We start from the raw sequence: 49,939 nt of genomic DNA on the forward strand, positions 1-49,939 counted from the left end.
CCAATAATAAACCGCTCATAATCAAGCAATGCTTGGGCCAGTGGCCTAAGTATTGCCGTGCCTGAAATTTAAGAAACCAGATTTTTTGCTTTATTACTTATGTCACGCCATGCTGCCGTAAGCTCACATATCTGGGTTGTATTTAGGTGACCAAGTACAGATGCACCATGGCGTAGCTAGTGGTATTAACCAAAAGCATGCCGCCACTCAATTAACCGTATTATTTGACCGAGTCGTTGGTAACAGCGAAGCCGACTCAAAACATCACGGTGGTTTAGACCGCGTATTACATCATTTTCCTCGGGAGCATTATGGTCAGTATCGCCGCTGGGATTTAATGTCTAGCTTTCGTGATGCACCGTCGATGGGGGAAAATATCAGTACGGTTGGCTTAAACGAAGCCCAGGTTAATATTGGTGATATTGTTCAAATTGGTGATGTTACTTTGCAAGTGACCCAACCTCGCTCGCCTTGTTTTAAGCTTAATGTACAATTTGAGCATCCTAAATTTGCGCTGGCTATGCAGGAAAGCCGCATGTGTGGTTGGTTTTACCGCGTGTTATCTGAAGGCGATATTAAGCCAAGTGACAGTATCTATTTAATTGAGCGAAAAACAGATATTAGTGTGGCTCAAGCAATGCAGATTTATTTTTTACCCGAGTTTAATGCCGAGCAGTATCAAGTTTTATTGGCTTGTGAAGGCTTAGCGCAAAGTTGGGTAGAGTCACTGCAACGCCGCCTGGCACAGCAAAGTATCGAAGACTGGGCAATGCGTTTGTATGGTAAAGCCAGTTAAAAATACGGTTAGACAATAACGAATATAAAATAACAGCATGATAAGGAACATCGAATGTCTGAATTGACAGGTGAAATCAATAAACAAGCAAAAGACATGGGCTTATTGATCCATGCCGCCAGTTTTGCGGGTTATGTGTTTCCGTTTGGAAGCGTATTAGGTCCGCTAATTGTGTGGTTGATGAAACGTGACGAGTTTGAGTTTGCTAATCAGTGCGGTAAAAATTGCCTTAACTTCAAATTGAGTTTAATGATTTATGCGATAGTTTCGGCGGTTTTGATTTTGGTGGGCGTTGGCGTATTACTGTTAGTTGCACTGGCATTATTAGATATTATTTGTACTATTATCGCGATAGTCAAAGCCAGCGACGGCATTGCCTATCAATATCCACTGTCGATTAAGTTTTTGAAATAATACCTTAAGGTGATAAAAATAATGCCACTCAATGAGTGGCATTATTATATTTACGAGCTGTAGAGTGTTTGCAGGTTGCAAGCACTCAGGATCACACCTTAAAGCGAGCCACCAACACATCGAGTCGACTCGCAAGTTGGTTTAGTGCTTTACTTGCTTGAGCAGCCGCTTGAGCAGTGTCAGATGTACGTTGAGTAATGTCGTTAATTTCGGTTACGTTGCGGTTGATGTCTTCTACTACCGTTGATTGTTCTTCGGTTGCAGCCGCCACTTGAATATTCATGTCACTGATAAGGGCAATACGTTCGCTAATGCCGCTTAATGATTGGCTTGCTTCGTCTACCGCGGCAACCCCTTCTTTTGAGCGACTACTCGATTGTGTCATGGCGCTCACCGCGCGGCTGGCTTCTGATTGCAGTTTATCGATCATGGTTTGTACTTCGTTGGTCGATGCTGCTGTGCGTGATGCTAGGTTTCGCACTTCATCTGCTACAACCGCAAAGCCTCGGCCGGCTTCTCCTGCGCGAGCCGCTTCAATTGCTGCATTTAAAGCCAGTAAATTGGTTTGTTCTGAAATCGCCCTGATAACATCTAAAATGCTACCAATGGATTTAGTGTGAGTGGCTAGAGATTCAATCACTTCGCCTACTTGAGCCACATCCTTAGACAGTTGGTTGATGGTTGTACGTGCACGGGTCACCACTTTTTGGCCATCGACAGATTCAGTGTCAGCGTCACGAGCCGTTACTGCGGCTTGTGCGGCATTGGCGGCAATTTCATTTACCGTTGCACCCATTTCATTAATGGCGGCCACAACCATCATGGTACGGTCTTTTTGCAGATGGCTGTCGTCTAGAGTTTGATGTGCTTGATTTGATACATCAATTGCCGACAAACCAAGTTGCTGGCTGGTTTCTGCAACTTCAACAACGGTTTCTTGAATTTTGCTGATAAAGCTATTGAACCCTCGAGCTAACTGCGCGATTTCATCTTCGCCATTTACGGGTAAACGTTGGCGTAAATCACCTTCACCTTCGCCGATGTTACGAAACATTTCAGCAACTTGCGCAATCGGTCGACTCACAGAGCCTGCAACAGAAATAGATATGACGATAAATACTACGGCAATGAGCATGGTCCATATCAAGATTTGATAGGCCGATTCTTCAAGCAAGGCAAACACTTCTGCCTCGGGTACTTGTGCCACTAAATACCAGTCCATTGATTTTATGTAGCTCGACGCAATTAACATGTCTTGGCCGTTAATGTTGGCTTTTACGAGATTAAAATCGTTTTTATTTAGCAAGCCATTGGTGTTGGCATTAGGGTACAAGTTAGCTAATGCAGCTTTGCCTACTTTGCTGGTGTCAGGATGCAGCTTAACGTTACCACTGGCATCGATAAGATAGACAAATCCTGAGTCTTCAATTTTAAATGAAGACAATAAATTCACCATGTCATCTAACGATTTAGCCAGGCTAACCATGCCGCGACCATTAGGCTGCTGATAGCTGACAAACAGTTTAACTTCGCCAGTAGCCTCAGTGTAAACACTTAACATACGCTCTTGTTTGCTGGCGCGATAATCAAAAAACCATGCGTCTTGTTGCTGATTTAAAATACGTAAAAATCCATCCTGGGTGTAGTAAGCACCTGTGTCTCGGTCGGCATAAGACGCTTGCACTAAATCGAATTGATTTTGCATGTCTTTTAGTTGAGCCACGACGAGATTTTCTTGGCTGGCAGGGCGGCCTTCTTCAAGCCATGCGCCTAACATTCGGCTATGTCCAAGTTGTTCAGATGCATTGATCAGGCTGCTAATTTGTAGGTCTATTTCATTGCGAATTTGCATGACTAAACTTGGCATTTCGGAGTCAAGCATACGTTGCTCAACAACTTGTTTGGCACTGTGCTGACTTAGTAACCCGACTAACATGGTTGATAACAGCACAGCAAAAGCTACCGTGAGCAAGATTTTTTGCTTAATGGTAAGGGTGTTAAATGTATTCATCTACAACGGCCTCTAAAAGTATCTCTTTGTTATATCGGACACAATGGCAATAAATTGAAGGTTATTTTGTATGATCATTAATATACAAAACGGTTGATGGTGTAGGTCTTTGTGATGTTATGGGGCTAATGATAGTCGATAATATAAAAAAAACGCACCTATTTTTAAGTGCGTTTTTTTGACTATAGTCAAGATATTAACTATTGGTTCAATTACATATTTGGATAGTTAGGACCACCGCCGCCTTCAGGCGTTACCCAGGTAATGTTCTGGCTTGGGTCTTTAATATCGCAGGTTTTACAGTGAATACAGTTTTGGCCATTAATGACAAACTTTTTCTCACCGGCATCTTCTACAACTTCGTAAACGCCGGCAGGGCAATAACGTTGTGCAGGTTCGTCAAATTTGACTAAGTTAACCGAAATAGGAATGCTTTGGTCTTTTAAGTGTAAATGACAGCGTTGACCTTCTTCGTGATAAGTGTTCGACAAATACACTGACGATAATTTGTCAAAACTGAGTTTTCCATCTGGTTTTGGATAGTCAATTTTATTGTATTCGCTTGCAAGTCCCATTGATGCATAGTCTGGGGTTGTGTCGCGGAATGTGACAGGGAACTTACCGCCAAACCAGTTTTGATCGATAAAGTTAAATGCACCGCCAACAATGGTGCCAAATTTATGTAAGGCTGGGCCAAAGTTGCGCGATTGATATAACTCGTCGTACAGCCAGCTCTCTTCAAAGCGTTGTTGGAAACAATCTAGATCTTTACCGCCTTCTAAGCCCGCTATTAACCCTTCGCCTAGTGTTGTGGCTGCAATAATGCCGCTTTTAATTGCGGTATGAGTTCCCTTAATTTTGGCAAAGTTGAGGGTGCCAGCATTACATCCAATAATAAGCCCTCCTGGGAAGCTCATTTTAGGCAAGGAGTTTAATCCGCCTTTAGCAATGGCTCTTGCCCCGTAAGTTAAGCGCTCTCCGCCAGTTAAGGCTTTGGCAATCACTGGATGCGTTTTGTAACGCTGGAATTCATCAAATGGGCTTAAGTGGGGATTTTTGTAATTTAAATCAATAATCAGCCCAACTGCGACTTGGTTGTCTTCCATGTGATACAAGAAACCGCCGCCAGATGCACCGTCAACTAATGGCCAGCCGCCTGTATGTACTACTTTACCCTGCTGGTGTTGCTCTGCGGGGATTTTCCAAATTTCTTTAAAACCTAGGCCATAATGCTGAGGGGTTTTGCCATTGTCTAAATGGTATTTTTGGATTAATTGCTTGCCAAGGTGACCACGGCAACCTTCTGAAAAAACAGTATATTTGGCGTGTAGCTCCATACCTGGCATGTAACTGTCTTTGGGTTGGCCATCTTCACCCACACCCATATCACCAATAAGGATACCTTTAACACTGTTGTCTTCATTAAACAGTAATTCACTGGCGGCAAACCCTGGGAAAATCTCAACGCCCATGGCTTCGGCACGGTTTGCTAACCAACGGGCAAGGTTGCCTACACTAATAATGTAGTTTCCATCATTATGCATGGTTTTTGGCACTAAACTGTTTGGCATTAAACGAGATTGAGTGGCAGAGTTAAGCAGGTATATTTCGTCGTGGCTAACTTTGGTGTTCAGCGGTATGTCTGAGTCTCGCCAATCGTTGAACAATTCGTCTAGCACATCAGGCTGGAAAACCGCGCCAGATAAAATATGGGCGCCCACTTCTGAGCCTTTTTCAACCACACAGACGGTAATTTCTTTGTCAGCATCTTTTGATATTTGCATTAAACGACAAGCGGTAGCTAAACCTGCTGGGCCAGCACCGACAATTACGACGTCGAACTCCATTGACTCGCGTTCCATGTTCTCACCTTTCAAGTATCCCGTTCATCGCGGGTTTTAGTTTTTCTAATAACGATAATTAAACGATCGTTTATCCTTTTACTCACCTTACCGCAATTTTTGCTTTTGTCACAGTAGCAAACACAATCTTATCTGCGTGAGTCGAGTCACAAATAATAAACGAGTTAGCCCTTTTGGGTGTGATATTCGCCTAAAGGGGTATTTGTTCACCAATAAATAGGCCTATAATCATAGGACTGACGGTTCTCCGAGCTTTTTGTCCTACGTCAAAGATATGGACACTTAGCCGTGGTAATTTTGCCACCGGGGTGAGTAAAGAAATGCACTTACCTCCCGCACTTGGAAAGGTTAACATGTCCCAGTTACAAGACAATTATGGTCGACGTTTTCATTATTTACGGATGTCAGTTACTGACGTTTGTAACTTCAAATGCAGCTATTGCCTGCCCGATGGCTATCGCCCAGATGGCAAGCCTACTTTTTTAACGCTCAGCGAGATTGAAAATCTTGTTGCAGGTTTTGCAGCGGTAGGTACGCAAAAAATTCGTATCACGGGCGGCGAACCCACACTTCGCAAAGATTTTACCGATATTGTGCGCATTGTTGCTAATACCAGTAACGTAAATACCGTGGCAATGACGACCAATGGTTACCGTTTACAGCAACATGCTAAAGAATGGTACGACGCGGGATTGCGTCGGATTAATGTGTCGGTAGACAGTTTAGATCCTAGAATGTTCTATCAAATTACAGGTGAAAATAAGTTCGACCAAGTGATGCGAGGTATCGACGCTGCGCTCGAGGCTGGGTTTGAGCGGATTAAAGTTAACGCCGTCTTGCTCAAGGGGTTAAACGATAAAGACTTACCGCGTTTTTTACATTGGATAAAACACACTCCTATTGACCTGCGTTTTATTGAATTGATGGAAACGGGTTTAGGTCGCGAGTATTTTAACGCTCATCATTTGGCGGGTGTCGACATTAAGCAGCAACTAGAGCAAGAGGGGTGGTTATACGACTTGCCTAGTGCAGATGACGGCCCAGCTCAAAACTTCAGTCATAGTGATTATCAAGGCCGCATTGGCTTGATAATGCCGTACGCCAAAAACTTTTGTGCCAGTTGTAATCGTTTAAGAGTGTCTGCTAAAGGTAAGCTGCATTTGTGCTTATTTACTGAAAGTGGTGTTGATTTACGCGACTTGCTGCAAGATGCCTCACAGCGAGATGAATTGATTACTCGCTTACATGGGCAATTAGCACAAAAGAAAGAAACTCATTTTCTACATCAGGGTATCACAGGCGTTACTAAGCACTTAGCCTCTATTGGTGGTTAGTCGTTACCTTTCTTCGAGCAATTAGCACTGCTAACCTACAAATTTTATTTGATAAGGTATTCATATCATGAGTCATCGTTTTACCCACATTAATGCCGACGGTAACGCCCACATGGTCGATGTTACTGAAAAAGCAGTCACTGAACGCGAAGCCAGAGCTGAAGCCTTTATTGAAATGGCCCCAGATACATTGGCTATGATCATCAGTGGTAGCCATCATAAAGGTGATGTGTTTGCTACGGCCCGCATCGCTGGTATTCAAGCGGCCAAAAAAACCTCAGATCTTATTCCGTTATGCCATCCATTAATGCTCACCAAAGTGGAAGTTGAACTTGAAGCACAACCTGAACATAACCGCGTTCGCATTACGAGCCTGTGCAAATTGTCAGGTAAAACCGGTGTCGAGATGGAAGCGCTAACTGCTGCATCAGTGGCGGCGTTAACCATTTACGATATGTGTAAAGCCGTGCAAAAAGACATGATTATTTCGCAGGTGAGATTACTTGAAAAACGCGGCGGAAAATCAGGCCATTTTAGCGCCCAGCTGTAAACCGTATACGGATTTATTGTTATTAATTAAACGCATTGAGAGACCACTATGATCCAAGTATTATTTTTTGCGCAGGTCCGTGAGTTGCTCGGCACCGCGAAAGTGGAGCACAGTAGCGCCAATATTCATACCGCAGAAGAGTTACGTGCTGCACTGGCGGCAACCGATGACAAATGGGCCAAAGTGCTGACATCAGATAAGTTATTAGTTGCTGTTAATCAGACCATTAGTCAGTGGGATACTCCCGTTAAAGCGGGTGATGAAGTGGCTTTCTTCCCTCCAGTCACAGGAGGTTAAGCATGAACACAGCAACAAAGGTTCGTGTACAAACTCATGATTTTAACGTTGCTGACGAATACGCTTTATTGGCCAATGATAACCAAGACGGTGCGGTGGTTAATTTTATTGGTAAAGTGCGTGATTTTAACGATGGCAGTGCAGTAACTGACTTAACACTTGAGCATTACCCTGGCATGACCGAGTCTGTGTTGGTGCAAATTTGCCAACAAGCACGTGAGCGCTGGCCACTAAACAAGGTGACGATTATTCATCGTGTTGGCACTATGGCCTTGGGTGAACAAATCGTGTTTATTGGCGTGACCAGTGCACACCGTAAAGCCGCTTTTGCTGCGTGTGAGTTTTTAATTGATTATTTAAAAACCAAAGCACCATTTTGGAAATTAGAAGCCAATGAGGCTGGTAGTAAATGGGTTGAGGCTCGTGATAGCGATGAGCAAGCCGCTAAAATGTGGCAAAAATAATCTGGTGATGATTGTATGAACAGGTATAACGCTCATTAAATAGGGTCTGCTATAAATGTCTTTTTTGAAGTTACTGATACGGCAACGCGGTATTACCGCATTAATTATGGTTTGTGTTTGCCTGTTTTCGGTTGCTCACGCAGCGCAAGCGCCAGCCATAGCCGCCGCGGCCAATATTAAGTTTGCATTAGATAAGATTGCCGATAATTTTGAAGAACAAACTGGATTAAGTGTTCGTATTAGTTATGGATCGTCTGGCAATTTTGTGTCGCAGATTAAGCACGGCGCGCCATTTGAAATGCTGCTAAGTGCAGATGAATTTTATATTGAACAACTCCATAAGGCGGGTTATACCCAAGACGCTGGTGTGGTTTACGCTATCGGTCGTTTGGCGCTTGCAGCACCTAAGCAATCAGAGTTAGTACTTGATGAAAACCTTGCTGGTTTAAAGCAATTGATTACCGACGGTAAACTAATGCGATTTGCTATTGCTAACCCAGAGCATGCACCATATGGTGAACGTGCCCGTGAAGTACTAACAGCTAAAGGTTTATGGGATGCGATTCAGCCCAAGCTCATATTTGGGGAAAATGCCTCTCAGGCGGCTCAATTTACCATTAGTGGCTCAACTCAGGGGGGGATTGTACCTTTGTCGTTAGTATTAGCACCGCAATTTAGCAAAATGGCACATTATGTGGTGATCCCTGATGAGTTATATCAACCCCTTAATCAGCGTATGGCGTTAATGCCTGATGCCTCTGAAACCACATCTCGTTTTTATCAATATCTGCAAAGCCAACAAGCGCAAGCCATTTTAAGTGAATTTGGTTTTAACTTGCCTAACACTTTAGAGGCTCATGACTAATGGATTGGCAAGCATTATGGTTGTCGGTCAAGTTGAGCTGTTTTACTGTTGTCTTTTTGATCCCCTTAGCCATATTGGTTGGCCGTGGTTTGGCCTATTTTCAGTTTCGTGGTAAGTCCTGGGTCGAAGCCTTAATACTTGTGCCCTTGGTGCTACCTCCGACAGTTATAGGTTACTATTTGCTGGTGGGTTTAGGTAATCAAAGCATAATAGGCCAGTATGTAGAGCAGATGTTTGGCCAACAATTGGTCTTTCATTTTTCGGGTCTTGTTATTGCGTCAATTCTAGTTAATATCCCATTTGCTGTGCAGCCGATACAGCGCGCTTATGAAACCATTCCAATTGATATTCGAGATGCAGCAGCCTGTTGCGGTATGAGCCGTTTGCGGATTTTTATGAAAATAGAATTGCCCATGGTTTGGCCGGGGGTGCTAACTGCTTTAGTGTTGTGTTTTTCTCATGTATTAGGTGAATTTGGTGTTGTGTTGATGCTCGGTGGCAACATAGCCGGTGAAACAAAAACCATTTCAATAGCGATATATGATAGCGTGCAAGCGTTCGATTTCGATTCAGCAGGGATGATGTCGTTGGTTTTATTACTTTTTGCTGTGAGTGCTTTGGCATTGACTACCAGTATGTCTCGGCGCTTAGGAGGCCATAATGGCGCCACGCAGCGCTGATTTAACTTGCCATATCAATCAAGCATCGCCGATACCATTAGTCGCTAACTTTACCTGCAAAGCAGGTGAGGTGTTAGCGGTTGTTGGGCCATCGGGTGGCGGTAAGACCACCTTGCTAAGAATGATTGCCGGATTAGCCACGCCTAAGCATGGACACATAAAATGTGGTGATGCAATGTGGTTTGATGCGAACTCATCACTTTCGTTAACGCCTCAACAGCGTCACATTGGCTACATGCCGCAACATTTTGGTTTATTTCCACATTTGTCGGCATTAGAAAACGTGATAGCTGGACTTGATCATGTGCCCAAAGCAATACGAAAGCAGCGAGCATTAGACTGGTTAGAGCGGGTTAATCTGCACGGGCTGCCAGATAGGTTACCAACACAGCTTTCCGGTGGACAGCGCCAGCGAGTTGCTTTAGCAAGGGCATTAGCACGCGAGCCCTCAATTTTGTTACTTGATGAGCCTTTTTCCGCTGTTGATCGAGAAACCCGTGAGCGCTTATATATTGAGTTAGCAAGGCTTAAGCTGCAATTGTCTATCCCTGTGATTATGGTCACTCATGACATTCATGAAGCGTTATTGCTAGCCGATAAAATGATGCTGATAAGCCAAGGCAAAATGTTACAGCAGGGCAAACCTTTTGAAGTATTATCCCATCCCAATGATGAAGCCGTAGCCAGACAAATGGGCTTACGTAATATTTTTGATGGGCAGGTGGTTGAGCAAGACGCTACGCGGAATATGACCTGGTTTACCCTAGGGGATAAGTTAATTGTAAGCGACAGCTCACCGCATGTTTCACAGGGACAAGCAATTCGTTGGGTTATTCCTAATCAAGGTATCCGCTTTAATGCCATTAGTAGCGGCCGTTTGTGTAAAAGTTTAAATAAACTCGATGTGTTGATTGAGTCTGTATTGGTAATGGGTGAATCATCACGCGTGATAGCCTCAATTATTGGTATTGGTTCGGTGATTAATGCGGATGTGCCAACCCATTTAGTCGATAAGCTGGGGCTGCAAGTTGGAATGCAAACAACAATTGCATTAAAGTCCGAACAAATTCATATTTTAAATGCGTCATCCTAGCGCTGATAATTGCCGATAACGCCCTGTTTTATGGCATTTATGATCAATTATTAATCTTAGATTTCTTGGGACTTTGGCTGCGGTTAGGTAGAGTAGTGGTGTAATAAAGTTTTCAATCAAATAGAGGCTCGTGATGGTTCGGTTGCTATTGGCAATATGCTTTCTTCCTTGTGCCGTGATGGCAACGCCATCAATGCATACCTTATTGATCAATGGCGATTTTTTAAAGCCAATTGTGGTCATGAAGCAGTTAGAGCAACAAGATAAAGGCACGATATGTGACTTTGATGTTGAGGTGGAGGAAGGTTTACTGGTTTACAAAATTTCTATGGTGGATGTAGAAACGCGTAAAATGAGTAAATATCAATACCGGGCACTAGATGGTGTGCTGCTAAACGAAAAGACATCTGTGTATAGTTCTGATGACATTGGCCCTGTGAATGCAGCCAAAATGTTGCAAGCTAAGCAAATGACATTTTCAGCACTGGTGGCACTAGCGATTGAAGATCAACAAGGATACTTAACGCAAGCGGAATTGGACCACGATTTATCCATTAGTTATCTTGAACTAAAACTCCTCAATCAAGACAGCAAAAACACCATTGCTTTCGATATTGAAACTCTGCGTCCACTTCCTCTGCTCAAATGGGATTAAAGACTCTATGACTAAGCGTATTTTATTGGTTGAAGATGATGCCACCACGTTAAAGTATGTGGCCAACGGTTTTACTGCACAAAAGTACCAGGTAGACAGCGCAACAGATGGTCAAGAAGGCTTAACGTTAGCCAAACACAATCAATATGACTTACTCATTTTAGATCGTATGTTACCTAAGCTAGACGGCCTGACTCTTTTGTCAGCATTACGCACCAGCGGTAACAAAACCCCAGTGTTAATTCTTTCTGCTTTGAGTCACGTTGATGAACGTGTTAAAGGCTTGCGTGCTGGTGGTGATGACTACATGACCAAACCTTTTGCATTTGCTGAACTATTAGTACGTGCCGAAAAGTTAATTCAACGCAATGTTGTTGAGCCCGCTGCAACCGATATTGAAGTCGGCGGCCTAAAAATGGAGTTGCTCACACGAAAAGTGACGCTTGATGACAGTGAATTAATGTTACAGCCAAAAGAGTTCCAGCTGCTTAAGTATTTAATGGAGCATCCAAATCAAGTGATTAGCCGCACGTTATTATTTGAAGCCGTGTGGGATTATCACTTCGACCCGCGTACCAATGTCATTGATGTGCATATTGCAAAACTGCGTCGTAAGTTTGAAGAGTTAGGGCATGGCGAGTTAATTGAAACAGTAAGGGGTGCGGGTTATCGCCTCTGCAAAGGCCATTAAGCCATATCAAAGTAGTGCATGGCGCATTACGCTTATCTTCTCAACGTTAGTCACCATCTTGATTGTGATGTTGGTTTTAAGCCTTTATCGACAATTAGTGATAGAACAGCAAAACCAGGTTGATAAGCATCTTGCTGCAGAAATGCAGCGATATCAGCAATTAGCATTAACCGTAAATCGTAGAAGTTTTGCGGCGCAAATCCGCGCCGCCGATCCTAAAACGGCGTTAATTGCTTGGCGAAATAGTGTCGACATGGTCGGGGCATTGACCTTTTTGCCAGAAAATATGCCCCAGCTTCCCGAAACCAAAGATTTCCCCATTTTTACTGGTGGCCCAGATAAACTGCATATTTTAACGGGCGGATTAGTGATGACTCGCTATGGCCCTGTGTTAATTGCCACGAGAACCGATCACCTAGCAACCTTAATTGAAAAATTTATTAATGCAGCGTTTTGGGCGGTTGCCTTTACATTAGGGCTCACGCTTGCGTTAGGGTATATTTTCTCGAAAGCTATCCTTAGACGACTGGTCGAATACAACCGTTTGAGTGAACAAATTGAAGCTGGTCATTACGAAACTCGTTTGCCTGTAAGTGACAGCCAGGATGAGTTTGATATGTTGGCTAGGCAGTTTAATTTAGTGCTTGATACTCTTGAGCAAAACCTTCGTGCTGTACGCGGGGTTACTGATAATATTGCCCATGATTTACGGACACCGCTATCGCATTTACGTATAGGGATTGAGCAACTTGCCGACAAACCTACCAAAGAGTTAGCCGATGCCAGTGCAGAATTACTTGAAGAGCTGGATCATTGCCTAGGAACATTTGATGCGATGTTATCTTTAACACGCATTGAAGAAGGCCAGCAAACCTTAGACTTACAACCTGTGAGTTTACAGCAAATTTGCCAGGATCTATTTGAGATGGCAGAGGTTATAGCTGAATCACGCGAACAAGAGTTACACATTTCTCTTGAGAATGACGTACAGATTAATGGCGACAAATATTTGCTATTTCAGGCGTTGTTTAATTTGGTTGATAACGCAATTAAGTATTCACCAATCGGTGCAGCCATAAGCATTAAGCAAAGGGGTAAGCACATTCAAATTAGCGATAACGGCCCAGGTATTGTTGATGAAGACAAGGAACGTGTTTTTGATCGCCTAGTTCGTCTCGACCCCAGTCGCCATTACAAGGGTACAGGTTTAGGTTTGTCGATGGTTAAAGCCATTTTATCGCGCCATAAGGCGACGATTTCATTACATGACAATCATCCAGGATTGTTAGTGAATATTCATTTTAAGTAACCCGTTTTTTAGCTGCGGGTATTATCGAATTGGATCCATCAATGTATCAATTGCTAAGTGAGCAACCAGACTTTATTGTGATCAATAAAGCGCCCCATGTGCATTTTCATAGCCAAGATGGCACTGCAGGGGTTATCGCTCAAGCCGAAGCTGATTTAGGCTATAAGTTGTACCCGGTGCATAGGCTAGATACGCCCACTTCAGGCTTGCTTATTGTGGCAAGAACCCCACATGCCGCCAATGTATTTACTCAAATGTTCACGGCTCATTTGGTACAAAAATATTATTTGGCCATTGCATTAGGTAAGCCTAAAAAGAAACAAGGCTGGATTATTGGTGATATGGCAAAATCTCGTCGAAGTATGTACAAGTTACTTCGCACAACAGAAAACCCTGCTATCACCCAGTTTTTTTGTTTAAGCCTTAGTGAAGGTAAACGAGCCTATTTATTAAAACCATTAAGCGGAAAAACCCATCAATTAAGAGTTGCACTGGCGAGCATTGGCGTCCCTATTTTAGGGGATACACTCTATGGTCATGTTGAAAGCGATCGCTGTTATTTGCATGCTTATTGTCTGCATTTTAACTATTTAGGTCAGCAGTATGCGTTTCAACAATTACCGATAGACGGTGAAGAGTTTAATGATGAGCAGTTCAGACTATCAGTTAATCAGCAATGGTCACAGCCAGATAGTCTTGACTGGCCTACTAAAAAATAGCCAGATGGTGTTTTTGATGTGTTAATGCTTTGAAGAATTAAATTCGAGATTTTCAGGCTCTTTAGTGCAAATCGTATTTCGGCCAGCATTTTTGGCCAGGTACATTGCCTCATCTGCTAACTGTAATAATTGTTCAACGCTGATATGATTTTTACAGGTGGCAGTGCCGATACTTAAGGTGATTGCGATCTCATGATGTTTCCATTTTACCGAGGTGTTATTGATTTGAGATTGGATTTTTTTGGCAACAAACATGGCCTCCTCGTGATTTGTTGACGGCAAAATGATCAAAAACTCCTCCCCACCATACCGGCAAATAAAATCAATTTTTCTCAGCGAGTGTTGCATTAGCATTGCGGTATGTTTAAGTACTGCATCACCGGCCATATGACCATAAGTATCGTTAACCTGTTTAAAGTGATCGACATCGAGGACCAGTAAGCTGTATGCCGAGCCATTGCGTTGCCATAAGGCATCCACTTCGTCTAGTTTGTCCAGTAATGCGTGACGGTTCCACAAACCTGTAAGGTGATCTTTATTAACCAAACGCGAGACCTTAAACACTAAACGAGTTAGCGCGTTGCCATATAATACTAAATTGGTCAGAAGCAATAAAATGATATAACTCCACATAACCATTGGAGAATTTAGCTTATCAGCCGCCGATAAGTTGGCGAGATCTTCAGGGGAGTAAAAAAGGGCCATTGCGCGGATAACAAAAAGCGCCCCCATGATTAAAAAAGGCACATTAATCAATATCGCATTTGACATAGACATGTGTTTTTTAGACGCTTTTGCGTTATCAAGGCCTGTGAGTGATATGAGAATGGCTGCGGTAATACTCATCACGATGACAAGATAAACGGCATAATCAAGCGACGGCGGAACCAGTAGCATAAGCAAGGCGCAGCTGGCTAACAGTACTAAGTCGAACAAATAAGACGTTGTTTGTTTAAATAAATGTTGGCAGCCCCAACGTACAAGCGCAAATCCCAGTAATACAGCCATGTCAGCGATAAACCAATAAAGGTAACTGATCGAATCGGTGCGTTGTGTGTAGAGTAAGACCCCGCTGACGGTACAGATATTGGCTAGTGCGAAACGCCAACTTGCGTTGGGTGCAATTTTGAACACGCCAGCATATATTGCCCATGCAATGGTACAGCTTGTACCAATTAAACAAAAAAATTGAACAAAAATAATGCTTTGGCTATGTTCCATATGACCTGTTCAGTATTGTTGTATGAGTAACAAATAGCGTGTTAAGGTTTTACAATAGCACACTGGCAGTGATACATACTCAATCGACCTGTCAACATCTTGAAACAAGCGTCTGCGGGACGATAGAGGCAGCATGTTTGATCACTTATATTGTTGCTAAATGACATCACAACCGGTACCTCACGTGTGGTGTTGTGAGTCACATCTTGGGTTAAGGCTATAGCATGGCAAACATGTGTATCAATAAGCAAATTCAATAAACCATGATGTTCGGTTTAACATTGTTAATTTAATTGTTACAAAATAACTTATTAACAAATTGTATCCTTTGCTATTTTTATAATTGTATTCTCTAAATTAAGCAACAAAATAAGGATGAAAAATGGACACAAACAAATTATTATTGGTTATCATTGCGATATTACTGCCTCCTTTAGCGGTGTTTTTGAAAAACGGTATGGGCAAAGATTTGTTGATCAATATTTTGCTGTGTTTTTTCTTTTTTATTCCGGGTCTTATTCATGCGGTATGGGTGGTGTTGCAAGAGGACTTATAAGCTCGCGGCGAGAATGGATAGTGATTGATGTTGTTTAAGGCTATAATGATGGTTTTGGTGTGAGCCCACGATGAATCGTAAAAAGAAAATTAACCAAACACTTAAAGCTAAAGCCAAAAAGGCCAACGCAAAGTTACACGCGGCAAATAAAACGCCATACGTTGCCAAAGCTGAGCGCGAGCGATTAGCTCAACAAGCTTTATTGGCCTGTGAGCCTCATTTAAGCCAAGAGCCCTAAAGACATAACCATCTTGCCTTTAGGGTTATTTACCCTTGCCGCACACTTTACAATGCGGTTGTTTGGGTAATGTCATTTGCCTGAACTCCATTGTCATTGCATCGACCATTAACAATTTACCAGCCAGAACATTGCCCACTTTACTCATCACTTTTATCGCTTCAGTTGCCTGAATACAGCCGATCATGCCCACTACAGGGGCCAAAATACCTGACTCGACACAGGTTAGTTGCTGCTCACCAAACAACGCACTGAAACACTTGTAACAGGGCGTATTTGTTTGGTAGTCAAATACAGTTACTGTGCCTTCCATCCTTATTGCAGCCGCTGACACCAGTGGCGTTTTGTGCTCAAAACAGCTTTGATTGAGCTGCTCACGTACTAAAACGTTATCAGTACAGTCGAGTACTAAACTATGTTGGCTAACGAGTTGATTGATTTCATCGTCTTCTAACAGTTTATTAATAGCGTTGATGCTAATTAACGGATTAAGTTGAGCTAAAGTTTGTTTGGCTGAGTCAACTTTGGCTTGGCCGATGTTTTCATCAAAGTGCAAAACTTGGCGTTGTAAATTTGATAATTCAACCGTATCAAAGTCTACCAGAGTTATTTCACCTACACCGGCAACGGCAAGATATTGACTCGCTGCGCATCCTAATCCGCCTGCGCCGATGATCAATACTTTGGCTTGTTTGAGCTTTTCTTGGCCTTCTATATCCATTGCTTTGATGGAGATTTGGCGACTATAGCGGAGCATTTCATTGTCGCTTAATATTTCTTGGTCTTCAGACTGCATAATTTTCCTAGCACAGCACGCTGTTAAAAGGCTCTACGGTGACAGTATTGCCTTTAGATAAGTCGCCTTGGAATTGATCTAAAATCACAAAGCAATTAGCTAAGCTCATCGATGTTAACATGCCTGAGCCTTGGCTCCCGGTGATGGATACTTCGAGTTCGCCAGAGGCATTACGGGTTAATATACCGCGTTGGTATTCCACTCTTCCTGGGTGTTTACGAATGTCGGTTTGTAATGTGGCTTGGCAAAATAAAGGTGTTGTAGGCTTAAGTCCCTGCATTTTTTGCAAAATAGGTAACACCAGTTTATAAAAGGTCACCATTGACGAAACTGGGTTTCCGGGTAAGCCACAAAATACGGCTTTGCCTATTTTGCCAAAGGCAAATGGTTTACCGGGTTTTATGGCCAGTTTCCAAAAAGTTATTTGACCTTCTTCAGATAATATTTGTTTAGTAAAGTCGGCTTCACCGACCGATACGCCTCCCGATGTCAGTACCATATCTGCTAAGCTTGCTGCTTCTTTAAACGCACCTCGGATGGCTTCTTTATTATCAGGAATGACGCCTAGATCTATCCACTGCACATTGCTTTTGCTTAATAAACCTTGGATAGAATAGCGGTTAGAGTCATAGATTTGCCCTGGTGCAAGTTCGCTACCGACAGGGCGTAATTCATCACCGGTAGAGAAAAACGCGACTTTTAATGTACGCGATACTCGTACCTGGCTAATGCCTATCGTTGCTAAAACCCCCATTTCGGCGGCGCGAATTATGACACCTCGATGTAATACTTTTGTGCCCGCTAGTAATTCTTCTCCGCGTTTACGTACATTGGCGCCTTGCTTGTGTGGATGTTCTATCGTGATCTGGTTGCCGTTCGCTTGTGTGTTCTCTTGCATTTGTACCGTATCATAACCCGCGGGTACCGGAGCGCCTGTCATAATACGAATACAGGTATTGGGCTGGGGTTTTCCCTGAAATGGATGACCTGCAAATGAGCTACCCACAAGCGTGAGAGAAGTGTGTGTTTTTGTGCTATCTAAATCGGCATAATTAAATGCATAACCATCCATTGCTGAATTGTCAAAGGGAGGTAAATCGATGCTCGATGCTAGATCTTCGGCGAGTACTCTATCAATTGCGTGGTTGAGGGTGACCAGTTCAGTGTCTTGCGTTGCGGCAACTTGTGCTAATAATTGTTCAATAGCTTGGTCTGGATGCAATAATGTCGGTTGCGCGCAAGGATCTTGATTGTGTGGCATCTGAACGTCCTTAATGTATACCTAAGATATTTTTATGGTTATTGAGTGCTAGTATGCCATTTTTGGAATAAGAGTTTTATGATCATACTTAAGGTTTTTATCATTTATGTCTCAAGTTAACCCCGTTTCTGGGTGGTATGTATATATTATTCGTTGTGCTAATTCTCATTTATACACTGGCGTGACCACGAATGTTGAACGGCGTTTTGCGGAGCATCAACTCGGTGGCGTTAAAGCGGCCAAATTTTTAAAAGGTAAAGGCCCTTTAACGCTTGTTTATCAAGAATCTCATATTGACCGTAGTGCGGCATTAAAGCGTGAAATCGCGATAAAAAAAATGTCTCGCCAACAAAAAATACAACTGGTTACACAAAATTCATCATATCAAATAAGTCCATTAGTGACTTAGCGAATTTACGGCTAGACTCTATTAACCCTATTCACAGTGGATGCGACTTGATTGGTAGCTAAATTATGGTTTTGGTTGATGCTATTATGCTTATTGTCAGCGCCAGTTTGTGCTGAGAATGTTGTACGTATCCAGCCTTCACAATCAATAGATAATTCCACCTACCTTTATTATGTCGATTTATTGCATTTAGTGCTTGATGTCACGGCTGCTGATTACGGTCCTGCTAAGGTGATTATTTTAGAATCATCATTATCGCAATCACGTGGTTTTAGTATGCTTAAAAATAAGCAATTAGATGTGTATTGGGCCGGAACCAGCATCGAACGTGAACGTGATTATCTTGCGATAACAATACCGCTAGATGGTGGGTTACTTGGCGATCGTGTGCCTGTGATTTCTCGTGATCGAGTAAGTGAATTTGCTGCGATTACATCTGCTGAGCAATTACAAAAAATGGTTGCCTGCCAGGGTAGTCAATGGCCTGATTCAGATATTTTGGAGTTTAACGGTTATCGTGTTGAACGAGTGATTTCATTTAAATTAATGTATGCCATGCTATTGCAACAACGTTGTGATTATTTTCCTCGAGGGATTAATGAGGCTTATGCTGAAGTGAGCGTTGTGGGGAATGAGTCGTTAGTCGTATATGATCCAATCATGCTGCGTTATCCTTTGCCTATGTACTTTTTTGTTAATAAACAAAATCATCTCCTTGCGCAGCGACTCACCGACGGGTTGTTAGCGTTACTTGCTAATGGCAAGTTAGTCGAATTTATTAGGCACCACGCAACAACTGCGCCAGCATTTCCGTTAAGTCGATATCAGCATAGCCAAATTTTCACTCTTGAAAATCCAACGTTGCCTTATGGTTATGCTAATAGAGCTTATATTCACTGGATAGATGCTGTAAAACAATAAAAGCGCCGTAGCGCTTTTATGTCATTAGCTTAATTATTTCATTGCCCTAAGAACTGGGTAAATTAAATAGTGTGTGTCGTAGTATGGGCTGCGCTGATAAAACCAACGTAATCTGGCTTTACTGTCTTTGGCAAACTCAGGATCCTTGAGTGCTTGAGCAAACTCGGCTTGTAGCTTGGGGCTTTCAGCTAACATTTTTTCTGCAAGAGGCTCGACTGCGTAGTCTTCAATGTATTCTGTTTGCGTGAAAATCGTATTGAAGAATCCCCAATAAAATAATGAATCTTCAGCTTGTGGTTCTAATAGCAACATGGCTAAGTCGCCCAGAGGCTGATCGGTTGCCACGCGCATGGTTCCCGCAGGCAGTGACGCGGTGACCTTTTTGCTCATGGTGTTTGCGGTAACGGTTTGACGCCCTTCATAATCAGCTTTAGAAAACACAGGTTGGCTGAAGTGATATTGCTGTGCGGTGATTTGAGTCGATTTTTCAATGCGAGTCATGCGGATACCGTGCAGTGATAAACGTTCTATGACAGTGTTCCACTGTGGCGGAATATAGTAGGCGATAGGTCGAGACACTATGACGTCAGCTTTTGTATTGGCAACAACAGGGATATTGGCATATAGCTTAGGTTCGCCAGTCCACCGTACAACATCAGCGCCGCTAATTGGGCTGGTTTCAATATGGTAGTTAATGCCTTTAAAATCGATGCCTTCAGGAAGTTGTTCACTTTGCCATGACAGTGTTAATTGACTTGGGTTGCGGTACTTATCGTCATTAATTGCCGACTTTAACTTAGTGCTATTTTGGCCGACGGTTTTTAACGTTTGCTCGAGCATCACATAAGTGCCGAGTACACGTTGTTTGTATGGTTTCAGGCTATGGTTTTCGATTAATATTGTGGGTAAGTGGCGAGCATCACCATAACCATTTGAATATCTTGGGCTAGGATTCCACAGCGAAATTCCTTTTGCCATATCGGTATTATCTAATGCGAAAACTAGCGGTCCAGGAATGTGACCTTGCTGTGTAAGTGCGGCTTCTATTTCTGGGCGATAGATATTCTCTAGCCAGTTAAAGCTGCTGGGGCTGTAGCCTTGCTTAACGTTATAACCAAAAGTCACATCGTATTGGTAGTCAATTCCGTCGGTAACATGCACATCAATGTAGAGATGGGGTTGCCAAATATTGATTGCATGAATGAGATGTTGCATTTCAATTGCATCAGCTTTGGCATAATCTCGATTTAAATTAAGGTTATTGGCGGTAGTACGCCAGCCCATGTTTATCGGTCCGCGTTGATTAACCCTATTGTATTCACTGCTACGCTCGTGTGCGTCTACACTTAAAATCGGTACAAATAGCAAGTTAACATTTTCGAGTAGCGTGCGTTTGTTGCCATGGCTTATATCACGCAATAACATCATCCCGGCATCTTTACCGTCGATTTCGCCTGAGTGGATACCGGCTTGAACCAATATGGTTGCTTTGCCATTTTGCCCCAGTTGTTTGGCGGTTTGCGCACCTTCCGCTGAGGCGACTATCATCCATATGTCTCGACCTTGTGGGCTTTTACCTAGGCTGACTTTATGCAATAAATCACTGCTGTCGACCAGGTTATCTAACCATGCCATGGTGTCTTGGTAGTTTGGCGTGCTCTGGTAATTTTGCTGCTCAAACGGGGTTGCCCAAGGATGTTCGGGACTTAACAGCAGGGCTTCACTTGCACCAGACCACGCTTGAATTGGCGGTAATATGCTGTCGTTGATAAAGGTATTTGCTTGCTCGATCGTTGGTTGTTGAACGACCTTTTCATTTGCAATCGTTAAGGTTGAGAACAATAAAAAAGGACTAATCCATAAACGAGAAAACAAATTGCGCTGCATGTATACCTCTAGGTCATGATGTTGAGATGCTAAACTTAAATGACATCATAGCATTACCCTTTGATTAATATGATGCCACATAATAAAAAATCCCAACCAGAGTTGGGATTTTAGGCTTATTTATCTAAGGTGACAGTGTGAGGATTAAACCTTAGGCCCCGCCTGTTTAATGGCATCAGACACTTGATATTTGGCAAAGTTATCGTTGAACTCTTGCGCTAATTGTTGTGCATACTTGTCGTATTCTGCAGCATTTTTCCAAGTATTGATTGGGTTTAACAGCTTAGTGTCTACTCCAGCAACAGCAACAGGAACATTGAGGTTGAGCTTATCAATGTGTACTGTTTCAACATCTTTTAATTCACCACTGACAATGGCGTCAACAATCGCGCGTGTGGTTGGAATATCAAAGCGCTTACCGACACCGTGTGGGCCACCAGTCCAGCCGGTGTTAACCAAATACACCTGGCTGCCAAATGATTCGATGCGTTTCATTAGTAGTTCAGCGTATACCCCCGCAGGGCGCGGGAAAAATGGCGCGCCAAAACAGGTTGAAAAAGTTGACTGAATAGCAGACGTTGAGCCCATTTCTGTAGAGCCCACTTTGGCTGTATAGCCAGACAGGAAGTGATATGCCGCTTGCTCTTTACTTAAAATAGAGACGGGCGGTAACACACCTGAAACGTCACAAGTTAAAAATACCACTGCGTGAGGTTCTGCTCCGCGGTTTTCTACTTTACGTTGTGCAATATGCTCAAGTGGGTAAGCTGCACGGCTATTTTCGGTCAAGCTGGTGTCGTTGTAATTAGGGACTCGCTGCTCATCAAGTACTACGTTTTCGAGCACGGTACCAAAACGAATTGCATCCCAAATTACCGGTTCATTTTTTTGGCTTAGGTCGATACATTTTGCGTAACAACCGCCTTCGATATTGAATACCCCACCAGGTGCCCAGCCGTGTTCGTCATCACCAATTAATAAACGTTTCGGATCGGCTGAAAGGGTGGTTTTACCCGTACCTGAAAGACCAAAAAATAACGTTGTATCACCATTGTGCCCCACGTTTGCAGAGCAATGCATTGGTAATACGCCCTTCGCTGGGAGTAAAAAGTTTTGCACAGAGAACATGGATTTTTTCATTTCTCCTGCATACTTTAAACCAGCCAGTAAGACTTTACGTTCGGCAAAATTAAGGATTACAGCGGCTTCTGAATTAGTGCCATCACGCTCGGGGTCACACACAAAACCTGGGGCGTTGATAATTTGCCATGTGTCTTTGTTGTTGCGGTTAAAAATGGTCGGAATGATAAACAGGTTACGGGCAAAAATCTGATGCCATGCGTATTCAGTTGTAACTTTAATGGGAATGTAGTGGTCATCGTCTGCGCCGACTTCAAGCTCAGACATAAAAATCTCTTTATCAGCAAGATAGGCTTCTACGCGCCCCCATAATGCATCAAATTTACCAGCATCAAATGGGCGGTTAACTTTGCCCCATTCAATGTCAGCTTCGGTGCTTGGATCTTTTACAATAAAACGGTCATTTGGTGAACGACCTGTTCTATCTCCTGTTTTGGCCACTAATGCACCGTTAGCGGTGAGCTGACCTTCTCCACGAAGAAGCGCGATTTCTACAAGCTGTGCTGTCGTAGGGTTAAGGTGAACGCGGTGTGATAAATCCGCCATAGTGTTGATCTCCATGTCTTTTAGGTCGGGTGTCGTGTTTATCGTTATTATTGGTTTAGCGATTTAACTTAGCTCGGTATTATTATTGCGCGCAGGCTATTTGAGCTAATAAGGCGATTGTAACTGAAGTTGAGGCTTTGGTAACGAACAGTTTGGTAATTTTTTTGAAAGTTTTTAATGTTGGGTTTTGTTTTTATCAGGTTTTAGGCACAAAAAAAGCGCATAACGCGCTTTTTTTGTAATTGATTACGTAATTCTTTTCTTTACTGTTGCGCGTCACTGCTGTGACTGCCAGCGTATAAGGCTGCAATATCAATAGCGTCAAATGAGTAGATGTTTTTACAATATTCACAGCCCATATCTATTTTGCCGTCTTCCGCCAAAATCGCTTCAATTTCTGCCTGAGAGAGTGTCTTAATCGCAGCGCCACTGCGCTCACGCGAGCAGGTGCATTTAAACGTCACGTCTACAGGGTCAAATAAACGCACTTCTTCTTGGTGATAGAGACGATGTAACACATCGGGTGCATTTAATGTAAATAGCTCTTCTGCTTTAATGGTTGCTGTAAGCGTTGATAAGTGCTCAAAATCTTCATTTTGTCCCGATTTAGTGGGTAACACTTGCAACAACATCCCCGCAGCTTGTTTGCCATTAGCAAATAACTTGATTTGGGTTGGCAGCTGTTCAGACTGGTTAAAGTATTCTTCTAAGCATGCCGCTAGGTCGAGGTGATCTAATGATACAATCCCTTGATAACGCTCACCTTCGTCTGGTGTAAGGGTAATCACCATGTAGCCTTTACCAAACATTTGCTGCAAGCTAGCATCATCGGTAATGTTGCCATTCCAGCGTGATACGCCACGTAACACTTGTTCATTATTGCCGTTGATTACCGCGAGTGAGACGGGGCCGTCACCTTGTAATTGCACGCTGATATCACCGGTAAATTTAATTGTTGCGGTTAATAGTGACGTTGCTGCCATCAGTTCACCGAGTAAATTTTTTAAGGCGGTTGGGTATTCGTGAGCGGACAGCACTTCTTGATAGCAGCTTTCAAGTTGCACTATTTCACCACGGACATCGGCATTATCAAATAGATAGCGATGTAAAATATCGTTGTTCATTTATACTCTCTTAACTCTTTGTAAGCCGCTTAATATTCTTTAAAGCGCATAAGCTGCCGTCGTTGTTTTTTATCCGGTTTATGATCAGGTGCCGGATTATTCAAAATATTTAGCCGCCGCGCTTCAGCGTTTATGATGCGTTTGCTAATGCTTTCGGGGGTTTCTTCGTACAGGGTTTGAGCAATACTTGCGCCTTGTCGATGGCCAGATAACGACTTGATGATCACTTCTTTATCATCATTGCCTTGGCGTAAACGAATTTTTGCACCGACTTCTGCATTCTTACTGGATTTAGTCCGTTGGCCGTTGTAATGTACTTTACCGCCGTTAATCATGTCTTTTGCAATGGCTCGGGTTTTATAAAATCGCGCCGCCCATAACCATTTATCTAGCCGAATAATGCATTTTTCGGACGGAATTTGATTCAAATGGCCTCCAAAACAGGGATGATTTCACAGACTGAGTAATCTAACTGCCATACAATGTAATTATTATTACACTTTGATGGGGTTAAATTGGCCCTCATTTGTGCGCGCAAACATAGCATATTTGGTGCAGTTTCGCCAATCGATATGCGCTAGGGTTGTTGCTTTACCTTCTGTAGGTTAGCATGACTGCTAAGTTTACTTTTCAACAATTAGAACAGAGACCTGTACCAAGACGTATAGAGGGTCCAATAACATATGGATTTATTAGATAAACTGATCAACAAAGCCGCCACAGTGCCGCATAAGCCGTTAAGTGCTGCTGTATTTTGGTTTGGATTGGTCGTCGTGTTGTTTTTGGCAGCACAAATTACATGGAGGTTGATGCCTGTGTCATCGCAATCTGCGACTTGGCAACCATCCCCTGTTTCTGCGAACACTGCTAAGCGTATCGAGCTTGCTGGTGTACGTAATCTATTATTGTTTGGTCGTGTTGATGGTAATGCTAACAAACCTAAACCTGAGGTTGTTGAGCAAATTACCGATGCGCCTAAAACGAACTTATCTATTCAATTAACTGGTGTGGTAGCTTCTACTGCAGAGGAGCAAGGACTCGCGGTTATTGAGTCTAGCGGCCAACAAGAAACATACAGCCTCGGCGATAAAATTAAAGGCACTTCTGCATCATTAAAAGAGGTCTATGCCGACAGAATTATTATCACCAATGGTGGCCGTTATGAAACCTTGATGCTTGACGGGCTTAAATACACCACTCAAAGCCAAGCTAATGAGCAGTTACAACAGGCTAAAGTAGAGAAAAGTGTTAAGCGAGTTGATCAACGCGATAATGAACGTTTCTCACAAGAGCTGTCTAATTCTCGTGATGAGTTGTTAGCTGACCCCAATAAAATAACTGACTTTTTATCTATTTCACCTGTGCGCAATGGTGAAGAGCTTTCTGGCTACCGTTTAAACCCTGGTAAAGACGTTGCTTTGTTTAATCAGGCAGGCTTTCAGGCGAATGATTTAGCCAAATCAATTAATGGGTATGATCTGACTGAGATGGGTCAGGCTTTAGAAGTGATGGCGCAATTGCCTGAGCTCACCGAAATGGCTGTCATGGTAGAGCGTGAAGGGCAGTTGGTCGAAATCATGTTTAGTTTGCCAGAATAATTTGGCGTTAGAGGATTGAGTAAAATGAATAACAAAGGGATCCGACATAAGATTATTGCTGGAATGCTAGCGGGTGTTGCCATGATGGCGGCACCGATAGCTTGGTCGGAGCAATACGCTGCCAATTTTAAAGGCACAGACATTCAAGAGTTTATTAATATTGTTGGAAAAAACCTCAATAAAACCATCATTGTTGACCCAACGGTACGCGGTAAAATTAACGTACGTAGTTACGATTTATTGAATGATGAACAATATTACCAATTCTTTTTAAACGTATTGCAAGTTTACGGTTATGCCGTGGTTGAAATGGAAAACCAGGTCATCAAGGTCATTAAAGACAAAGATGCCAAAACATCTGCAATCCGTGTTGCCGACGATAACACCCCAGGTTTAGGCGATGAAATGGTGACTCGAGTGGTGCCACTTTATAACTCTGAAGCTAAACAGTTAGCGCCTTTATTACGTCAGTTAAACGACAACGCCGGTGGCGGGAACGTGGTTAACTATGACCAAGCCAATGTCTTAATGATTTCAGGCCGTGCCGCAGTTGTTAACAAACTGGTTGAAATTGTGCGTCGAGTAGACAAGCAAGGAGACACTGCAGTAGAGGTCGTGACATTAAACTATGCCTCAGCCGGTGAGATAGTTCGCATTGTTGACACCTTGTATCGTTCAAGTGCTAACCAGGCTCAATTACCAGGGCAGGCACCAAAAGTGGTTGCCGATGAGCGTATGAATGCGGTGGTAGTCAGTGGCGATGAGAAAAGCCGTGAGCGTGTTGTTGAACTTATCCAGCGTTTAGATGCAGAGCAAGCCAGCACAGGTAATACAAAGGTACGTTACCTGCGTTATGCAAAAGCTGAAGATCTGGTGGAAGTATTAACAGGCTTTGCACAAAACCTTCAAGAAAACAAAGACAGCAGCGCTGCGCAAGCTGGCGCCAGTTCCAGTAAACGCCGCAGCGACATTAATATCATGGCGCATCCAGATACTAACTCGTTAGTAATCAGTGCCGAACCCGATCAGTTAAGAACCATAGAAAGCGTCATTAATCAGCTTGATATTCGTAGAGCTCAAGTATTGGTTGAAGCCATTATCGTTGAAATTTCAGAAGGCGATAACGTTGGTTTTGGTGTGCAATGGGGTAGCACTTCTGGTGGCTTAACTCAGTTTAATAACATTGGTCCGTCGATCAGTGAAGTCGGCGCCGGCGTGCTAGCTGCGCAAGAGGAAGAAGGTACAACGGTTACTGTAACTAACTCAGACGGTGGCTCTACTACCACGACTAACCCAACCTCAGATGGTGACTACACCTTAATTGCCGAAGCATTAGGCAAGGTTAATGGTATGGCATGGGGCGTGACTACAGGTAACTTTGCGGCGTTAATTCAAGCGGTATCAAGTGATACCAATTCAAACATTCTTGCGACACCGTCAATTACCACGTTAGATAACCAAGAAGCTTCATTTATTGTGGGTGACGAGGTACCAATTCTAACGGGGTCAACGTCGAGTTCAAATAACGACAATCCATTTCAAACGGTTGAGCGTAAAGAAGTGGGTGTTAAGCTAAAAGTGGTTCCGCAAATTAACGAAGGCTCGTCGGTTAAGCTAACGATTGAGCAAGAAGTATCAGGTGTTAATGGTAACACAGGTGTCGATATCAGTTTCTCTACACGCCGATTAACAACTACAGTTATGGCCGATTCTGGTCAAATTGTCGTGCTAGGCGGATTAATTAGTGAAGACGTGCAGGAAAGTGTGCAAAAAGTGCCTATCTTGGGCGACATTCCGTATTTAGGCTGGTTATTTAAATCATCTTCAAGCAGTACAACCAAGAAAAACCTGATGATTTTCATTAAGCCAACCATTATCCGCGATGGCATGACAATGGAAGGTATTGCTGGGCGTAAATACAATTATTTCAGAGCTTTGCAGCTTGAACAACAAGGTCGTGGCATTAACCTTATGCCAAATACTGAAGTGCCTGTTTTAGAAGAGTGGAGCCAAGAAGCCTATTTGCCTGATGAAGTGAATGACATGCTTGACCACTATAAAAATCGTCAGCGTCTCGATACCGATTTGCGTGACTCTGATGCCGCTTTAAGCATCATTAATGAAAGCTTAGAGAAGGACAAGGCTCAAGACAATGAGTGATAGTACGATGACAGAGCCGTTAGCCCAAGTATCAAGTGACGTCGCTATGGAAGTCGTAGAAGGCGATGAGGTTTTTCACTCGAACAGCAAAGAGCGTCTGCCGTTTGCATTTTCACATCGTTTTCAATTGGTTTTGGCGAAGGAAAAAGAGCAACTTTGCCTGTTTTATACCGACAACACCCCGTTAAATGCAATGCTAGAAGTGAGGCGTTATGCGGGGGTTGATTTAGCCGTAATCAAGCTAGAAGCGGCAAAGTTTGAAGCTAAGTTAACGCAAGCGTATCAGGCTAATTCTTCTGAGGCGCAGCAGCTCATGGAGGATATTGGCAATGAAATGGATTTGTTTACGTTAGCCGAAGAGCTACCGCAAACAGAAGATTTGCTTGAAGGTGATGACGACGCCCCCATTATTAAGTTAATCAATGCGCTACTGTCTGAAGCGATTAAAGAAGAAGCCTCAGACATTCACGTCGAAACCTACGAAAAACAGCTTGTTGTGCGTTTTCGTATCGACGGCGTGTTAAAAGAAGTGTTAAAGCCAAACCGCAAATTGTCATCGTTACTGGTGTCGCGTATTAAGGTGATGGCGCGTTTAGACATTGCCGAAAAACGGTTACCACAAGATGGACGTATTTCTCTGCGTATAGCAGGCCGTGCAGTCGATGTGCGTGTGTCGACTATGCCATCGAGCCATGGTGAGCGAGTGGTAATGCGCTTACTCGATAAAAATACCGGCAACCTGGACTTAAAGCAGTTAGGTATGACTGACCATATTCGTGAGCAGTTTGACGAATTAATCCGTAAACCTCACGGCATTATTCTCGTGACCGGCCCTACCGGATCGGGTAAAAGTACTACCCTGTATGCCGGTCTGACTGAAATCAACTCAAAAGATACCAACATTTTAACGGTTGAAGATCCAATCGAGTACGAATTAGATGGCATTGGTCAAACTCAGGTTAATACCAAGGTTGATATGACATTTGCTCGTGGGTTACGGGCTATTTTGCGCCAAGACCCTGATGTAGTGATGATTGGTGAAATCCGTGATCTTGAAACTGCACAAATAGCCGTGCAAGCATCGTTAACGGGTCACTTAGTGATTTCAACGTTGCACACCAATACTGCATCCGGTGCCATTACCCGTTTACAAGATATGGGCGTAGAACCTTTCTTAGTGTCTTCCAGTTTGCTTGGTGTGTTGGCCCAACGACTTATTCGTACCTTGTGCCCTAGCTGTAAAGTGGCCCACGAACCAGATGAACGTGAGCGAGAATTATTAGGTATCACGGCTAACGATACACGTCATATTTACCGGGCTAAAGGCTGTAAAGCGTGTGGCAACAACGGTTATCGTGGCCGGACGGGTATTCACGAGTTATTAATTGTTGACGACAATGTGCGGGAGTTAATACACGGTGGCCGTGGCGAATTAGCGATTGAAAAATACGTACGTAAGTCGACGCCAAGTATTCGTCATGATGGTATGAGTAAAGTATTAGCGGGCGTGACAACATTAGAAGAAGTGTTACGCGTGACTCGCGAGGAATAATCAATGGCAGCGTTTGAGTACAAAGCCCTTGATAGCAAAGGCAAACAACAAAAAGGCGTCATTGAAGCCGACACGGCTAGACATGCTCGAAGCCAACTGCGTGAAAGACGCCTCATGCCACTTGAGCTTCAAGCTGTTAATGAAACAGAGGCCCGTGCGCAACGTAGTGGTTTTAGTCTAGCTAATCTGTTTAAAAAGCGCATTTCTGTGGCCGAGTTGGCATTAATTACGCGCCAAATTGCCACCCTAGTTGCTGCAGGTTTACCGATTGAAGAAGCGCTAAAAGCGGTTGGCCAGCAAGCTGAAAAAGCGCGTTTGGGCAATATGATTATGGCGGTGCGCTCTCGCGTCGTTGAAGGTTACAGCTTAGCCGATTCGATGGCAGAGTTTCCGCATGTGTTTGATGACTTATACCGGGCAATGGTTGCCTCGGGTGAAAAATCAGGCCATTTAGAAGTGGTACTCAATCGTCTTGCTGACTATACCGAGCGCCGCCAACAACTTAAGTCAAAACTCACTCAAGCAATGATTTACCCTATTGTGTTAACTGTGGTGGCCATTGGTGTTATTGCGGTTTTACTTGCCGCTGTAGTCCCAAAAGTGGTTGGACAGTTTGAGCATATGGGTCAAGAACTCCCAGGCACAACTCAATTTTTAATCTTGGCCTCTGATTTTGTTCAGCATTGGGGGGTAGTGGTGGTGTTGATTATATTTGGCGGACTGATTGTGTTTCAGCGACTACTGACCAATCCTAAAATGCGCATGAAATACGATACGGCATTACTTAACCTTCCTGTTATTGGTAAAGTTAGCAAAGGCTTAAACACCGCGCGATTTGCCCGTACATTGAGTATTTTATCTGCCAGTTCAGTACCGCTACTTGATGGAATGCGTATTGCGAGTGAAGTATTACAAAACGTCAAAGTGCGTGCCGCGGTTGATGATGCAACAGCTCGCGTGCGCGAGGGAACCAGTTTGGGGGCCGCGTTGACTAATACTAAGTTGTTCCCTGCGATGATGTTGTACATGATCGCGTCTGGTGAAAAGAGTGGTCAATTAGAAAATATGCTAGAACGTGCGGCAGATAATCAAGACCGGGAGTTTGAGTCTAACGTTAATATTGCACTGGGCGTGTTTGAACCCATGCTGGTGGTGAGTATGGCGTCGGTTGTATTATTTATCGTTATGGCTATTTTGCAGCCAATATTAGAATTAAATAACTTAATCAGTGGCTAAGTTTTCAGCAAAGCCGATTAGCTCAATGTTTTTGAGTCATTTTTAGAAGGAAGTCTTTAATGCAACAACACAGTAAACAACGCGGTTTCACCTTACTTGAAGTGATGGTGGTGATTGTTATTTTAGGTATTTTAGCGTCAATGGTTGTACCAAACTTAATGGGCAACAAAGACAAAGCGGATCAACAAAAAGCCGTTTCAGATATTGTGGCTCTCGAAAATGCCTTAGATATGTATAAATTAGACAACAGTATCTATCCAACAACAGAGCAAGGCTTAGATGCGTTAGTGCAAAAATCTACATCATCGCCAGAGCCGCGTAATTTTCGCGATGGTGGTTATGTTAAACGTTTACCACAAGACCCTTGGCGTAATGACTATTTTTTATTAAGCCCAGGTGAAAATGGCAAAATTGATATCTTCAGCGCGGGTCCAGACGGACAAGCTGGCACTGAAGACGACATAGGCAGCTGGAATTTACAAGACTTCCAATAATATGCATCGTCGTCATGCCGGATTTACCTTACTTGAGGTATTACTGGTCGCATTGTTAATGGGGCTAGTGGCTGCTGCAGTCACTATCTCTATGAACGTTGCTGGGCCAGAACAAGCGCTAAAAAAACAGGCGCAACGCTTTATGTCTGCGACAGAAATGGTGCTAGATGAAAGCGTGCTCAGTGGGCAATTTATTGGCATTGTGGTTGATGAAGACGAATATCAATTTGTGTTTTATAAAGAAGGCAAATGGATGCCCGTTGAGCAAGACCGTTTACTGGCAACTCAGCAAATGGCCCCAGGTATCGTGCTCGACGTGGTGATTGACGGCATGCCGTTGACACAAGAAGATGAACAAGACGAGTCGTGGTTTGACGAACCGTTTATCGATGAAGAAAGCGAAGAAGAAAAGAAAAAACACCCTGAACCGCAAATTTTATTGTTTCCAAGTGGTGAGATGACGCCATTTGAACTTAATTTTACAACGGTAAATGATGAGCTTAAACCCGTTAATGTATTGGTTGTTGGTGATGCACTGGGCCGGCTTACCTTAGGGCGCGTTGATGAATAAACCCAGTATTTTTTCATTGAATAAGCATGCGGGTATGACTTTACTCGAGGTGATTGTCGCCCTGGCTGTTTTTTCCATTGCGGCGGTGTCAGTGACCAAAAGCCTCAGTGAGCAAATGGCCAATATGCCTATTTTAGAAGAACGTACATTGGCACAGTGGGTTGCCAGTAATCAAATGGTTGATATTCGATTAACCAGTGATTTTCCCGATATTGGTAAAAAAGAAGGTCAAGTTGAGTTAGCGGGGCGAGAGTGGTACTGGCGACAAGAAGTAGTCAAAACCACAGACGACAAATTTAGAATGATTACAGTGAGTGTCAGCGACGACAACCGCTATCAACGAATTGTGGCTCAGGTAAGCAGTTATGTGCACAGCAAACTCTAAGCTTGCAGGGTTTACCTTACTTGAAATGCTAATCGCAATCGCGATTTTTGCCATGTTGGGTATTGCGGCTAACTCGGTATTATCTGCTGTAATGAAAAACGATGAAGTCACGCAGGATTTTGCGATACGGCTAAAGGCATTACAACAAGGTTTTGGCGCATTAGAGCGCGATTTAGGCCAAATGGTGGCTCGTACGCCTCGTTCATTTGAAGGTGATCGTGGTAAGCAGTTTTTTCAAGCGGGTGATAATATTCTCGATTCAGACACCCAGGCATTATTATTTTTTAGATTGGGTTGGTTAAATCCAGATGGCATGTTACCCAGAGGCAGTGTGCAATCGGTTGCTTATGTAGTACAAAGCGGACGACTAGAACGTTGGTATTATCCCTATCCTGAGCCTGTGGTTGGTGCCGAGCCTTTAAAAAGCTTGGTGATTGAGGGCGTGTTGTCTATTGAGTATTCGTTTTTTATTGATGACAAATGGCAAACCAAAGCAGATGGAACCGTTATGCCGAAAGGGATAGCAATGGAAATTGACATTGAAGGCTTAGGTAAAATTCAACGACGGTTTTTACTGCCCAAAGGTGCGCCAGTTAGCGATTCAAAAGATTCAGAAGATTCAAAAGACTCAGAAGAGTCAGAGGAGTCAGAAGATTCAAAAGATTCAGAAGATGAGGATGCAAGTTAATGGGCGTCCACAAGCAGCGAGGTGTTGCGCTTATTGTCGTTATGTTGATTGTGGCATTGGTCGTGATTATTGCCACCAATATTACCAGTCGTAACCAGTTGTCTATGCGCCGAACACTTAATATGGCGCAATATGACCAAGCCTACTGGTATACCATGTCGGCTGAAGAGTTAGCGATGAAAGTGCTTAAACAAGACTTTGAAGATGCCGAAGGTACAGTGCATTTACAGCAATATTGGGCGTTAGCGAATGTGGTTTTTCCGGCTGAGTATGGCGAAATTGTCGGTAAAATTGAAGATATGCGAGCCTGTTTTAACGTTAATTCGGTGGGTGAGCCGTCAAGCGGCAGTGAAGACAATCAACCTAAAATGTCCTTGGCTGCAAGGCAATTTCAATCTTTGTTGATTAGCCTTGGCGTAGATGAATTCGGTGCAGAACAACTAACACATACGCTTAAAGATTACATCGATACAGATACTGTATCGAGTCCTTACGGCGCAGAGGATGCCGAGTACGAATCTCGCCTCGTACCGTATCGCGCGGCTAATACCTTAATGCAACATCGTAGTGAGCTTCGCTCAGTATTAGGGTTTAATCAAAATGTGTATCTAAATATTGTCGATTATGTGTGTGCAATACCCGGTAACAGCAGGCAACTATTAAATGTAAATACCGTGAAAGTTGAGCAAGCAGCCTTGCTTGCAGCAATGTTAGAAAATGAAGTGTCAGTTAGTGAGGCTGAAAGCATCATTAATGAACGCCCTGCAGATGGCTACGGTACCATTGAAGAGTTTTGGGAAAGTTCGTCTCTAAGCAGTATTAAAGCTGAGGCAGATCTTAAGTCGAGTTTTGTCGTCGACAGTGAGTATTTTTTATTACACGCAGGCGCAAAAGTCGACAATGCAATATTTAGAATGGATAGTGTACTTAAGCGCAATGGTAACAATTTAGAAGTGCTCACCCGTCAATATGGTGGCCAACAATAATAACAAGCTCAAAACGTTAATTAACGAATTGAGTGCGGTGGAGAATAACAGTGTCTGAACGGCTATTTATCCGATTAGGAAAAACATCAGAACACCCATGTTCATGGCTAGTCTGGTCAGAGCAAGAACAAGAAATTATTGCCTCAGGAGAGTTAGCTAATGCTGCAAGCCTGAGCAGCTTGGCTGAACGCGCCGGCAATCGACCTGTTGATGTACTTGTGCCCGCGGCCAGTATGACATTGACACAAATTGCCTTGCCTGAAAAAGGCCAGCGTCAGGCATTAAAAGCCTTGCCTTACATGCTCGAAGAAACCCTAGCGACAGATGTTGAGCAGATGCATTTTGTGGTTGGCCCGCGTGAAGGTGAGCAGCTTAATGTGGCTGCAGTTGCCCATGAGCAAATGCAAACCTGGCTAATGTGGTTACAAGAGGCTGGCTTAAAAGTTAAGCGCATAGTGCCAGACTGCTTGGCGTTACCATTAGAGCAATGTCGCTGGGCGGTGATGAGTTTTGGGGGCGAATACCTTATCCGTACATCTGAAGGGGGCGGTATCAGTTTGCCTAAAGCTTGGTCAACGTTTGCATTGCCACAACTCGTTAAACTTGCGACAACACGAAACAATAATGCTGAAATCAATGTGGCTAGCTACAGTGATGATATTGCCATCGAGGGTGTTCAACTAGAAAATAAGCCACTCGATTTGCCCATGATGGTGCTCGCCAGAGGGGTGCTAAACGCACCAATAGATTTACTCAGTGGCATTTATAAGCCTAAGCGTGAATACAGCAAGCATTTGGTTATATGGAAAAATGCCGCGATTGTTCTTGCGCTCGCAATTGTATTGGCATTAGTCAATAAAGGCTTGCTGATCCATCAGCTTAATAATGACACTGCGCAGCTACGTGCACAAAGCGAAGCGATTTTTAAACAAGCCGTTCCTGGCGTTAACCGTATTGTAAATATGCGCTCGCAAATGGACAGTGCTTTACGCAGTATGCAAGGTCAAGGTGGTGGCGCGGCGTTTTTTGAAATGCTTGAAGGGCTAAAGCCTGCATTTTCAAAGGTACCAGATTTAAAACCCAACAGCTTACGCTTTGAGAGTAATCGTAACGAGTTACGCATGCAGGTGACTGCGCAAAATTATGCGCAGATTGACCAGTTTAAAGAGATTGTTGCTAAAGATTATCAATTAGACGCTGGCGCAATGAACAGTACGGATGAAAACGTGACTAGTACATTGACCTTGAGGAGCAAATAGCATGAATAATTTGCGTATTTGGTGGCAAGGGCTCGCCCTCAGAGAGCAGCAGTTAGTTGGTTTTTGTGCCGCTGTTTTGTTGATTGGTGTTTTTTATTGGGGGATCTGGACACCCATTTCTAATGCCCAAATTGAAGCTGAGCGCAGTCATAATGCAGCCCAGCAAACCTTAAGTTATGTAAAGCAAACTGCCAATAAAATTGCGGGTTTAAAACAGGCTGGTGCACAGTCAAAGGTACGGGGAAGTTTAAGCTCGATAGCTAACCAAACCGCGGGTCAATATCAACTCGAAATCACGCGCATGCAGCCGCAAGGCGATAAGATACAGTTGTGGATGGATGATGTTCCCTTTGATGCGCTGTTGAGTTATTTGCACGATTTAGTCGAACAAAAAGGCTTAACACTCGACAGTGTCGATTTAGCCGAGTCTGATGTGGCTGGCTTTGTTAAAGTCAGACGTATTCAGCTATCACAGTAAGGAATTTTTGTGAGTTTATTTTTTAAAATACTAATTGGCGTGATCGTTTATTTGGTGTTTCTCATTGCTTATATTCCCGCTAATTGGTTAGTCGGCATAGCTCCTTTGCCTAACAATACGGTGATTAGCGGAGTAGAAGGAACGTTATGGCAAGGTAAGGCGGCATTAGTCAGTGTCGACGAGCGCCAAGTAGAACATATTTCGTGGCAATTAAATCCCTGGGGGTTGTTTATCGGCCAAGCCAATATTGATTTTAGCATTGGTAATCGCGCCACTGCTGTCAGTGGTAAAGGCAACGTAACCTGGTCGCTCGCGGGTGTAAGCGGTAACAATATTCGCCTTGACGTACCAGATAGCTTTTTACTTGCTGGGGCTAAATTACCTTTTAAAACCAAAATTACTGGTGATGTGAGTTTGATGGTAGAAGTGTTAGAGCAAGGTAAACCTTGGTGTGAGCAATTAAGCGGTAAGGTGTTTTTAAATAACACCGATGTTAATAATCAATTTGGCGCTTATCCGTTAGGTAATATTGCATTGGGGCTTAGCTGCCTAGACGGTCAATTGCAACTTGCAACTGATGAAACCCTAAATACCTTAGGGTTAACAGGTACCGCCGTGTTAGGTGAGGGGAACTTAGTAAAAGTGACCGCCAAAATAAAACCAACTGACGCACAACCGCAAGATTTACGTGACGCGTTGCACTTTTTAGGTCGCCAAGATAGCCAAGGATATTACCCTATTAACTACCAAGGTGTAGTGCCTGGACTATAGTGGCAAAGTAAAAATAAGCGCGTAGATAGCAATATCTACGCGCTTTTTGTTTGAGCAATTTAGAGCGAATGCAATAAGTCACTCACCGCAGGAAACTGCTTAAATACCGTGTGCGGTTTTTTACTGTCTGGGTTGCTTACACCTAATTGATAACCCACTCCCGCCCGCTTTGACGCAGCTAAAATCACTTCACTGTCATCAATAAACAAACACCTTTGTGGGGTTAAGTTAAATTTATCGAATGCGTAATGCCAAAACTCAGGGTGTTCTTTAGGGTAGCCGCTTTCGTGGCTCGACAATAGCTCGTCTAAACCCTCTGCTAAATTCGTGTGAGTGAGCTTTAATGCCAAACTATGAGGGTGAGCATTAGTAAATAAAATTCGACGTTTGCTTGCGCCCGCAAGTGCCTCTAAAAAAGGCATGCTGTCTTGACGGATTTTAATTTTATCAGCGGCAGTATGATGTAAGGCTAAAATATCTAACCCTAAATGCTGCTGCCAATAATCTAAGCAATACCAGTCTAATGTGCCCACCACATTGTGATAGGCTTGTGTGACCAAATCATTAGCATCGGCTAAACTTATTTGCCGTAATTGGCTTAATTGTTGTGGGACTAATTGCAACCAAAAGTGGTTGTCAAAGTGCAAATCGAGCAGGGTGCCGTCCATATCGAGTAGCACTGTGTCTATCTTATGCCAAGGAAACATGTAAATTCCGGTTGTAGAATATACCTAGAATAGTAAGATTGTAACTTGTCTATATTAATTCGTCACATGGGGCTGCAATGACACAACGGCATAAAAAGCCGGAAATCCTGCACACTGAAGTCGTTGCCAAAAGCCGACTGTTTCAAATTGAGCAGGTTCACCTAAAGTTTTCTAATGGCGTTGAACGTCAATATGAAAGAATGAAAGGCGGTAGTCGAGGGGCTGTAATGATAGTTCCTATTCACGAGGGTAATTTGTTACTTGCAAGTGAGTACGCCGCCGGTACTGATAATTATGAATTAGGTTTTCCTAAAGGGTTAATCGATCCTGGTGAAACCGCCGCCCAAGCCGCAAACCGTGAGCTACAAGAAGAAATTGGTTTTGGCAGCCATAAACTGACGCTGTTAAAAGAGTTGTCTCTTGCCCCGGGTTATTTCTCAAGCAAAATGCAAATCTTTGTTGCTGAACAGCTATTTCCTAGTCGATTAGAAGGTGATGAGCCTGAGCCAATAGATGTGATCCCATGGCCATTATCTGATTGGCAGCAGTTACTCGAAAACAATAATTTTTCAGAGTCACGCAGTGTCAGTGCGCTTTTTTTAACGCAACAATATTTAGCAACCACTGAGACAGCATAAAGCCTCTCAACCCTGGTTCGAGGGCACGCGATTTACGTGCCATAATAATTTAGGCAAACAACCGCGACACAAAAGGGGGTAGCATACTGTTAACCCCTTGTAAGGTCATCCTTATCGAGCAAAGCGATTGGAGTAGTAATGAAGCCAGAAGATGTCATTGATCAAGTTATCGGTATCGCCACAGAGGCCGGAGAAAAAATCCGCGACATATATTTAAATGGTTCTTTTAAGCGAGAGATAAAATCAGACAACACGCCCGTGACATCGGCTGATTTGGCTGCTCATAAAATTATATGTCAGCAACTTGCACAATTGACCCCAGACATTCCCATTTTAAGTGAAGAAGCTGCCGATATTCCATTGAGCGTGCGCGAAACATGGAAGCGTTATTGGCTCGTTGATCCATTAGATGGTACTGGAGAGTTTATTGCCGGCAGTGGCGACTTTTCGGTGATAATTGCCTTGGTAGAGCATAACCGTCCTATTATGGGCATTGTTTATGTGCCTATGACAAAAGTGTGTTACTACGCTATAGCTGGTCTTGGTGCATATAAACGTGATGGCAAAAACGAGTTAAGGATCACCAGTAAACAGCTAAAAAGCAATGAAACCGATCATATTCGTTTAGCGGTCAGTCGCCGCCAAGATCCGCAATCTGTGTTAAAGCTAATGAATAAGCCTAATCATTGCGAATTGGTGGTTATGGGTGGCGCAGCCTTAAAAAGTTGTTTAGTCGCAGAAGGTCGAGCAGACTGCTATGTGCGCTTAGGTCCTACAGGTGAGTGGGACACGGGCGCGGCACAAATTATTATTGAAGAAGCCGGCGGGGCTTTGATTGATATCAATCTACAGCCAATGACTTACAACGAACGTGAGAGTCTTGAAAATCCAAACTTTATTGTCGTTGGCAGTGCCGATTTACCCTGGGATATTTTATTGACAACCTAATACCATATCAGCACAAGAATGTGGTCATTCTTACTGGCTAACTTCGCTTATAACGTCGTTAGAAATGTTGAAGGCAGAACAACTAGCTCGCTGTAATTTTTGCCTTATCCTAAGCGAGTTTTTCTACGCAATCTCTGATCACTTATTTATCCTGATAGGTATAAGCTGTTATTAAGGGATATATTTTTTAAGGCGTATTGCTTTTGTATTTCACTATCAATATTGTGTTTACATTGTTAACACTGTGTTATTTGAGAGCGAAATAAATGAAAAACAAAGGACTGTATTTAGCGTTGTCACCGATTATTTGGGTCATAGGTGCTATCGGTTTAGCGGGTTGTGGCGGCGGGAGCGACAGCGATGACTCATCTTCGAATGGTGGCGGCAGTTCTGATGGGCGCTTAACGGGCGATATTGTTTATTATGCAACGCAATGTGATGTTTCACAGCCTGCGGTCGGTGCAGACATTATTGTACATCGTAAAGACGGCAGTATTTTAAGCCAATCAAAAGTTCCATCTACAGGTAAGTTTGATATTGCCTGGCCATCTGATGCTTATCACTTCTCCTATGCGCAACAGATTAATGGCGAGTTATTCGTGTACAGTAAATTGAATGTAATTGCTGGTGATATTGGTATTGTGGGTGAACGCAATGCTAATATCGATTCTGCCTGCGTTTGCTCTGATTACGAATTTGACTTGAGTGATGTTAAAGCCAACTACAGTGGCTATGACGTTTATATTGATGGTAACAACAGTAGCACAAGTGCCAACGTATGTGAGCAAGACGGGACCTTACCGCCAGTTAACCTCGTGTTAACCCCTAGCTATGATGATGGTTTGACGCCTTATGCCGCACAAATTGATGTTAAGGATTACGCCAACAACAGCACCATATATGTCGATCCCTCTATTTTTGAAAACCAGGCTAATGAAGGTGTTGTACTGAATGCCGAATTAAGCAGTGGAAACGAAAATATCTACGATCCAAAATTTAGAACATTTTCTGAAACAGATTATGGTCGTGTCAATTGGATCCAATGGCCTATGTCTGCGCAGGTGTTTCCAGAGTTGTTTGCTAATAACTTTATTACCTATTCTAATTTTGAGTCATTAGGAGGTAATGATTATGGCCAAATATACTATTACACCAGTCGCCGTCATCGCGTCACAGCACCTAACGATACACAAGTTGTGCAGTTACAGCAAAACCAACAAAAAATGCTACAAAGCACTGATGCCATTTTAAACAGTTTTGCTGAAGATGATGCCAGTAACTATGATTTTACGGGGATTGGTACAGGTAAAACAATGCTACAGATAGACTTTGGCCAAAGCAGTGTTGCAAACTGGACAATTGAAGCACCGTTAAAAGGCACCTTTCCAGATTTAGACTTGCCATCAAACCTGCAAACCCCATTTGAGCAAATTACCCAGGCGAATTTATCGGTAATGATTTATGGTTACTTTAGCCACTCTTCGACCCAATATAATCAGTTCCGTGCAAAAGTAGCTGAAATACAACGTGCTGATTTGAAAACCCGATCAAGTTTTTACGATAACTATGTTATTGAGCAAATTTCAGTAGATATTTATTAAGAGTGAACACTAACGCCCTCGCACGAGGGCGTTTTTACATTGCGTTACGCGTATCTAACCATTGATGGATCGCCTGCCTGTCACCTTGAAATATAACCCGATCACGTTTCTTTTCTAATTGAAACTGATACATAGGGTCATAGTAAACCTCTAACAACAAACTTATCCAATCGAGATGTTTACTGGCATCATTTTGATTTTGTTGCTGTAATAGAGCCTCATCAACAAGCAATTGTAACTCCTGATACTGCTTACCGCCCAAGCGTTTACGAATACCTGTTAAGCTTTGGCTAAGATAATGGCTAAATGCTTCAACCCCGTCTTGTTCACCAAACTTAACAATATAACCAGCCAACTTATCGGTGACATAGTCCTTAAGTAAGCGAGGCAAACGAATGTCTCTTGGCTCGTCGAGTAATACAATATCAGCTTGTTGCATCGCTTGATAAAATGCGTGTGGCAAAGCTGAGCGACCAATCAGATAGCTTTCGTCTTCAAGCAGTAAATGGCGATGTTGCTGCTGTTGATGCTTGAGTAATGATATCGCAAGGTTATTTTCAAAGTTGATTTGCGTTGGCTGCGGCTCAATATTTTTACCAAAACTGGAGCCTCGGTGATTTGCTAAACCTTCTAAATCAACAGCTTCAGCGCGTTGATGAATAAACTCTGTTTTACCGCTGCCGGTAATGCCACTTAAAATCAACATATTGGTTTGCTGAGGTGCGTTGTTGATAGTGCCGATTAAAAAGCTGCGCATTGCTTTATAGCCGCCTTGAATAAAAGGCACCTTAACGCCTGCATCTTTTATCCATTGCTGGGATAGCTTTGAGCGTAATCCGCCTCTAAAGCAATATAAATAACTTTCGGGGTGTTGTAACAGCTGAGCGCGCCAGGCTTCTATTCGCGCTTGCTTTACGTTACCAGTGACTAATTGGTGGCCCAGTGCAATGGCAGCATCTTGACCGTGCTGCTTATAGCAGGTGCCGACTTTAGTGCGCTCATCATCTTGCATTAGTGGCAAATTAACCGAATGTGGAAAAGCACCTTTAGTAAACTCGACTGGTGCGCGAACATCGATTAATGGTCTATTTTCAAGTAATAACCGGCCATATTCAGAGCTTGGGATTATGTCACTCATTAAGTAAGCTCGATAAGAATATCTTGGTCAGCATTTACCTGCGTTAACTCGACCATAGAGCCAATACATATCGCTTCGATATTATTTTTCGCCAGTAACACTTGCAGTTCAGCTTCGCTTTCTGCGTTTACAGCCACTAATAAACCACCGCTGGTTTGCGGGTCGCATAAAATGGCTTTTTGGTGTTCAGTTAGTTCAGGTAAGTGTTCACCGTAGCTATCAAAATTGCGATGTGTGCCGCCCGGTACGCAGCCTTGTGCTAAGTAGTCAGCAACCTTTGGCAGTAAAGGTACGTTATTGAAAGCTAGCTTGGCTTTTAATTTTGCGCCCTGGCACACTTCAATTAAATGGCCTGCTAAACCAAACCCTGTGACGTCGGTTAATGCATTCACCCCTGTAATTTTGGCAATTTCAACACCGATATTATTAAGCTGACACATAGCCTGCGGGGCAATGTGGCTGTCCTCGTCACGTAATTTCTTTTGTTTTTGGGCTGTAGTCAAAATACCTATGCCAATTGGCTTAGTAAGGTATAAGCGATCGCCTGCTTTAGCGGTGTTATTTTGTTTGAGTAATTCAAGTGGAATTTGGCCAGTGACAGCTAAACCAAAAATAGGCTCGGGTGCATCAATACTGTGGCCACCGGCGAGCATTATGCCTGCATCGGCACAGGCTTGACGGCCACCATCAACGACTTGCTGTGCAACTTCAGCAGGCAGAACATTGACAGGCCAGCCTAATATTGCAATGGCCATAATGGGTGTGCCGCCCATGGCGTAGATATCGCTAATTGCATTGGTAGCCGCGATGCGACCAAAAGTGAAAGGATCATCAACAATAGGCATAAAAAAGTCAGTAGTACTGATAATGCCAGTGTGCTCATTAAGCTTGTATACCGCCGCATCATCACGAGTTTGATTACCGACGAGTAAGTTAGGGTCAGTAAAAACGGGCAGTTGTGAGGCAAGAATCGTACTCAATACTTTTGGTGAGATTTTACAGCCACAACCGGCGCCATGACTGTATTCGGTTAATTTTACTGTTTTCTCAGACATAATAGGATGATCTTTAGGCGGCATGTTTAGCAGCAATTATAATCACTATTAGGCAGAATATCTTGTGTTTTAGATATTTAAACAATCTGGCCATTGTTTTATGTTCGGTAAAATATATTATTGTGAACATTGTTTTTTATTTTGTTTGCTGTTAGCTTATCCCTCATCAAGCACTCTCATGTTAGGTTAATATAGTGGCAAGACGTAAAGAGCACACTCATGAGCAAATTAAGCATATGGCAATCAAAGCCGTGGTCATGCATTTGCAAGATGACAATCTTCATTCTTTAAGTTTGCGAAAAGTAGCGAGTCAAATTGGCTACGTACCGAGCACCCTAATTAATATTTTTGGCAGTTATCAATATTTATTATTGGCAGTATCAGAACAAACTTTGGTGAATTTGTCTGCGGCGTTGCAAGGGGCAACACAGCAGGAGCCGATAACAAATATTAAAAATATGGCGATGGCTTATAGTGATTTTGCTTTGCAACATAAAAGCTGTTTTCGCTTGGTGTTCGAATTAACCATGCCAGACGATCAGCCCTTGCCAGAAAACCACACCATGATTGTGAAATCCTTATTTGCTTTAGTAGAGACACAATTACGTAAATGCTTTACTGGCATTAATGAAGCGCAAGCAGAATTAATGAGCCGAGTGCTTTGGGGCGGTATTCATGGGTTAACGAGCTTAGCCTTGGATGGAAAACTATTTGCGACACACCATGACTTACACGCTATGTTGTGCAGTCATGTACAAGGATATATTGCTGGTATAAGCAACACAGGGAGCTTGTATGATATTAACTAAACGCTTTTTACCTTATTTTGTGACCCAGTGTTTAGGGGCGCTAAATGATAATTTTTATAAAAATGTCTTGTTATTACTGGTGACCTACAGTCAGCTCAATACCTTACCTATTGATGTTAATTTGTTTGTCAATTTAGCCGCTGGGGTGTTCATTTTGCCGTTTTTCTTGTTTTCAGCTCATGCGGGTATCGTGGCTGACAACATGAACAAAGCAAAATTAATCCGCCGTTTAAAGCTTTTAGAGCTGATTATTATGTCCACAGCAGCTGTGGCCATTGTTAGCCAGAGCTATATGGTAATGTTGGTACTATTATTTTTAACTGGGAGTCAGTCTGCTTATTTTGGCCCAGTTAAATACTCATTATTACCTCAAGCATTAACAGAGGCTGAATTAGTCAAAGGTAATGCCCTCGTTGAAATGGGTACTTTTTTGTCGATTCTTATCGGTACATTAAGTGCGGGCTTAGTGGTAGCGAATGAAAATGGTTTAACCTGGGCTGCTATTATTGTGTCGGTTTTGGCTATGGCAGGCTATCTTGCCAGCCGAGCGATCCCATCTTTGCCAGCACAAGGTGAGCTTAATCCTAATAAGTTTTCTCTGTTTTCAGGCACCTTGCGCTGTATTAACAAGGCTCGTGAAACTAAGTCAATTTGGATGGCCATTTTAGCCATCAGTTGGTTTTGGTTTTTAGGTGCTACTTACCTGACGCAGTTTCCTAATTTTGCCAAGTTACATTTGCATGCAGATGCCACTGTCGTGTCTCTATTATTAGCTTTGTTTTCTGTCGGCATTGCGGTTGGTTCTTTTGTGTGTGAGCGATTTTCTTTTGGCCATGTTGAACTGGGTTTATTGCCGTTTGGGGTATTGGGACTCAGTGTATTTAGCTTCGACATGATAGGTGCAATTCCATTACAGGCTATGGAACCCGGTTTTGTGTATAGCTTTGAGTCTTTTATTAGTAACGCTCAGCATTATCGAGTCATGGTTGATCTGTTTTTGGTCGGGTTAAGCGGTGGGGTGTTTATTGTACCTTTATATGCGTTTATTCAAACCCGTGCAGAAAAACAAGAGTGCGCCCAAGCTATCGCAGCAAACAACATTATTAATGCGTTGTTTATGGTGGGCTCTGCAATACTCTCAATCGTATTACTCGGTGTATTAAATTGGACAATTCCTGAGTTATTTATGCTGATTGGCATAATGAACTTAGCTGTATTGTTATATGTTTACTCACAAGTGCCGGAGTTTACTCAACGATTTATTAGCTACCTACTCAGCCATGTGATGTATCGAGTTCAGGTTAATGGTAGGCAGCATATTCCGGCTCAAGGAGCAGGGATCATAGTGAGCAACCATGTGAGCTATGTTGATGCATTAATCATTATGGGAGCATCAACGCGGCCGATTCGGTTTGTGATGGATAAGTCCATCAGCGAAATCCCGATATTAAAATATGTGTTTAGGCATGCAGGGGTCATTCCTATTTGCTCACCTAAAAAGTGTGAAGCCACTTACCAAAATGCATTTGAGCAAATCCATAATGCATTAGCCAATGATGAGCTAGTGTGTATATTCCCAGAAGGGCGTTTAACGCCAGACGGCGAAATTGGTGAGTTTAGACCAGGAATTGAAAAGATATTACAACGTGACTCAGTACCCGTAATACCACTTGCACTAAGTGGTTTGTGGGGCTCGTATTTTAGCCATAAAGGCGGACATGCATTGACAACAAAACCAACTCGTTTTTGGTCAAAAGTGAAGGTAAATATTGCCCCGCTAGTGGCTGGTGATAAGACTGATCGTATGGCGTTGCAACAACAAGTAACAAACCAGTTTGAGCAATAATACCAATTCCACTAATTATCTGGTCATTCAGCGGGAATTCTGTGCCTTCTAGGCAAGTAATAGGATTGTAGGCATAGTTGCTCTCGGCAACTGCTCCTGCGTTGCTCTACCTCCTGCGTCCATGCAGTCGTACGTCAAAATACTATTAAGCAGCATAGAAGGCACAGAAACCCGCCTTGCAGGAGACGCTCAGACAGTCCATTTCTTTGTTGCATTGCCTTAGAAGGGAATAACCATTATTTCAACAATGCGCCTCAAACTGAACAGTCTGAGCGACTCTGATTGGTCACATAATTAATGGAAGTGGTATAAAGCTGAAACGCTATAAACAAAAAGGCCATCTTGATGATTCAAGATGGCCTTTTTAAATTTGTTCAGCTTATTAAGCGTATGCAGCCGTTAAACTTTTCCATTGACGCTGCCTTTCTAAAAACTGGCTGCGTAATTGTTGCACTTGTTGCTTAAGGTTGTGGTCTGCTAACTGTTTACGCTTCGCTTCGATTAAGCTCTTTTTGGCTTGATAGTATTCAAGTAAGTGTTTTTTCATTAACTCGTATTCTGCTTGAAACTTCTCAATGAGTTCGTCACAGTTTGGTAAATGTGCGACTTGATTTTGCGCATGTAATAGTTGCATTTGTAAGCGTGCACTTTCAATTCGCTCTTGCGGCACTTTACGTAAATCACTCGCTAAACCTACCCAACTCATGGTTTTAATTAACCATTTGGTCGGGTCGTAATCCCACCACTTAATGCCATTACGATAATCATTTTCAAAAATATGATGAAAATTGTGATAGCCCTCGCCATATGTTAACAACGCTAAAAAGGCATTATCGCGCGCAGTGTTTTTATCTGTGTACGGCTGTTTACCCCAAATGTGGGCTAAAGAGTTAATAAAGAAGGTGCAGTGATGTACAACCACTAGGCGTAACAAGCCCGCCATTAACACCATCGACAGTATGTCACCGTTTAACCAGCCTAAAAATGCCGGTAAACCAATGTTCATCAAAAGCACTAACGCTAAATAATGTTTATGTTGCCACATAACGATTCGATCGTTTTGTAAATCACGTACGTTGTTGTAATCGCTGTAACGGCTAGCTTGGTATTCACGTAACATCCAACCTATATGGCTATACCAAAAGCCCATTTTAGCTGAATAGGGATCTTTATCATTATTATCAACATGTTTGTGGTGTATACGGTGATCGCTGCACCAATGCAAAGCACTATTTTGTAATGCTAGTGCGCCACCTAATGCATATAAAAAACGAATCGTGGGGTGAGCTTTATAGGCCTTATGAGACCAGAGTCTGTGGTAACCAGCTGTTATTGATAAGCCACTTGCGTAAGCAAATACAATAAAAGCAATCCATTCAATGCCGTCAAAGCCATGGGTGAAGCCACGCCAAGGGATTAACACCACGGCGCCAATTAGGGTGATGGCAAATAGCAGGGTATTAAGCCAAATGATTGGAGGTTTTTTCATTTAATAAGTTTCCAATAATAGGTTACAGCAAGTTGAGCGTACATTTGTACGCTAATTTAACTTAGTCGATGGGCTTGGGTCAAGTTTAACAGGGCTGTGTTTCTGTATTAAAAACGGTATTATCTGTTGTTAAATATTGACTGAATGGATGAGTAAATGGGTGTTAGAGCACAACAAAAGGAAAAAACGCGGCGTGCATTAGTCGATGCAGCGTTTAATCAATTAAGCGCAGAACGCAGTTTTTCGAGTTTAAGTTTACGTGAAGTAGCACGTGAAGCCGGTATCGCTCCCACTTCATTCTATCGTCATTTTAAAGACATGAACGAACTTGGATTAACCATGGTTGATGAAGGCGGTTTAACTTTGCGCCAAATGATGCGCAAAGGACGCCAACGTGCTGAAGCGGGTGGCAGTGTTATTCGTATTTCAGTTGATACCTTTATGGAGGTATTAGAATCTAATCCGAACGTATTTCGAATTTTATTACATGAGCGTTCAGGAACATCTGCCGCATTTAGGGCAGCAGTAGAGCGTGAAATTGAACACTTTATTTCTGAACTCGCTCACTACACCGAAGCGCAAGCCAACCGCACGCCATTACTTGCTAGAGCACAGGCTGAGGCATTAGTGATTTTAGTGTTTAATGCCGGAGCATCGGCGTTAGATTTAAAACGCAGTGAACGTAAAGCATTAGCTGATCAGCTTGTATTACAGCTGCGCATGGTGGCAACGGGCGCAGAAGCATTACAACAAAAAATGGACAATCGTACCTAAGGTTTTTGATATTACCGATATAACAAGGGCGCAATGAATGCGCCCTCTAGCAAATTACGATGAGTTGAGGTTACTTACGTACTAACAGCACACCAGACTCCATATGATCGGTATATGGAAATTGGTCAAACAGTGCAAATCGGCTAATTTCATGGGTTTCGCTTAGCGTAAGCAAGTTGTCTTTTAAGGTTTCAGGGTTACAGGAAATATATAAAATTCGCTCGTAGCCTTGTACTAACTTTAACGTCTCTGAATCAATACCAGCGCGAGGCGGGTCAACAAAGATGGTGTTGCAATCATAACTGTCTAAATCAATTCCTTCTAAACGTCGATATTGACGTTTTTTGGCCATCGCATCGCTAAAGTCTTCAGCTGACATACGAATAATTTGAACGTTATTGACCTTGTTAATATCAATGTTGTATTGAGCGGCATCAACAGACGGTTTAGCTAATTCAGTGGCAAGGACTCGATTGAAGTTTTGTGCAAGCGCAATCGTGAAATTGCCATTGCCGCAATACAGTTCAAGTAGATCACCCTGGCTTTGCTTCGTTGCATCAATCGCCCATTCGAGCATTTTTACCGATACTTTCGCGTTTGGTTGAGTAAAGCTATTTTCGATTTGCTTGTAGTGTAATGTTTGCTTATTTACTGTTAACGATTCGACTACAAAGTCTTTGTCTAAGTCTATTTTTTGCTTACGTGCGCGGCCAATAATATTGACATTAAACTGTGTCGCCAGCTTAGATTTTAATTGAATAGCTTGCTCACGCCATTCATCATCGAGTTGGCGATGGTAAAGAAGTGATACTAAGATTTCACCACTTAGCGTTGACAAAAAGTCGATTTGAAATAGCTTGTGACGTAATGCAGGATTAGGCTTTAGTTCTGCAATTAATGCCGCCATCATTTGATTAATCAGTAAGCTTGCGGGCAAATATTGGTCACAACGCACTTTTGCATTCAGCGCTTTATCAAACATGTAGTAATATAAGTCATCGCCTTCATGCCACATTCTAAACTCGGCACGCATACGATAATGCATCGGTTCAGATGCAAAAATTTCTAGCGCTGGTGGATTGAAATCGGCAAAGGCCTGTTCAAGCTTGATGCGCTTTTGTTGTAATTGGGCATCGTAGTTTTTAGGATCCATTGCAGCTAAATTCATATTGTCCACCTAAAGCTATAAAAAAGGGCGCAAATATTATACTAAATGACGCTGATGTCTAGTAATACGCGCCTAATGATAAAATGATATCACCATTAATATTGAGCAGATTCATCTTTGGAGCCCATATTGTCTGGACCTATATTAGTATTTGATTCTGGCATCGGCGGATTGTCGGTCATGAGTGAAATTAGAAAACAGCTACCTCAGCATGACTACTGCTATTTGTTTGATAATGCCCGATTGCCCTATGGTAACTTGTCAGAGCAAGAACTGATCCGCGGTTGTGTTGCATTAATTACTCAACAAGCTAAACGTCTCAATGCCAGTATAGTGATCGTGGCATGCAATACAGCAAGTACACTTGTACTGCCTCAATTACGCCAGTCACTGACTATACCAATTGTTGGCGTTGTTCCAGCAATCAAACCTGCAGCACAATTATCGAAAAAGAAACACATTGGCTTGCTGGCAACACCAGGCACAGTAAAGCGAGATTACACTCAGGAACTCATTAATCAGTTTGCTGGAGATTGCCAAGTAGAATTGTTTGGCACATCAGAATTAGTATTATTAGCTGAGCAACATGTTGCAGGCAAAGTTATCGACAAAAGTCAGTTAAAAGCAATTCTTTTGCCAATCATTGAATCCGATATAGATGTATTAGTACTCGGCTGTACACATTTTCCGATGATCGCAAAAGAGATCAGTGATTGTATAGGAGCAGGAGTCACGCTGTTAGATTCGGGTGAGGCAATAGCAAAGCGAGTGAGATTTTTGCTTTCAAAAGAACATGACGGCACAAAGCAATTACAAACGTGTTTTACCAAAGGAATTACAGAAGGGCTAAAAGCAGCATTAGTCGATTATGGCTTTAGTGATTTTTCGCTGGTAACCATAACCGACTAACAATTTCGCTAAACTGACACTTTAGTACAAAAGTACAAATTAACTATTGTCTGAATCAGAAGATTCTTGAGACTTAGCCTCTCTCACTTTTAAAGTACGCTCTTGGAAGCTGTAGTCATTAAGTTTAGCCATTGCCTTTTGTGCGCCAGCTTCAGACATTTCAACAAATCCAAAACCTTTACGACGGCCTGTCTTGCGGTCACGCACCAAACGTACAGAGTTAACCGGCCCATATTCACCAAATAACGCTTTCACTTCACCTTCGTGTACACGGTAAGGCAAGTTACCTACATAAAGTGTCATAGTTGGACCAACATAAGGTTCATCAGCAGAATTGGCTGAGCCTGTTGGCATAAAAGTAAAAATTAACGTTGCTACAACTACACCAGCAATAAACGCTACAGAAGAAGATGCACCGCCAAACTGAAAAAAAACAAAAGCGCCAAGAAGCGCCGCAATCAAAACAATCACGAATGATTTCTGCATAAAATAATCTCTAATGAATATAAAAATGATAAATAACTGTTAAAAACCGTTACATAGTAATTAAATTTTGCCAGATAAACCAGACTGCTGTTGAAAATTTGAGCTCAAAATTAGCTTTAATATCAGAAATTACCATTTTGTGATCTAGCTAAAGAGGTTTCTTTGAGCAAAAAACTCAAAAAAGAAGCGATATGAGCAAAAGATCAACGTTCAAATCTAATAGTGATTAAAAGCGCTTGCACTAAATCTGAAGCTGCCTATAATGCGCATCCACTGACACGGCAGACAGCGAAAGCAAAAACCGGTGAGTGTTATCAAGCTACTGAGGTAGCAGAGATAACGGCAAAAAGAAGT

The 49,939-nt window shown here is 42.8% G+C and carries 51 protein-coding genes and 1 riboswitch; of the genes, 36 read left to right on the forward strand and 15 right to left on the reverse strand.

What is annotated here, in order from left to right:
- Window positions 1–160: 160 nt before the first annotated feature.
- Both IEW93_RS17720 and IEW93_RS17725 read left to right on the forward strand, forming a co-directional pair.
- The gene (locus IEW93_RS17720) at window positions 161–796 is read left to right on the forward strand and encodes an MOSC domain-containing protein (RefSeq protein WP_188740588.1); all 636 of its coding nucleotides are present in this window, start codon (window positions 161–163) and stop codon (window positions 794–796) included.
- A 54-nt stretch (window positions 797–850) separates the two neighbouring features.
- Complete coding sequence (locus IEW93_RS17725; RefSeq protein WP_188740589.1) at window positions 851–1,210, forward strand: DUF4870 domain-containing protein; 360 nt, start codon at window positions 851–853, stop codon at window positions 1,208–1,210.
- 91 nt (window positions 1,211–1,301) lie between these two features.
- Here IEW93_RS17725 and IEW93_RS17730 read toward each other — a convergent pair whose 3' ends face one another.
- Together IEW93_RS17730 and IEW93_RS17735 are read right to left on the reverse strand one after the other, a co-directional pair.
- Complete coding sequence (locus IEW93_RS17730) at window positions 1,302–3,221, reverse strand: methyl-accepting chemotaxis protein (RefSeq protein WP_188740590.1); 1,920 nt, start codon at window positions 3,219–3,221, stop codon at window positions 1,302–1,304.
- 212 nt (window positions 3,222–3,433) lie between these two features.
- A complete protein-coding gene (locus tag IEW93_RS17735; RefSeq protein ID WP_188740591.1) occupies window positions 3,434–5,083 on the reverse strand; it encodes an electron transfer flavoprotein-ubiquinone oxidoreductase in 1,650 nt (549 codons plus the stop codon).
- Window positions 5,084–5,316: 233 nt separating this feature from the next.
- Window positions 5,317–5,449, forward strand: a riboswitch (molybdenum cofactor riboswitch).
- On the opposite strand from IEW93_RS17735, the gene moaA reads away from it, so the two are divergent.
- From moaA to IEW93_RS17790, 11 genes are all read left to right on the forward strand, one after another.
- Window positions 5,437–6,417, forward strand: coding sequence for a GTP 3',8-cyclase MoaA (gene moaA / locus IEW93_RS17740; RefSeq protein WP_188740592.1), 981 nt, complete (start codon window positions 5,437–5,439; stop codon window positions 6,415–6,417). It overlaps the preceding riboswitch by 13 nt.
- A gap of 112 nt (window positions 6,418–6,529) precedes the next feature.
- Entirely contained in the window at window positions 6,530–6,967 is a 438-nt protein-coding gene (moaC, locus tag IEW93_RS17745; protein WP_373284941.1) for a cyclic pyranopterin monophosphate synthase MoaC, read from the forward strand.
- A 48-nt stretch (window positions 6,968–7,015) separates the two neighbouring features.
- The gene (moaD, locus tag IEW93_RS17750) at window positions 7,016–7,264 is read left to right on the forward strand and encodes a molybdopterin synthase sulfur carrier subunit (RefSeq protein WP_188740594.1); all 249 of its coding nucleotides are present in this window, start codon (window positions 7,016–7,018) and stop codon (window positions 7,262–7,264) included.
- Between the two features lie 2 nt (window positions 7,265–7,266).
- On the forward strand, window positions 7,267–7,728 hold the full coding sequence (gene moaE / locus IEW93_RS17755) for a molybdopterin synthase catalytic subunit MoaE (protein WP_188740595.1): 462 nt from the start codon (window positions 7,267–7,269) through the stop codon (window positions 7,726–7,728).
- A gap of 106 nt (window positions 7,729–7,834) precedes the next feature.
- On the forward strand, window positions 7,835–8,593 hold the full coding sequence (gene modA / locus IEW93_RS17760; RefSeq protein ID WP_223419993.1) for a molybdate ABC transporter substrate-binding protein: 759 nt from the start codon (window positions 7,835–7,837) through the stop codon (window positions 8,591–8,593).
- Window positions 8,593–9,273: a molybdate ABC transporter permease subunit gene (gene modB, locus IEW93_RS17765; RefSeq protein ID WP_188740597.1), complete on the forward strand. Its 681-nt coding sequence runs from the start codon at window positions 8,593–8,595 to the stop codon at window positions 9,271–9,273. The genes modA and modB overlap by 1 nt, the downstream gene beginning before the upstream one ends.
- Window positions 9,254–10,366, forward strand: a complete 1,113-nt coding sequence (locus IEW93_RS17770) for an ABC transporter ATP-binding protein (RefSeq protein WP_188740598.1) — start codon at window positions 9,254–9,256, stop codon at window positions 10,364–10,366. The genes modB and IEW93_RS17770 overlap by 20 nt, the downstream gene beginning before the upstream one ends.
- 133 nt (window positions 10,367–10,499) lie before the next feature.
- Entirely contained in the window at window positions 10,500–11,021 is a 522-nt protein-coding gene (locus IEW93_RS17775) for a hypothetical protein (RefSeq protein ID WP_188740599.1), read from the forward strand.
- A gap of 7 nt (window positions 11,022–11,028) precedes the next feature.
- Entirely contained in the window at window positions 11,029–11,712 is a 684-nt protein-coding gene (locus tag IEW93_RS17780; protein WP_188740600.1) for a response regulator transcription factor, read from the forward strand.
- A 67-nt stretch (window positions 11,713–11,779) separates the two neighbouring features.
- Complete coding sequence (locus tag IEW93_RS17785; RefSeq protein WP_188740636.1) at window positions 11,780–13,021, forward strand: sensor histidine kinase; 1,242 nt, start codon at window positions 11,780–11,782, stop codon at window positions 13,019–13,021.
- A 41-nt stretch (window positions 13,022–13,062) separates the two neighbouring features.
- A complete protein-coding gene (locus IEW93_RS17790) occupies window positions 13,063–13,740 on the forward strand; it encodes a TIGR01621 family pseudouridine synthase (RefSeq protein WP_188740601.1) in 678 nt (225 codons plus the stop codon).
- A gap of 21 nt (window positions 13,741–13,761) precedes the next feature.
- Here the strand turns inward: IEW93_RS17790 and IEW93_RS17795 are convergent, their stop codons facing one another.
- Window positions 13,762–14,961 carry a GGDEF domain-containing protein gene (locus tag IEW93_RS17795; RefSeq protein WP_188740602.1) on the reverse strand — a complete coding sequence of 400 codons (1,200 nt, stop codon included), beginning with the start codon at window positions 14,959–14,961 and terminating at the stop codon, window positions 13,762–13,764.
- Between the two features lie 382 nt (window positions 14,962–15,343).
- Here IEW93_RS17795 and IEW93_RS17800 point away from each other — a divergent pair, with 382 nt between their 5' ends.
- Window positions 15,344–15,517: a YqaE/Pmp3 family membrane protein gene (locus IEW93_RS17800; protein WP_188740603.1), complete on the forward strand. Its 174-nt coding sequence runs from the start codon at window positions 15,344–15,346 to the stop codon at window positions 15,515–15,517.
- A gap of 70 nt (window positions 15,518–15,587) precedes the next feature.
- Window positions 15,588–15,755 (forward strand): DUF2986 domain-containing protein, encoded by a 168-nt coding sequence (locus tag IEW93_RS17805; protein WP_188740604.1) that lies wholly within the window; start codon window positions 15,588–15,590, stop codon window positions 15,753–15,755.
- Window positions 15,756–15,780: 25 nt separating this feature from the next.
- On the opposite strand, the gene moeB is transcribed toward IEW93_RS17805, so the two are convergent.
- The gene (gene moeB / locus IEW93_RS17810) at window positions 15,781–16,551 is read right to left on the reverse strand and encodes a molybdopterin-synthase adenylyltransferase MoeB (protein ID WP_188740605.1); all 771 of its coding nucleotides are present in this window, start codon (window positions 16,549–16,551) and stop codon (window positions 15,781–15,783) included.
- 7 nt (window positions 16,552–16,558) lie between these two features.
- Window positions 16,559–17,812, reverse strand: coding sequence for a molybdopterin molybdotransferase MoeA (gene moeA, locus IEW93_RS17815; RefSeq protein WP_188740606.1), 1,254 nt, complete (start codon window positions 17,810–17,812; stop codon window positions 16,559–16,561).
- 106 nt (window positions 17,813–17,918) lie between these two features.
- Here moeA and IEW93_RS17820 point away from each other — a divergent pair, with 106 nt between their 5' ends.
- Window positions 17,919–18,221 carry a GIY-YIG nuclease family protein gene (locus IEW93_RS17820; protein WP_188740607.1) on the forward strand — a complete coding sequence of 101 codons (303 nt, stop codon included), beginning with the start codon at window positions 17,919–17,921 and terminating at the stop codon, window positions 18,219–18,221.
- Between the two features lie 78 nt (window positions 18,222–18,299).
- Entirely contained in the window at window positions 18,300–19,142 is an 843-nt protein-coding gene (locus tag IEW93_RS17825) for a transporter substrate-binding domain-containing protein (RefSeq protein WP_188740608.1), read from the forward strand.
- A 33-nt stretch (window positions 19,143–19,175) separates the two neighbouring features.
- Here the strand turns inward: IEW93_RS17825 and IEW93_RS17830 are convergent, their stop codons facing one another.
- The 4 genes from IEW93_RS17830 to hslR form a co-directional block, all read right to left on the reverse strand.
- Window positions 19,176–21,029 (reverse strand): M14 family metallopeptidase, encoded by a 1,854-nt coding sequence (locus IEW93_RS17830; protein WP_188740609.1) that lies wholly within the window; start codon window positions 21,027–21,029, stop codon window positions 19,176–19,178.
- A gap of 144 nt (window positions 21,030–21,173) precedes the next feature.
- Window positions 21,174–22,730 (reverse strand): phosphoenolpyruvate carboxykinase, encoded by a 1,557-nt coding sequence (locus IEW93_RS17835; protein WP_188740610.1) that lies wholly within the window; start codon window positions 22,728–22,730, stop codon window positions 21,174–21,176.
- Window positions 22,731–22,978: 248 nt separating this feature from the next.
- On the reverse strand, window positions 22,979–23,839 hold the full coding sequence (hslO, locus tag IEW93_RS17840; protein ID WP_188740611.1) for an Hsp33 family molecular chaperone HslO: 861 nt from the start codon (window positions 23,837–23,839) through the stop codon (window positions 22,979–22,981).
- A 29-nt stretch (window positions 23,840–23,868) separates the two neighbouring features.
- Entirely contained in the window at window positions 23,869–24,258 is a 390-nt protein-coding gene (hslR, locus tag IEW93_RS17845; protein WP_373284942.1) for a ribosome-associated heat shock protein Hsp15, read from the reverse strand.
- A 264-nt stretch (window positions 24,259–24,522) separates the two neighbouring features.
- Here hslR and gspC point away from each other — a divergent pair, with 264 nt between their 5' ends.
- The 12 genes from gspC to IEW93_RS17905 are packed head-to-tail and all read left to right on the forward strand — an operon-like array spanning window position 24,523 to window position 36,017.
- Entirely contained in the window at window positions 24,523–25,437 is a 915-nt protein-coding gene (gene gspC / locus IEW93_RS17850) for a type II secretion system protein GspC (RefSeq protein WP_188740613.1), read from the forward strand.
- 24 nt (window positions 25,438–25,461) lie between these two features.
- Window positions 25,462–27,597: a type II secretion system secretin GspD gene (gene gspD, locus IEW93_RS17855; RefSeq protein WP_188740614.1), complete on the forward strand. Its 2,136-nt coding sequence runs from the start codon at window positions 25,462–25,464 to the stop codon at window positions 27,595–27,597.
- The gene (gspE, locus tag IEW93_RS17860; RefSeq protein WP_283104443.1) at window positions 27,590–29,149 is read left to right on the forward strand and encodes a type II secretion system ATPase GspE; all 1,560 of its coding nucleotides are present in this window, start codon (window positions 27,590–27,592) and stop codon (window positions 29,147–29,149) included. Before gspD ends, gspE begins: the two co-directional genes overlap by 8 nt.
- Before the next feature lie 3 nt (window positions 29,150–29,152).
- On the forward strand, window positions 29,153–30,385 hold the full coding sequence (gspF, locus tag IEW93_RS17865) for a type II secretion system inner membrane protein GspF (RefSeq protein ID WP_188740615.1): 1,233 nt from the start codon (window positions 29,153–29,155) through the stop codon (window positions 30,383–30,385).
- Between the two features lie 59 nt (window positions 30,386–30,444).
- The gene (gspG, locus tag IEW93_RS17870) at window positions 30,445–30,879 is read left to right on the forward strand and encodes a type II secretion system major pseudopilin GspG (protein WP_188740616.1); all 435 of its coding nucleotides are present in this window, start codon (window positions 30,445–30,447) and stop codon (window positions 30,877–30,879) included.
- A 1-nt stretch (window position 30,880) separates the two neighbouring features.
- Window positions 30,881–31,450, forward strand: coding sequence for a type II secretion system minor pseudopilin GspH (gene gspH / locus IEW93_RS17875; protein ID WP_188740617.1), 570 nt, complete (start codon window positions 30,881–30,883; stop codon window positions 31,448–31,450).
- Window positions 31,443–31,835: a type II secretion system minor pseudopilin GspI gene (gspI, locus tag IEW93_RS17880; protein ID WP_223419144.1), complete on the forward strand. Its 393-nt coding sequence runs from the start codon at window positions 31,443–31,445 to the stop codon at window positions 31,833–31,835. The genes gspH and gspI overlap by 8 nt, the downstream gene beginning before the upstream one ends.
- A complete protein-coding gene (gspJ, locus tag IEW93_RS17885; protein WP_188740618.1) occupies window positions 31,816–32,523 on the forward strand; it encodes a type II secretion system minor pseudopilin GspJ in 708 nt (235 codons plus the stop codon). Before gspI ends, gspJ begins: the two co-directional genes overlap by 20 nt.
- On the forward strand, window positions 32,523–33,509 hold the full coding sequence (gspK, locus tag IEW93_RS17890) for a type II secretion system minor pseudopilin GspK (RefSeq protein ID WP_188740619.1): 987 nt from the start codon (window positions 32,523–32,525) through the stop codon (window positions 33,507–33,509). The genes gspJ and gspK overlap by 1 nt, the downstream gene beginning before the upstream one ends.
- 50 nt (window positions 33,510–33,559) lie before the next feature.
- A complete protein-coding gene (gene gspL, locus IEW93_RS17895; protein ID WP_188740620.1) occupies window positions 33,560–34,768 on the forward strand; it encodes a type II secretion system protein GspL in 1,209 nt (402 codons plus the stop codon).
- A gap of 1 nt (window position 34,769) precedes the next feature.
- Window positions 34,770–35,246 (forward strand): type II secretion system protein M, encoded by a 477-nt coding sequence (locus IEW93_RS17900; protein ID WP_188740621.1) that lies wholly within the window; start codon window positions 34,770–34,772, stop codon window positions 35,244–35,246.
- A 9-nt stretch (window positions 35,247–35,255) separates the two neighbouring features.
- Window positions 35,256–36,017, forward strand: a complete 762-nt coding sequence (locus tag IEW93_RS17905; protein ID WP_188740622.1) for a type II secretion system protein N — start codon at window positions 35,256–35,258, stop codon at window positions 36,015–36,017.
- A gap of 59 nt (window positions 36,018–36,076) precedes the next feature.
- Here the strand turns inward: IEW93_RS17905 and yrfG are convergent, their stop codons facing one another.
- Window positions 36,077–36,724 (reverse strand): GMP/IMP nucleotidase, encoded by a 648-nt coding sequence (yrfG, locus tag IEW93_RS17910; RefSeq protein ID WP_188740623.1) that lies wholly within the window; start codon window positions 36,722–36,724, stop codon window positions 36,077–36,079.
- A 77-nt stretch (window positions 36,725–36,801) separates the two neighbouring features.
- On the opposite strand from yrfG, the gene nudE reads away from it, so the two are divergent.
- The 3 genes from nudE (at window position 36,802) to IEW93_RS17925 (ending at window position 39,911) form a co-directional block, all read left to right on the forward strand.
- Window positions 36,802–37,362 carry an ADP compounds hydrolase NudE gene (gene nudE, locus IEW93_RS17915; RefSeq protein ID WP_188740624.1) on the forward strand — a complete coding sequence of 187 codons (561 nt, stop codon included), beginning with the start codon at window positions 36,802–36,804 and terminating at the stop codon, window positions 37,360–37,362.
- A gap of 138 nt (window positions 37,363–37,500) precedes the next feature.
- Window positions 37,501–38,310: a 3'(2'),5'-bisphosphate nucleotidase CysQ gene (gene cysQ, locus IEW93_RS17920; protein WP_188740625.1), complete on the forward strand. Its 810-nt coding sequence runs from the start codon at window positions 37,501–37,503 to the stop codon at window positions 38,308–38,310.
- 266 nt (window positions 38,311–38,576) lie between these two features.
- Entirely contained in the window at window positions 38,577–39,911 is a 1,335-nt protein-coding gene (locus tag IEW93_RS17925; protein ID WP_188740626.1) for a hypothetical protein, read from the forward strand.
- Between the two features lie 34 nt (window positions 39,912–39,945).
- On the opposite strand, the gene mnmH is transcribed toward IEW93_RS17925, so the two are convergent.
- Both mnmH and selD read right to left on the reverse strand, forming a co-directional pair.
- Window positions 39,946–41,049: a tRNA 2-selenouridine(34) synthase MnmH gene (gene mnmH / locus IEW93_RS17930; RefSeq protein WP_188740627.1), complete on the reverse strand. Its 1,104-nt coding sequence runs from the start codon at window positions 41,047–41,049 to the stop codon at window positions 39,946–39,948.
- Window positions 41,049–42,104: a selenide, water dikinase SelD gene (selD, locus tag IEW93_RS17935; protein WP_188740628.1), complete on the reverse strand. Its 1,056-nt coding sequence runs from the start codon at window positions 42,102–42,104 to the stop codon at window positions 41,049–41,051. Before selD ends, mnmH begins: the two co-directional genes overlap by 1 nt.
- A 194-nt stretch (window positions 42,105–42,298) precedes the next feature.
- On the opposite strand from selD, the gene IEW93_RS17940 reads away from it, so the two are divergent.
- Both IEW93_RS17940 and IEW93_RS17945 read left to right on the forward strand, forming a co-directional pair.
- A complete protein-coding gene (locus tag IEW93_RS17940; protein ID WP_188740629.1) occupies window positions 42,299–42,913 on the forward strand; it encodes a TetR/AcrR family transcriptional regulator in 615 nt (204 codons plus the stop codon).
- Window positions 42,900–44,759 carry an MFS transporter gene (locus IEW93_RS17945; RefSeq protein ID WP_188740630.1) on the forward strand — a complete coding sequence of 620 codons (1,860 nt, stop codon included), beginning with the start codon at window positions 42,900–42,902 and terminating at the stop codon, window positions 44,757–44,759. Before IEW93_RS17940 ends, IEW93_RS17945 begins: the two co-directional genes overlap by 14 nt.
- Before the next feature lie 382 nt (window positions 44,760–45,141).
- Here IEW93_RS17945 and IEW93_RS17950 read toward each other — a convergent pair whose 3' ends face one another.
- A complete protein-coding gene (locus IEW93_RS17950; RefSeq protein WP_188740631.1) occupies window positions 45,142–46,248 on the reverse strand; it encodes an acyl-CoA desaturase in 1,107 nt (368 codons plus the stop codon).
- 156 nt (window positions 46,249–46,404) lie between these two features.
- On the opposite strand from IEW93_RS17950, the gene fabR reads away from it, so the two are divergent.
- Window positions 46,405–47,022, forward strand: coding sequence for an HTH-type transcriptional repressor FabR (gene fabR / locus IEW93_RS17955; RefSeq protein ID WP_188740632.1), 618 nt, complete (start codon window positions 46,405–46,407; stop codon window positions 47,020–47,022).
- A 70-nt stretch (window positions 47,023–47,092) separates the two neighbouring features.
- On the opposite strand, the gene trmA is transcribed toward fabR, so the two are convergent.
- A complete protein-coding gene (gene trmA, locus IEW93_RS17960; RefSeq protein ID WP_188740633.1) occupies window positions 47,093–48,190 on the reverse strand; it encodes a tRNA (uridine(54)-C5)-methyltransferase TrmA in 1,098 nt (365 codons plus the stop codon).
- 129 nt (window positions 48,191–48,319) lie between these two features.
- Here trmA and murI point away from each other — a divergent pair, with 129 nt between their 5' ends.
- Window positions 48,320–49,099 (forward strand): glutamate racemase, encoded by a 780-nt coding sequence (gene murI / locus IEW93_RS17965; protein WP_188740634.1) that lies wholly within the window; start codon window positions 48,320–48,322, stop codon window positions 49,097–49,099.
- Window positions 49,100–49,138: 39 nt separating this feature from the next.
- Here murI and IEW93_RS17970 read toward each other — a convergent pair whose 3' ends face one another.
- On the reverse strand, window positions 49,139–49,585 hold the full coding sequence (locus IEW93_RS17970) for an RNA recognition motif domain-containing protein (RefSeq protein WP_188740635.1): 447 nt from the start codon (window positions 49,583–49,585) through the stop codon (window positions 49,139–49,141).
- Window positions 49,586–49,939: the final 354 nt, after the last annotated feature.

It is taken from the genome of Shewanella inventionis (assembly GCF_014641855.1).
GTDB classification, from domain to species: domain Bacteria; phylum Pseudomonadota; class Gammaproteobacteria; order Enterobacterales; family Shewanellaceae; genus Shewanella; species Shewanella inventionis.

What these genes read in the sequence shown, in the direction of transcription:
- cysQ (WP_188740625.1), top strand. Translation starts at nt 37,501, where the DNA reads ATGAAGCCAGAAGATGTCATTGATCAAGTTATCGGTATCGCCACAGAG.
- IEW93_RS17735 (WP_188740591.1), bottom strand. Translation starts at nt 5,083, where the DNA reads ATGGAACGCGAGTCAATGGAGTTCGACGTCGTAATTGTCGGTGCTGGC.
- IEW93_RS17835 (WP_188740610.1), bottom strand. Translation starts at nt 22,730, where the DNA reads ATGGAGATCAACACTATGGCGGATTTATCACACCGCGTTCACCTTAAC.
- gspG (WP_188740616.1), top strand. Translation starts at nt 30,445, where the DNA reads ATGCAACAACACAGTAAACAACGCGGTTTCACCTTACTTGAAGTGATG.
- moaD (WP_188740594.1), top strand. Translation starts at nt 7,016, where the DNA reads ATGATCCAAGTATTATTTTTTGCGCAGGTCCGTGAGTTGCTCGGCACC.
- moaA (WP_188740592.1), top strand. Translation starts at nt 5,437, where the DNA reads ATGTCCCAGTTACAAGACAATTATGGTCGACGTTTTCATTATTTACGG.
- gspK (WP_188740619.1), top strand. Translation starts at nt 32,523, where the DNA reads ATGGGCGTCCACAAGCAGCGAGGTGTTGCGCTTATTGTCGTTATGTTG.
- IEW93_RS17720 (WP_188740588.1), top strand. Translation starts at nt 161, where the DNA reads ATGCACCATGGCGTAGCTAGTGGTATTAACCAAAAGCATGCCGCCACT.
- IEW93_RS17925 (WP_188740626.1), top strand. Translation starts at nt 38,577, where the DNA reads ATGAAAAACAAAGGACTGTATTTAGCGTTGTCACCGATTATTTGGGTC.
- gspE (WP_283104443.1), top strand. Translation starts at nt 27,590, where the DNA reads ATGAGTGATAGTACGATGACAGAGCCGTTAGCCCAAGTATCAAGTGAC.
- fabR (WP_188740632.1), top strand. Translation starts at nt 46,405, where the DNA reads ATGGGTGTTAGAGCACAACAAAAGGAAAAAACGCGGCGTGCATTAGTC.
- yrfG (WP_188740623.1), bottom strand. Translation starts at nt 36,724, where the DNA reads ATGTTTCCTTGGCATAAGATAGACACAGTGCTACTCGATATGGACGGC.
- modA (WP_223419993.1), top strand. Translation starts at nt 7,835, where the DNA reads ATGGTTTGTGTTTGCCTGTTTTCGGTTGCTCACGCAGCGCAAGCGCCA.
- gspJ (WP_188740618.1), top strand. Translation starts at nt 31,816, where the DNA reads ATGTGCACAGCAAACTCTAAGCTTGCAGGGTTTACCTTACTTGAAATG.
- hslO (WP_188740611.1), bottom strand. Translation starts at nt 23,839, where the DNA reads ATGAACAACGATATTTTACATCGCTATCTATTTGATAATGCCGATGTC.
- trmA (WP_188740633.1), bottom strand. Translation starts at nt 48,190, where the DNA reads ATGAATTTAGCTGCAATGGATCCTAAAAACTACGATGCCCAATTACAA.
- gspI (WP_223419144.1), top strand. Translation starts at nt 31,443, where the DNA reads ATGAATAAACCCAGTATTTTTTCATTGAATAAGCATGCGGGTATGACT.
- gspF (WP_188740615.1), top strand. Translation starts at nt 29,153, where the DNA reads ATGGCAGCGTTTGAGTACAAAGCCCTTGATAGCAAAGGCAAACAACAA.
- IEW93_RS17770 (WP_188740598.1), top strand. Translation starts at nt 9,254, where the DNA reads ATGGCGCCACGCAGCGCTGATTTAACTTGCCATATCAATCAAGCATCG.
- IEW93_RS17730 (WP_188740590.1), bottom strand. Translation starts at nt 3,221, where the DNA reads ATGAATACATTTAACACCCTTACCATTAAGCAAAAAATCTTGCTCACG.
- IEW93_RS17945 (WP_188740630.1), top strand. Translation starts at nt 42,900, where the DNA reads ATGATATTAACTAAACGCTTTTTACCTTATTTTGTGACCCAGTGTTTA.
- moeA (WP_188740606.1), bottom strand. Translation starts at nt 17,812, where the DNA reads ATGCCACACAATCAAGATCCTTGCGCGCAACCGACATTATTGCATCCA.
- IEW93_RS17970 (WP_188740635.1), bottom strand. Translation starts at nt 49,585, where the DNA reads ATGCAGAAATCATTCGTGATTGTTTTGATTGCGGCGCTTCTTGGCGCT.
- selD (WP_188740628.1), bottom strand. Translation starts at nt 42,104, where the DNA reads ATGTCTGAGAAAACAGTAAAATTAACCGAATACAGTCATGGCGCCGGT.
- IEW93_RS17950 (WP_188740631.1), bottom strand. Translation starts at nt 46,248, where the DNA reads ATGAAAAAACCTCCAATCATTTGGCTTAATACCCTGCTATTTGCCATC.
- gspH (WP_188740617.1), top strand. Translation starts at nt 30,881, where the DNA reads ATGCATCGTCGTCATGCCGGATTTACCTTACTTGAGGTATTACTGGTC.
- IEW93_RS17800 (WP_188740603.1), top strand. Translation starts at nt 15,344, where the DNA reads ATGGACACAAACAAATTATTATTGGTTATCATTGCGATATTACTGCCT.
- IEW93_RS17820 (WP_188740607.1), top strand. Translation starts at nt 17,919, where the DNA reads ATGTCTCAAGTTAACCCCGTTTCTGGGTGGTATGTATATATTATTCGT.
- IEW93_RS17790 (WP_188740601.1), top strand. Translation starts at nt 13,063, where the DNA reads ATGTATCAATTGCTAAGTGAGCAACCAGACTTTATTGTGATCAATAAA.
- IEW93_RS17780 (WP_188740600.1), top strand. Translation starts at nt 11,029, where the DNA reads ATGACTAAGCGTATTTTATTGGTTGAAGATGATGCCACCACGTTAAAG.
- IEW93_RS17825 (WP_188740608.1), top strand. Translation starts at nt 18,300, where the DNA reads ATGCTATTATGCTTATTGTCAGCGCCAGTTTGTGCTGAGAATGTTGTA.
- modB (WP_188740597.1), top strand. Translation starts at nt 8,593, where the DNA reads ATGGATTGGCAAGCATTATGGTTGTCGGTCAAGTTGAGCTGTTTTACT.
- IEW93_RS17900 (WP_188740621.1), top strand. Translation starts at nt 34,770, where the DNA reads ATGAATAATTTGCGTATTTGGTGGCAAGGGCTCGCCCTCAGAGAGCAG.
- IEW93_RS17775 (WP_188740599.1), top strand. Translation starts at nt 10,500, where the DNA reads ATGGTTCGGTTGCTATTGGCAATATGCTTTCTTCCTTGTGCCGTGATG.
- IEW93_RS17785 (WP_188740636.1), top strand. Translation starts at nt 11,780, where the DNA reads ATGTTGGTTTTAAGCCTTTATCGACAATTAGTGATAGAACAGCAAAAC.
- IEW93_RS17725 (WP_188740589.1), top strand. Translation starts at nt 851, where the DNA reads ATGTCTGAATTGACAGGTGAAATCAATAAACAAGCAAAAGACATGGGC.
- gspD (WP_188740614.1), top strand. Translation starts at nt 25,462, where the DNA reads ATGAATAACAAAGGGATCCGACATAAGATTATTGCTGGAATGCTAGCG.
- moeB (WP_188740605.1), bottom strand. Translation starts at nt 16,551, where the DNA reads ATGCAGTCTGAAGACCAAGAAATATTAAGCGACAATGAAATGCTCCGC.
- nudE (WP_188740624.1), top strand. Translation starts at nt 36,802, where the DNA reads ATGACACAACGGCATAAAAAGCCGGAAATCCTGCACACTGAAGTCGTT.
- IEW93_RS17805 (WP_188740604.1), top strand. Translation starts at nt 15,588, where the DNA reads ATGAATCGTAAAAAGAAAATTAACCAAACACTTAAAGCTAAAGCCAAA.
- mnmH (WP_188740627.1), bottom strand. Translation starts at nt 41,049, where the DNA reads ATGAGTGACATAATCCCAAGCTCTGAATATGGCCGGTTATTACTTGAA.
- moaE (WP_188740595.1), top strand. Translation starts at nt 7,267, where the DNA reads ATGAACACAGCAACAAAGGTTCGTGTACAAACTCATGATTTTAACGTT.
- IEW93_RS17830 (WP_188740609.1), bottom strand. Translation starts at nt 21,029, where the DNA reads ATGCAGCGCAATTTGTTTTCTCGTTTATGGATTAGTCCTTTTTTATTG.
- moaC (WP_373284941.1), top strand. Translation starts at nt 6,530, where the DNA reads ATGGTCGATGTTACTGAAAAAGCAGTCACTGAACGCGAAGCCAGAGCT.
- gspC (WP_188740613.1), top strand. Translation starts at nt 24,523, where the DNA reads ATGGATTTATTAGATAAACTGATCAACAAAGCCGCCACAGTGCCGCAT.
- IEW93_RS17795 (WP_188740602.1), bottom strand. Translation starts at nt 14,961, where the DNA reads ATGGAACATAGCCAAAGCATTATTTTTGTTCAATTTTTTTGTTTAATT.